The organism is Bradyrhizobium sp. KZN70725 (genome assembly GCF_055264925.1).
Genome location: NZ_JBUYWT010000058.1, coordinates 1 through 48,900 on the forward strand (window position 1 = coordinate 1; position 48,900 = coordinate 48,900).

At 65.3% G+C, this 48,900-nt stretch carries 43 protein-coding genes and 2 pseudogenes; 21 read left to right on the plus strand and 24 right to left on the minus strand.

Annotation, left to right across the window (positions count from 1 at the left end; translation table 11 throughout):
• Positions 1-106 precede the first annotated feature (106 nt).
• Positions 107-1,675, minus strand: a complete 1,569-nt coding sequence (locus tag ACZBJS_RS34705; protein WP_463439809.1) for a hypothetical protein — start codon at positions 1,673-1,675, stop codon at positions 107-109.
• A 284-nt stretch (positions 1,676-1,959) separates the two neighbouring features.
• The gene (locus tag ACZBJS_RS34710) at positions 1,960-3,147 is read right to left on the minus strand and encodes a DUF2125 domain-containing protein (RefSeq protein ID WP_316398647.1); all 1,188 of its coding nucleotides are present in this window, start codon (positions 3,145-3,147) and stop codon (positions 1,960-1,962) included.
• 153 nt (positions 3,148-3,300) lie between these two features.
• On the opposite strand from ACZBJS_RS34710, the gene ACZBJS_RS34715 reads away from it, so the two are divergent.
• The gene (locus tag ACZBJS_RS34715) at positions 3,301-3,897 is read left to right on the plus strand and encodes a gamma-glutamylcyclotransferase (protein ID WP_057017872.1); all 597 of its coding nucleotides are present in this window, start codon (positions 3,301-3,303) and stop codon (positions 3,895-3,897) included.
• Between the two features lie 20 nt (positions 3,898-3,917).
• Here ACZBJS_RS34715 and ACZBJS_RS34720 read toward each other — a convergent pair whose 3' ends face one another.
• Positions 3,918-4,148: a hypothetical protein gene (locus ACZBJS_RS34720; protein ID WP_316398646.1), complete on the minus strand. Its 231-nt coding sequence runs from the start codon at positions 4,146-4,148 to the stop codon at positions 3,918-3,920.
• A 64-nt stretch (positions 4,149-4,212) separates the two neighbouring features.
• On the opposite strand from ACZBJS_RS34720, the gene ACZBJS_RS34725 reads away from it, so the two are divergent.
• From ACZBJS_RS34725 to ACZBJS_RS34740, 4 genes are all read left to right on the plus strand, one after another.
• Positions 4,213-7,515 (plus strand): efflux RND transporter permease subunit, encoded by a 3,303-nt coding sequence (locus ACZBJS_RS34725; protein WP_229189169.1) that lies wholly within the window; start codon positions 4,213-4,215, stop codon positions 7,513-7,515.
• A 57-nt stretch (positions 7,516-7,572) separates the two neighbouring features.
• Positions 7,573-8,043: a peroxiredoxin family protein gene (locus ACZBJS_RS34730; RefSeq protein ID WP_316398644.1), complete on the plus strand. Its 471-nt coding sequence runs from the start codon at positions 7,573-7,575 to the stop codon at positions 8,041-8,043.
• Positions 8,044-8,150: 107 nt separating this feature from the next.
• The gene (locus ACZBJS_RS34735; protein WP_316398643.1) at positions 8,151-9,632 is read left to right on the plus strand and encodes an aldehyde dehydrogenase; all 1,482 of its coding nucleotides are present in this window, start codon (positions 8,151-8,153) and stop codon (positions 9,630-9,632) included.
• A gap of 161 nt (positions 9,633-9,793) precedes the next feature.
• The gene (locus ACZBJS_RS34740; RefSeq protein WP_316398642.1) at positions 9,794-11,017 is read left to right on the plus strand and encodes an ABC transporter substrate-binding protein; all 1,224 of its coding nucleotides are present in this window, start codon (positions 9,794-9,796) and stop codon (positions 11,015-11,017) included.
• Positions 11,018-11,250: 233 nt separating this feature from the next.
• On the opposite strand, the gene ACZBJS_RS34745 is transcribed toward ACZBJS_RS34740, so the two are convergent.
• The 4 genes from ACZBJS_RS34745 to ftsE all read right to left on the minus strand — a co-directional run bounded on the left by ACZBJS_RS34745 (position 11,251) and on the right by ftsE (position 14,655).
• Positions 11,251-12,018, minus strand: coding sequence for a lysophospholipid acyltransferase family protein (locus ACZBJS_RS34745; RefSeq protein ID WP_316398641.1), 768 nt, complete (start codon positions 12,016-12,018; stop codon positions 11,251-11,253).
• Between the two features lie 139 nt (positions 12,019-12,157).
• Positions 12,158-12,868, minus strand: coding sequence for a YdcF family protein (locus tag ACZBJS_RS34750; RefSeq protein WP_076827440.1), 711 nt, complete (start codon positions 12,866-12,868; stop codon positions 12,158-12,160).
• A 163-nt stretch (positions 12,869-13,031) separates the two neighbouring features.
• On the minus strand, positions 13,032-14,003 hold the full coding sequence (locus ACZBJS_RS34755) for a cell division protein FtsX (protein WP_229189168.1): 972 nt from the start codon (positions 14,001-14,003) through the stop codon (positions 13,032-13,034).
• The gene (gene ftsE / locus ACZBJS_RS34760) at positions 13,996-14,655 is read right to left on the minus strand and encodes a cell division ATP-binding protein FtsE (protein WP_016845305.1); all 660 of its coding nucleotides are present in this window, start codon (positions 14,653-14,655) and stop codon (positions 13,996-13,998) included. Before ftsE ends, ACZBJS_RS34755 begins: the two co-directional genes overlap by 8 nt.
• 181 nt (positions 14,656-14,836) lie before the next feature.
• Between ftsE and ACZBJS_RS34765 the strand changes: the two genes are divergently transcribed.
• A complete protein-coding gene (locus ACZBJS_RS34765) occupies positions 14,837-15,703 on the plus strand; it encodes an MJ0042-type zinc finger domain-containing protein (protein WP_229189167.1) in 867 nt (288 codons plus the stop codon).
• 37 nt (positions 15,704-15,740) lie between these two features.
• Positions 15,741-16,118, plus strand: a complete 378-nt coding sequence (locus tag ACZBJS_RS34770) for a response regulator (protein WP_016845302.1) — start codon at positions 15,741-15,743, stop codon at positions 16,116-16,118.
• A 171-nt stretch (positions 16,119-16,289) separates the two neighbouring features.
• Here the strand turns inward: ACZBJS_RS34770 and ACZBJS_RS34775 are convergent, their stop codons facing one another.
• The 4 genes from ACZBJS_RS34775 to ACZBJS_RS34790 all read right to left on the minus strand — a co-directional run bounded on the left by ACZBJS_RS34775 (position 16,290) and on the right by ACZBJS_RS34790 (position 21,430).
• Positions 16,290-16,667, minus strand: coding sequence for a TadE/TadG family type IV pilus assembly protein (locus tag ACZBJS_RS34775; RefSeq protein WP_225164603.1), 378 nt, complete (start codon positions 16,665-16,667; stop codon positions 16,290-16,292).
• Entirely contained in the window at positions 16,664-17,104 is a 441-nt protein-coding gene (locus tag ACZBJS_RS34780; RefSeq protein ID WP_168857846.1) for a TadE/TadG family type IV pilus assembly protein, read from the minus strand. Before ACZBJS_RS34780 ends, ACZBJS_RS34775 begins: the two co-directional genes overlap by 4 nt.
• A gap of 74 nt (positions 17,105-17,178) precedes the next feature.
• Entirely contained in the window at positions 17,179-18,414 is a 1,236-nt protein-coding gene (locus tag ACZBJS_RS34785) for a pilus assembly protein TadG-related protein (protein ID WP_229191842.1), read from the minus strand.
• A 397-nt stretch (positions 18,415-18,811) separates the two neighbouring features.
• A complete protein-coding gene (locus ACZBJS_RS34790) occupies positions 18,812-21,430 on the minus strand; it encodes a TIGR02302 family protein (RefSeq protein ID WP_316398640.1) in 2,619 nt (872 codons plus the stop codon).
• 172 nt (positions 21,431-21,602) lie between these two features.
• On the opposite strand from ACZBJS_RS34790, the gene ACZBJS_RS34795 reads away from it, so the two are divergent.
• Both ACZBJS_RS34795 and ACZBJS_RS34800 read left to right on the plus strand, forming a co-directional pair.
• On the plus strand, positions 21,603-21,986 hold the full coding sequence (locus tag ACZBJS_RS34795) for a carboxymuconolactone decarboxylase family protein (RefSeq protein ID WP_018268955.1): 384 nt from the start codon (positions 21,603-21,605) through the stop codon (positions 21,984-21,986).
• A 196-nt stretch (positions 21,987-22,182) separates the two neighbouring features.
• Positions 22,183-23,094, plus strand: coding sequence for an NAD(P)-dependent oxidoreductase (locus tag ACZBJS_RS34800; protein ID WP_253588807.1), 912 nt, complete (start codon positions 22,183-22,185; stop codon positions 23,092-23,094).
• Positions 23,095-23,330: 236 nt separating this feature from the next.
• Here ACZBJS_RS34800 and lysA read toward each other — a convergent pair whose 3' ends face one another.
• The 3 genes from lysA to argH all read right to left on the minus strand — a co-directional run bounded on the left by lysA (position 23,331) and on the right by argH (position 26,372).
• Positions 23,331-24,596 carry a diaminopimelate decarboxylase gene (gene lysA, locus ACZBJS_RS34805; protein WP_168857834.1) on the minus strand — a complete coding sequence of 422 codons (1,266 nt, stop codon included), beginning with the start codon at positions 24,594-24,596 and terminating at the stop codon, positions 23,331-23,333.
• 16 nt (positions 24,597-24,612) lie between these two features.
• Positions 24,613-24,882, minus strand: coding sequence for an LPS translocon maturation chaperone LptM (gene lptM / locus ACZBJS_RS34810; protein ID WP_057017758.1), 270 nt, complete (start codon positions 24,880-24,882; stop codon positions 24,613-24,615).
• 92 nt (positions 24,883-24,974) lie between these two features.
• Positions 24,975-26,372 carry an argininosuccinate lyase gene (gene argH, locus ACZBJS_RS34815; protein ID WP_057017757.1) on the minus strand — a complete coding sequence of 466 codons (1,398 nt, stop codon included), beginning with the start codon at positions 26,370-26,372 and terminating at the stop codon, positions 24,975-24,977.
• 126 nt (positions 26,373-26,498) lie between these two features.
• Here argH and tlpA point away from each other — a divergent pair, with 126 nt between their 5' ends.
• Positions 26,499-27,179: a thiol:disulfide interchange protein TlpA gene (gene tlpA, locus ACZBJS_RS34820; protein WP_316398639.1), complete on the plus strand. Its 681-nt coding sequence runs from the start codon at positions 26,499-26,501 to the stop codon at positions 27,177-27,179.
• Here tlpA and ACZBJS_RS34825 read toward each other — a convergent pair whose 3' ends face one another.
• Both ACZBJS_RS34825 and ACZBJS_RS34830 read right to left on the minus strand, forming a co-directional pair.
• Positions 27,180-27,368, minus strand: coding sequence for a putative motility protein (locus tag ACZBJS_RS34825; RefSeq protein ID WP_316398638.1), 189 nt, complete (start codon positions 27,366-27,368; stop codon positions 27,180-27,182). It abuts the gene before it with no gap.
• A gap of 121 nt (positions 27,369-27,489) precedes the next feature.
• Positions 27,490-28,341 carry a LysR substrate-binding domain-containing protein gene (locus ACZBJS_RS34830; protein WP_410469813.1) on the minus strand — a complete coding sequence of 284 codons (852 nt, stop codon included), beginning with the start codon at positions 28,339-28,341 and terminating at the stop codon, positions 27,490-27,492.
• Here ACZBJS_RS34830 and ACZBJS_RS34835 point away from each other — a divergent pair.
• Together ACZBJS_RS34835 and ACZBJS_RS34840 are read left to right on the plus strand one after the other, a co-directional pair.
• Complete coding sequence (locus ACZBJS_RS34835) at positions 28,340-28,834, plus strand: tautomerase family protein (protein ID WP_410469812.1); 495 nt, start codon at positions 28,340-28,342, stop codon at positions 28,832-28,834. The genes ACZBJS_RS34830 and ACZBJS_RS34835 overlap by 2 nt on opposite strands.
• Positions 28,831-30,042, plus strand: a complete 1,212-nt coding sequence (locus tag ACZBJS_RS34840; RefSeq protein ID WP_463439810.1) for a pyridoxal phosphate-dependent aminotransferase — start codon at positions 28,831-28,833, stop codon at positions 30,040-30,042. The genes ACZBJS_RS34835 and ACZBJS_RS34840 overlap by 4 nt, the downstream gene beginning before the upstream one ends.
• A 133-nt stretch (positions 30,043-30,175) precedes the next feature.
• Here the strand turns inward: ACZBJS_RS34840 and ACZBJS_RS34845 are convergent, their stop codons facing one another.
• From ACZBJS_RS34845 to ACZBJS_RS34865, 5 genes are all read right to left on the minus strand, one after another.
• Positions 30,176-31,057, minus strand: coding sequence for a 3-hydroxybutyryl-CoA dehydrogenase (locus ACZBJS_RS34845; RefSeq protein WP_076827506.1), 882 nt, complete (start codon positions 31,055-31,057; stop codon positions 30,176-30,178).
• Positions 31,058-31,305: 248 nt separating this feature from the next.
• Positions 31,306-32,256: an electron transfer flavoprotein subunit alpha/FixB family protein gene (locus ACZBJS_RS34850; RefSeq protein ID WP_057017750.1), complete on the minus strand. Its 951-nt coding sequence runs from the start codon at positions 32,254-32,256 to the stop codon at positions 31,306-31,308.
• Positions 32,256-33,005 carry an electron transfer flavoprotein subunit beta/FixA family protein gene (locus ACZBJS_RS34855; protein WP_016845285.1) on the minus strand — a complete coding sequence of 250 codons (750 nt, stop codon included), beginning with the start codon at positions 33,003-33,005 and terminating at the stop codon, positions 32,256-32,258. Before ACZBJS_RS34855 ends, ACZBJS_RS34850 begins: the two co-directional genes overlap by 1 nt.
• A 117-nt stretch (positions 33,006-33,122) precedes the next feature.
• Positions 33,123-33,695 (minus strand): cob(I)yrinic acid a,c-diamide adenosyltransferase, encoded by a 573-nt coding sequence (locus tag ACZBJS_RS34860; RefSeq protein ID WP_092080510.1) that lies wholly within the window; start codon positions 33,693-33,695, stop codon positions 33,123-33,125.
• 79 nt (positions 33,696-33,774) lie between these two features.
• Positions 33,775-33,969, minus strand: a complete 195-nt coding sequence (locus ACZBJS_RS34865) for a twin transmembrane helix small protein (RefSeq protein ID WP_028340366.1) — start codon at positions 33,967-33,969, stop codon at positions 33,775-33,777.
• A 166-nt stretch (positions 33,970-34,135) separates the two neighbouring features.
• Between ACZBJS_RS34865 and ACZBJS_RS34870 the strand changes: the two genes are divergently transcribed.
• A complete protein-coding gene (locus tag ACZBJS_RS34870; protein ID WP_370143883.1) occupies positions 34,136-34,996 on the plus strand; it encodes a YihY/virulence factor BrkB family protein in 861 nt (286 codons plus the stop codon).
• On the opposite strand, the gene ACZBJS_RS34875 is transcribed toward ACZBJS_RS34870, so the two are convergent.
• Both ACZBJS_RS34875 and gluQRS read right to left on the minus strand, forming a co-directional pair.
• A complete protein-coding gene (locus ACZBJS_RS34875; protein WP_316398635.1) occupies positions 34,923-36,269 on the minus strand; it encodes an ATP-binding protein in 1,347 nt (448 codons plus the stop codon). The two genes, ACZBJS_RS34870 and ACZBJS_RS34875, sit on opposite strands and share 74 nt — an antisense overlap.
• A gap of 115 nt (positions 36,270-36,384) precedes the next feature.
• The gene (gene gluQRS / locus ACZBJS_RS34880) at positions 36,385-37,254 is read right to left on the minus strand and encodes a tRNA glutamyl-Q(34) synthetase GluQRS (RefSeq protein WP_463439813.1); all 870 of its coding nucleotides are present in this window, start codon (positions 37,252-37,254) and stop codon (positions 36,385-36,387) included.
• Between the two features lie 132 nt (positions 37,255-37,386).
• Here gluQRS and ACZBJS_RS34885 point away from each other — a divergent pair, with 132 nt between their 5' ends.
• Positions 37,387-38,040 (plus strand): DNA-3-methyladenine glycosylase family protein, encoded by a 654-nt coding sequence (locus ACZBJS_RS34885; protein WP_316398634.1) that lies wholly within the window; start codon positions 37,387-37,389, stop codon positions 38,038-38,040.
• A gap of 166 nt (positions 38,041-38,206) precedes the next feature.
• The gene (locus tag ACZBJS_RS34890) at positions 38,207-39,769 is read left to right on the plus strand and encodes a glycoside hydrolase family 17 protein (RefSeq protein WP_316398649.1); all 1,563 of its coding nucleotides are present in this window, start codon (positions 38,207-38,209) and stop codon (positions 39,767-39,769) included.
• A gap of 9 nt (positions 39,770-39,778) precedes the next feature.
• On the opposite strand, the gene ACZBJS_RS34895 is transcribed toward ACZBJS_RS34890, so the two are convergent.
• The gene (locus ACZBJS_RS34895; protein ID WP_057017747.1) at positions 39,779-40,666 is read right to left on the minus strand and encodes a LysR family transcriptional regulator; all 888 of its coding nucleotides are present in this window, start codon (positions 40,664-40,666) and stop codon (positions 39,779-39,781) included.
• A 179-nt stretch (positions 40,667-40,845) separates the two neighbouring features.
• On the opposite strand from ACZBJS_RS34895, the gene ACZBJS_RS34900 reads away from it, so the two are divergent.
• The 6 genes and pseudogenes from ACZBJS_RS34900 to ACZBJS_RS34925 all read left to right on the plus strand — a co-directional run bounded on the left by ACZBJS_RS34900 (position 40,846) and on the right by ACZBJS_RS34925 (position 48,670).
• Positions 40,846-41,817 carry an NAD(P)H-dependent flavin oxidoreductase gene (locus ACZBJS_RS34900; protein WP_316398633.1) on the plus strand — a complete coding sequence of 324 codons (972 nt, stop codon included), beginning with the start codon at positions 40,846-40,848 and terminating at the stop codon, positions 41,815-41,817.
• Between the two features lie 29 nt (positions 41,818-41,846).
• Positions 41,847-43,037, plus strand: coding sequence for an ABC transporter substrate-binding protein (locus ACZBJS_RS34905; RefSeq protein ID WP_229190368.1), 1,191 nt, complete (start codon positions 41,847-41,849; stop codon positions 43,035-43,037).
• Positions 43,038-43,052: 15 nt separating this feature from the next.
• Entirely contained in the window at positions 43,053-44,570 is a 1,518-nt protein-coding gene (locus tag ACZBJS_RS34910) for an acyl-CoA synthetase (RefSeq protein ID WP_463439811.1), read from the plus strand.
• Positions 44,571-44,674: 104 nt separating this feature from the next.
• A pseudogene (locus tag ACZBJS_RS34915) lies at positions 44,675-45,698 on the plus strand (DUF2855 family protein).
• A 111-nt stretch (positions 45,699-45,809) separates the two neighbouring features.
• Entirely contained in the window at positions 45,810-47,597 is a 1,788-nt protein-coding gene (locus tag ACZBJS_RS34920; RefSeq protein ID WP_316398631.1) for a flavin-containing monooxygenase, read from the plus strand.
• A gap of 102 nt (positions 47,598-47,699) precedes the next feature.
• Positions 47,700-48,670 (plus strand): annotated as a pseudogene (locus ACZBJS_RS34925) (peptidyl-alpha-hydroxyglycine alpha-amidating lyase family protein).
• Positions 48,671-48,900: the final 230 nt, after the last annotated feature.

Genomic DNA, 48,900 nt, shown 5'->3' on the forward strand with positions numbered 1-48,900 from the left:
CCGCGTCGCTCAATACCAAACGGTCCATCACACCCAAAGCGGCCTCCCCAAAAGCAGCCTTGAATCTGATTTGCTCCTAAAAGGGAATCCTTAGAGTCCACACCACCTAGAACGGGTAGTAGCGGATCTGGGTCATGACGATGTGGTCGTCGGTCTTCGGCGCGCCGCCGACACCCTGGAAGGCGAAGCGCTGGGTGTAGGAATATTGCGCGCCGGCCTTGATGGTGCCGTAGGAGCCCTTGAAGATCGTGTCGTAGAAGCCCGCGGTGTACTGCCTCACCTCCGAAGTGTTGCCGTTGCAGGTCGCGGCCGGCGAGTTCTCGATGTTGCAGCCGAGGTTGTTGTAGAGCGGATTGCCGTAGCCGAACGGCACCGTGCCGACATTGGAGAAGGTCGCCTTGGTCTTTTCGAGCCCGGCATAGGCGTAGAGATCGAGCGACGGCGTCGTGTGCCAGACCGAGCCGACCAGGAAAGCCGTGATCGGCAGCGGCTGGATCGAGCCGTCCTGGCGCACGGTTGCATCCGGGAATGGCGTTGCGGTGAAGCGGCCCAGGGCACCGTAGGAGGCGGAGGCCTGCACCTCGAGCAGCTTCGGCACGATCTCGGCCGAGAGGTGGCCGCCGAAGCTGACCGTGTTGACGTCGTGATTGGCGAAGTTGAAGCGATCATAGAAGTCGCGGTAGAGCGCCCACGCCTCGACATGCAGCTTGTAGGTCCCGAGCCGCGGATCCCACGCGCCCTTCACGGTGAAATCCGGAACGTGGTTGAGGCTGACATTGTTCAGGCTGTTGAAGAAGCTGCCGCCCGGACCGGTGAGATTGACCAGCAGATTCGGATTGAGCACGCCCTGCGGGCCAACCGCCGGCGTGCCGACCAGCGGGTTGTTGCCGCCGAAAAAGGATGTCTGCGGATTCTCCGCCGAGACCGCGAGCTTGAACTCCGGCCCGATATCCTGCCAGACCCGGACGCCGGGTTGGCGCGCGCCGAGAAAGCCCGGCACCAGTTCGAAATCGATCACGCCCGGCGTATCGGCGCCTCGCGGATCGATGCCGGCCTTGCTCGGCGTGTTCAGCGACCATGATTGGCCGGCGAGGACATGCAGGCCGAGATCGCTGCGGTCGATCTCGATGCTGGCCTGCCGCAGCCGCGGATTGAACGAATTGGTCGCGACCGAATTGGCGGTCTGCGCCGCGCCCTCGAAATCGAGCTCGCCATAGCCGGCGACGTGGATGTTCTCCGTGGCGTTGGCTTCGGCGAGCACCGAGAAGCGGGTCTGGCGCGCGGTGAAGCGCGACTCGCCGGTGTTGTAGTTCTTGCTCTGCGGGAACGGGATGAAGTTGTAGACCGAGCCCGAATCGGAGGCGAGGTTGCGGCTGCGATAGATGCCGGTGAGATCGACCCAGCCGCCGAAGGTGAAGGTGACGCCCTTGTAGCAGAGCTTGCCCGATGCGCAGGGATCGAACGGCACCGGCGCCTTCGCCGTCATCTGCGCGTTCTGAATTGCGTTCTGTCTTGCGGCCAGCGCCTCCTCCTTGCGCGCCTGCGTCTCCATTTTCTGCTCGAGCTGCTTGAGCCGTGCCTTCAGCGCACGCAGCTCGGACGCATCGTCCTCCGCCAACGCCGAGCCTGCCGACAGCAGCATGCTGCCGAGCAGAATTCCCCCGAGAATTCGCATCGCTTCTCCTCCACACGAGGTTGTTTCCTCAGGCGAAAGAGAGCGGTACTCGGGGAGTGATATTCGCGCCGGGGCGCATTATTCCGGTCACGTTTTTCTCATCGCGGCGGCGGGAATAGATCGCGGTAATCGACGATAGCGCGCGAGGAGATAGTGAGTGGCCTTACCGGTATGCTCATTGCGAGCGAAGCGAAGCAATCCATCGCGCGGCATATGCGGAGCCATGGATTGCTTCGTCGCTATCGCTCCTCGCAATGACGGATGTTTCCGCAGCGTCCATCCGCTCAGAACAGCGGCGGAATCTGCGCGACTTTCAGCGGCCCCAAGAACACCGCGCCGTCGGCGAAGCGCAGCGGGAAGCTGCGCGCCTTCTTGCCTTCGAGGATAGCCTCGGTGCCGAGCGAATTGACGCCGGCGGAAATGCCGGCATTGGCGTTCTGCTTGATCACCTTGCCGAGGCCGGGGATGGCGCGATCCAGCGCGCCGAAGAGATTGCTGAGGTCCTGGCTCTTCACGCCGGGCGCGACGCGATCAAGCGTTGCCTGCGGCACGCCCTCCTCCAGCATCTTGTCGATGCCGAGCGCGGGGATGACGCGCTCGAGGCCGGCGACCGTCATCTGCAATTCGCCCTCGATGCGCCCTTGCGCGTTGAGGCGCAGCGTGCCGGCCGCGACCGACAGCACATCGCCCTGCTCGATCCGCGACTGCTGGATCTCGACGCTGCCGCCGGCGGCCTGGATCTCGCGGAAGCGATCGGGCCAGGGTTTCGGCGAGAAATCCTTCAGGCCATTGAGCCGCGCATGGATGTCGGCGTTGAACGGCTGGGCGAGCAGCGGATGCACCTCCTGCAAGGTGCCGCCGGCAATCTGCAGCACGGCCTCGATCGCCGGACAGTCCGGCGCCGAGCCGTCGACCTGCCTGCCGTGCAGCTCGATGTGATTGACCCGCGCCAGCGGCGCCGGCGCCGCGCCGCCGGTGCGGTCGATGGCGAGATCGTCGAACACCAGCGAGGCGCGCTGCGGCGGCGCCGGCAGGCCGACCACGCTGCTGCGTGCCTTGCTCCAGCTCACCGACAGCGTCGGCTGCGCGCCGCGCTCGGCGATCGTGGCCGGGCCCTTGAATTCGGCGATCACGAGCTTGGGATCGTAGACCTGCGCCACGACCAGGATCTCGGCGAGCCGCGCCACGAACGCCATCTGCGGCGAGGCGGTCTGCGAGACCAGCATCACGCTCGGATCGGTGCAGCGGACCTCGAACCGGAACGGGTAGCCCGCCACCGAACGGTCCCCGCAATCATAGACCCGGCCGGCCTTCGCCTCCTGCGCGCGCCAGGCATCGGCCTGCACGCCGACCTGCGAGGCGGCGAAGAACCAGAAGGCACTCCACAGCACCGCGGCGATCAGGACCGCGACCGGGACGGCATAAAGGCCGAAGCGCGAGCGGCGGCGGGGGGCGGAGGTCTGATCCGACATGCAGGTCCTTTGGCGGGCGAATTTGTCAAAATCTAAGCGGCCGCGGGCCTTGAACAAGCCCCGAGCAACCCTTGAGCGAGCCTTCAGCAAGCCTTGGAAACTTCACGGAATCCGCTTCGCTTCGACGGCCCGTTCTGCTAGCCCATCAGCGCCATGTCAGCAAATCCTCCCCATTCCGAAACCGACGGCGACCTCTGGGTGTTCGGCTATGGCTCACTGATGTGGAAGCCGGGCTTCGAGTTCCTGGAACAGGTGCCGGCGCGGCTGATCGGCGAGCATCGCGCGCTCTGCGTCTATTCGTTCGACCACCGCGGCACGCCGGAGAAGCCGGGCCTGGTGCTCGGGCTCGACCGCGGCGGCGCCTGCCGCGGCATCGCATTCCGCGTCGCCGCCCGCCTGCGCCACGACACCATCGCCTATTTGCGCGGACGCGAGCAGACCACCAACGTCTATCGCGAGGTGATGCGCTCGGTGTGGCTGGAGAATGCGGCGCGCGAGCGCGTCAGCGCGCTGGCCTATGTGGTCGATCGCGGTCATGTGCAATATGCCGGGCGGCTGTCGCTCGCCGAGCAGCAGCGCCTGGTGCTGCAGGGCCATGGCCGCTCCGGCAACAACCGCGACTATGTGCTCTCGACAGTGGCCTCGATCGAGAAGCAGGGCTTTCGCGACACGCAGCTGCACCAGCTAGCGACGATGCTGCATGATGCCCACGCGGCGCGTCACCCGCTGCAGGATGCCCGGGATGCGTAAGGCTGCGTCGCGAGGCTCTATTAAGTTCGCTTGGCCAGCCGTCGTTTAACGACCTCGCCGAGCGGACTATCCGGCGACTTGCGGAATGCCTTGAGCTTCTTGATTTGGCCTTTGCGCAGTGCTTGCGACTGCGCTTCGCCACCATCATCGATCAGCCTTTGTAAACGGGTTTTGCCAGATCCTCGTTTTTCGGCGCGCGGCGCGGTGCATCCGGCAAATCGCGGCGGCGGTATGGCGCCGCCCTGTGACATTTAGGCTTTTGCATCCCGGCGCGGACGGATAGAAGCTGATCCGCAAACAGCGCTCGCAAATTCGATGAACCTCTCCGCCCCCTTTGTCCGACGGCCGGTCGGCACCACGCTGCTGTCGCTTGGACTGGTGGTGGCGGGCATCATTGCGTTCTTCAAGCTGCCGGTGTCGCCGCTGCCCGACGTCGACATCCCGACCATCATGGTGCAGGCGACCCTGCCCGGCGCCAGCCCGGCCGACGTCGCCTCCACGGTGGCAAGCCCGCTCGAGCGCCACCTCGGCCAGATCGCCAGCGTCACCGAAATGACGTCGGTGTCCTCGCTCGGCTCTGCCCGCATCACGCTGCAGTTCGATATCGACCGCGACATCAACGGCGCTGCGCGCGACGTGCAGGCGGCGATCAACGCGGCGCGGGCGGACCTGCCGACCAACCTGCGCGCCAACCCGACCTACCGCAAGTTCAACCCGGCCTCGGCGCCGATCCTGATCTACACCTTGACCTCGGACACGCTGACGCCGGCCGAGCTCTATGACGCCGCCTCGACCGTGCTGGCGCAGAAGTTGTCGCAGGTCGAGGGCGTCGGCGAAGTCTCGGTCGGCGGCGGCTCGCTGCCGGCGGTGCGCGTCGAGCTGATCCCGCCGGCGCTGTACAAATACGGCATCGGGCTCGAGGACGTCCGCGCCGCGCTCTCGAGCGCCAATGCGCACAGCCCGAAGGGCGGCATCGACGTCGGCAACCAGCGCTACCAGATCTACGCCAACGACCAGGCCCGCAAGGCGGCCGACTACAGGCCGCTGGTCGTCGCCTACCGCAACGGCGCGGCGGTGCGCCTGACCGATGTCGGCGACGTGATCGATTCCGTCGAGAATGTGCGCACGCTCGGCCTTTCCAACGGCAAGCCGGCCGTCGTGATGATCGTGTACCGGCAGCCGGGCGCCAACATCATCAAGATGGTCGACACCGTGAAAGGGCTGATGCCGCAGCTGAAGGCCTCGGTCTCGCCTGCGGTTGACATCACCCTCGCGATGGACCGCTCGAAGACAATCCGGGCCTCGCTGCACGACGTCGAGATCACGCTGTTGATCGCGGTGGCGCTGGTGATCCTTGTGGTGTTCGCCTTCCTGCGCAATGCCCGGGCCACGCTGGTCCCGGTGGTGGCGGTCGGCGTGTCATTGATCGCGACGTTCGCCGTGATGTATCTACTCGGCTACACGCTCGACATCTTCTCGCTGATGGCGCTGACGGTGGCGACCGGCTTCGTGGTCGACGACGCCATCGTGGTGCTGGAGAACATCACCCGGCACATGGACGCCGGGCTGTCGCGGCTCGAGGCCACGCTGGTCGGCACCCGCGAGGTCGGCTTCACGGTGCTGTCGATGAGCGTGTCGCTGATCGCGGTGTTCGTGCCGATCCTGCTGATGGGCGGCCTGGTTGGCCGCCTGTTCCGCGAATTCGCCATGACCATCACGATCGCGATTGTGATCTCGCTGGTGGTCTCGCTGACCACGACGCCGATGATGTGCGCGGTACTGCTGCGCAAGGAGGAGGGCCGGCCGCACGGCCGGATCTACCGGATCAGCGAACGCATCTTCGAGCTGATGCTGAACGGCTACCGCGCGACGCTCGGCCTCGCGCTGCGCCATCCGCTCCTGGTGATGCTGATCCTCTGCTCGACGCTCTATTTGAACTTCCATCTCTACAAGGTGGTGCCCAAGGGCTTCGTGCCGCAGCAGGACACCGGATTGCTGGTCGGCTCGATTCAGGCCGACCAGAGCACCTCGTTCCAGCTGATGCAGCAGAAGCTGACCCAGTTCATCGACATCGTGAAATCAGATCCGGCGGTCGACACCGCGGTCGGCTTCACCGGCGGCGGCGGCGTGGGTCCCGGCGGCACCAACACCGGCACCGTGTTCGCCTCGCTGAAGCCGATGGACGAGCGCCGGCTGCGCGCCGACAAGGTGATCGAGCGGCTGCGCGAGCCATTGGCAAGCGTCGCGGGCGCCACGCTGTTCCTGCAATCGATCGGCGACCTCGGCGCCGGCGGACGCTCGGGCAATGCGGCGTATCAGTACACGCTGAAGGGCTCGACCTTCGAGGAGCTGAACGAGTGGACGCCGAAGCTCGTCGCGGCATTGCAGAAGGAGCCGACGCTCGCCGACGTCAACAGCGACCAGCAGAACAAGGCGCTGCAAGCCAATCTGATCATCGATCGCGACGCCGCCTCCCGGCTCGGGATCACCGTCAGCCAGCTCGACAACACGCTCTATGACGCGTTCGGGCAGCGCCAAGTCTCGACCATTTTCGTCGCGCGCAACCAGTATCATGTCATCATGGAGGTCGCGCCGCGTTTCTCGCAGGACCCGCAGACCCTCAAGGAGGTCTATATCTCGACCTCGGGCGGCTCGGCGAGCGGCACGCAGAGCACCAACGCGGTGGCCGGCACGGTGGCCTCGTCCTCGCAAAAAAGCTCGGTCAGCGCGGTCGCCGCCAATGTGGTGCGCAACCAGGCCACCAATTCGATCGGTGCCACCGGCAAGGGCGTCGCCTCGACCGGTACCGCGGTCTCCACCAGCGCGGAGACCATGATCCCGCTGTCGAGCGTTGCGCGCTTCGAGCACGGCGAGACGCCGCTCTCCGTCAATCATCAGGATCTCCTGGTCTCCAGCACCATCTCGTTCAACCTGCCGCCGGGCGTCTCGCTGAGCACGGCGACCACCACGATCGAGAACGCGATGCACGCGCTCGGCATGCCGGCGGGCATTTCCGGCGGGTTTGCGGGCTCCGCGAAAATCTTCCAGCAGGCGCTGGCGAACGAGCTGTTCCTGATCCTCGCCGCGCTGGCGACGATCTACATCTCGCTCGGCATGCTCTACGAGAGCTACATCCACCCGCTGACCATCCTCTCCACTTTGCCCTCGGCAGGCGTCGGCGCGGTGGCGGCCTTGATGCTGTCGCACACCGATTTCGACATCATCGGCATGATCGGGGTGATCCTCTTGGTCGGCATCGTGAAGAAGAACGCCATCATGATGATCGACTTCGCGCTCGATGCCGAGCGCCAGCGCGGGCTGTCGTCGCGCGATGCGATCTACGAGGCCTGCCTGATGCGGTTCCGCCCGATCATGATGACGACCCTCGCCGCCTTGTTCGGCGCGGTGCCGCTGATGATCGGTCTCGGCGAAGGCAGCGAGCTGCGTCAGCCGCTCGGCATCGCGATCTTCGGCGGGCTGATCCTGAGCCAGATCCTGACGCTCTACACCACGCCGGTGGTCTATCTCTATCTCGACCGCGCCAGGCTCTGGACCCAGCGCCGCCGCGCCGCGCGCCGCGCACGCCGGGCAGCAGCATCAAGCGCCGCCGGTCGTTGACAGACCGGTATCGATCTTGCCAACCTTGCGCCGTGAGCGGACGCAAGGAACCGATCTGTGACTCTCGCACCTGATATCGCCGCGTCGCGCTGGTTCAACACCAACGAGCCGCTGACCCTGGCTGGGCTGCGCGGCCGGCCGGTCCTGCTGCACGCGTTCCAGATGCTGTGCCCCGGCTGCGTCGCGCACGGCACGCCGCAGACCCAGCGCGCGTTCGAGCTGTTCAAGCATTCGGACCTGCAGGTGATCGGGCTGCACACCGTATTCGAGCACCACGCGGCGATGACGGAGGTGTCGCTGGAAGCCTTCATCCACGAGTACCGGCTGACCTTCCCGATCGGCGTCGACGAGGCCGGCGAAGGCACGCCGATCCCGGTCACCATGCAGCGCTACGGCATGCAGGGAACGCCGACCAGCATCCTCATCGGCCGCGACGGCAACGTCGTGCATCATGGCTTCGGACAACAGAGCGACATGGCGCTCGGCGCGATCATCGCGGCCGAGCTTGCCGCGCCGCATGGCCGATAGCGGCCCGCCTCGGCTGCAACCCGGCTCACGCGACTGCGTTATGACGGCGTCGCGCAATGCGTGATAGCGTTCCGCCAACCAGAACCATCGCCTTGCGGGAGGATGTCATGAAAACCTATCAGCTCTACATCAACGGCCAGTATGTCGACCCCGCCGATGGCGAATGGTTCGACAGCATCGATCCCTATCGCGGCGAGGCCTGGGCGAAGATTCCGCGCGGCACGGCCGCCGACGCCGACAAGGCGGTGAAATCAGCCAATGAGGCGATGTGGCGCGGCCCCTGGGCGAAGATGACGGCCTCCGCACGCGGCAAGGTGATGCGCAAGCTCGGCGACCTCGTCGCGGCCAATGCCGAGCGCCTTGCCGAGATCGAGGTGCGCGACAACGGCAAGCTGATGGCCGAGATGCTCGGCCAGTTGCGCTACCATCCGGAGTGGTGGTGGTATTTCGGCGGGCTCGTCGACAAGCTCGAGGGCGGCCTGGTGCCGATCGACAAGGCGGAGACCTTTGCCTACACGACCCATGAGCCGGTCGGGGTGGTCGCGGCGCTGACCGCCTGGAATTCGCCGCTGCTGTTCGTCGCCTGGAAATGCGCCGCCGCGCTCGCCGCCGGTTGTGCCGTGGTTGTCAAGCCGTCGGAATTCACCTCGGCCAGCACGCTGGAATTCGCCGCGCTGACCAAGGAGGCCGGAATTCCCGACGGCATCTTCAATGTGGTGACCGGCTTCGGTCCCGAGGCGGGCTCCGCGCTGATCGCCCATCCCGGCGTCGCCAAGATCACCTTCACGGGATCCGATACGACCGGCGCAAAGGTCTACGAGACCGCGGCCAAGAGCCTGAAGCGCGTCTCGCTCGAGCTCGGCGGCAAGTCGCCCAACATCGTGTTCGAGGACGCCGACCTCACCGCCGCCGCGGCCGGCGCGATCTCCGGCATCTTCGCCGCCACAGGGCAGACCTGCATCGCCGGATCGCGCCTTCTGGTGCAGAGCTCGATCAAGGAGAAATTCGTCGCGCGGGTGCTGGAGCTGGCAAAGTCCGCCAAGATCGGCGATCCCATGCAGTCCGACACCAATGTCGGCCCAATCACGACGCCGGCGCAGTACAAGAAGGTGCTCGACTATATCGACATCGCGAAAGCCGAGGGCGCGCGCTGCCTGCTCGGCGGCAAGCCGGCCACCGGCGACGGCATCAAGGGCGGCCAGTTCGTCGAACCGACCATCTTCACCGACGTCGACAACACCATGCGGATCGCGCGCGAGGAGGTGTTCGGACCGGTGCTGTCGATCATCTCTTTCGACACCGAGGAGGACGCCATCCGGATCGCCAACGACACGATCTACGGCCTCGCCGCCGGCATCTGGACCAAGGATCTCGCGCGCGCCATCCGCGTGCCGAAGCAACTGCGCGCGGGCACTGTGTGGGTGAACACCTACCGGGCCATCAGCTACATGATGCCGTTCGGCGGCATGAAGCACTCCGGCGTCGGCCGCGAAAGCGGCATCGACGCGGTCCGCGAATATCAGGAGACCAAGAGCGTCTGGATCTCGACCGCGACGGACGTGCCGGCCAATCCGTTCGTGATGCGGTGAGTTTTCCGCACTGACATCGCTTGCTTCACCGCTCCCGGACGGACAGCGGTACGACGGCACCCGCGCGCCGAGCTGTCGCACTTGACGTGCAGGGTGGAACAGCGATCATCAGCCCCACGGCACGCGCCGAAGAGCGTGGCCGATACTTGGGGAGATTCGCCATGACGTTTCGTTACTCACGCGCAGTGTTCTGCGCGCTGATGCTCGCCACCGCCCAACCTGCCCTCGCCGACAAGAAATACGGCCCCGGTGTCACCGATACCGAGGTGAAGATCGGCCAGACCATGCCCTATAGCGGCCCGGCGTCCGCCTACGGCACCCAGGGGCGTCTCGAAGAGGCCTACTACGCGATGATCAACGCGAAGGGCGGCGTGAACGGCCGAAAGATCAAGCTGATTTCACTGGACGACGCCTATTCGCCGCCGAAGACCGTGGAGCAGACGCGACGCCTCGTCGAACAGGACGAGGTGCTGGCAATCATCGGTACCATCGGCACACCGACCAATTCAGCGATCCAGAAGTATCTGAACCAGAAGAAGGTCCCGCAGATCTTCATTTCGACGGGCGCGGCAAAATGGGACGACCCGAAGAACTTCCCGTGGACCACCCAGCTTTATCCACCCTACCAGATGGAGGGCATGATCTTCGCCAAATATCTGTTGAAGAACAAGCCCGACGCGAAGCTCGGCGTGTTCTCCCAGAACGATGATGCCGGAAAGGATTACGTCAAGGGGCTGAAGGATGGCCTCGGCGACAAGGCGAAGACGATGATCGTGAAGGAAGTGACCTACGAGGTTTCCGATCCGACGGTCGATTCGCAGATCGTCTCCCTGAAAGCCTCCGGCGCCGACACGCTGTTCACGATGGCGACGCCCAAGTTCGGCGCGCAGGCGATACGCAAGGTCTACGAGCTCGGATGGAAACCGCTGAACTACGTGGTCAGCGTCTCCTCATCGATCAAGGGCGTCATGGAGCCGGCCGGCATCGAAGCTTCGAAGGGATTGTTGACCGCGCTCGCGTTCAAGACGCCGACCGATCCCACCTGGGAGAGCGCGGCCGACGTGAAGGAGTTCAAGGAGTTCCTGGCAAAGTGGTACCCGCAAGGCGACATCGCCGACGGCAGCAACGTCACCGGCTACATCTCGGCCTATATGACGGTGAAGGTCATCGAGATGTGCGGCGATGATCTGACGCGCGAGAATTTGCTGAAACAGGCAACCAACCTCAACAAGGTCGTCGCGCCGCTGCTGCTGCCCGGCATCGCCATCTCGACGCGGCCGGACCGCTATGCGCCGTTCACGCAGATGCAGATCGCAACGTTCGACGGCAAGAGTTGGGTGCCGCAAGGCGAGACCTTCAACACCGACGCGGCGGCCGGTCAGTAGTGGCGACGCCATTCGCGATACGGTAACTCTCCGCATCGTCATGAGCCGGGCAGCCGCCCGAAGGACGGCATCGCTTCGGCTTGCCTGTGCCCGGCCATCCACCGTCTTGCTTCGGGCCGAACCAAAAACGTGGATGCCCGGGACAAGCCCGGGCATGACGATTTCTGAAGGGACCGACGAAACCGCGGGCACGAAATTCCCGGCAGCAACCGCACCAGGGCTTGTGCTGCGCCCTACCCTTTCGCCGCGTTCGGCACACCGCCGAACAATTTCGCCTGCTCGGCGCGGCCGGCCTCGACGATGCGGGTGGTGGCGGTTTCGATCTGGTCGCGCAGGCGAGCCATGAACTCGTCGCGCGGCAATCCCGGAGGCAGCGGATCGAGGAATTCGACCACCAGCGTCCCCGGATAGCGCATGAAGGTGCGGCGCGGCCAGAACAGCCCGGAATTGAGCGCGATCGGCAGGCACGGCACGCCGCTCTCGGCATAGATCTGCGCGACGCCGGCCTTGTAGTTCGGCGCCGCACCGGGCGCGGTGCGGGTGCCCTCGGGGAAGATCACAAGCTGCCGGCCGAGCTTCACCTCGACCGCGGCGCGCTTCAGCGTCTTGATCAGCGAGCGCGGACCGCCGCCGCGCTCGACCGAGATCATGCCGACTTTCTTGAGGTACCAGCCGAACACCGGGATCATCATCAGCTCGCGCTTCAGGATGAACAACGGATGCTGGAAGAAGCGCACCAGCGCGAACGTCTCCCAGAACGACTGGTGCTTCGAGGCGACCACCAGCGGCCCGCTCGGAATCTTCTCGATGCCGCGAAACTCGATCCTGATGTTGCAGATCACGCGCATCAGAAACAGGCTGATGTTGGCCCACGCGGCTTCGAGCGCCATCAACGCCCCCCGCGGCAACAGCAGCGCCGGCAGCGCGATGATGCAGAGCACCACCAGCACGAGATAGAACAGCACGTTGAAGATCAGCGAGCGCAGGAAGATTGAAGTCATTCTCTCAACACTATCCTTTACACCGTCATTCCGGGATGGTGCGTCAGCACCAGACCCGGAATCTCGAGATTCCACAATTCGCAATTACGAATTGGGGTTCGATGCCGCGCATCGCCCCGGAATGACGGTGCCTGATACATCAATTCGCCTGCGCCGTCGCCGGGCGGCGTGGCGCGGCAGCCGGCTCGGCGAGATCGGAGGTCAGGTCGAGGCCGAGACCGGCCAGCCGCACCCGCATCTCCGCGGCGACATATTTGGCGTATTCCGATAGCAAGAGACGGAACGTCGCGCCACTCGTCCACCACGGCTCGTCGCGCCATTTGTCGCCGACCACGGCGAACGGGATCAGCGTCACGTCGGGCATTGCATGTGACAATTCCACAATCGCCCGCGGCATGTGGTAGTTCGAGGTCACCACGATCAGCGACTTGAAACCGCGCTCGCGCGCCCAGCGCCGCGTCTCCGCCGCGTTGCTGCGGGTGTTGAGCGCCGAGCGGTCGAGATCGACGCAGCAGCTCATCAGCCCCTTGCTGTCCGGCACCGAGCGGGAAATGTCGCTGGCGTCGTTGGTCGGATGTACGCCCGAGATCAGCAAACGCTTGCCGTAGCCGGCAGCCAACAGTTCCATGGCGTCGGACACCCGCGACGAGCCGCCGGTCAGCACCACGATGCCGTCGGCATTTTGCGGCGGATCGGTCTCGACGCCGCGCAATTGCGAGAGGAAGCCGACAAAGCCGACCGCCGCGGCGACGAAGGCAAGCGCCAGCGGCGCGACGATGACGGCGCGCAGCCAGCCGCGCGGGCGCGCGGCAAAGCCATTCGGCGACGTATCGTCGGACTGCAAACTCATGTGATGCGGTTATCCTTCCCCCCGGGCGATTTTAAAGCATGATCCGGAAAAGTGGAAACCGGTTTTCCCCGGGACCAGTGCCGCGTGCACGCGCGCGAAATCACACCTGGGCGACGAAATGCGATCACGAGGCGGCGCCATGATTTCGAGTTTCGCAGCGCTGTCAGTCGATGTCGTCGAGCGTGGCAAACAGGGTGCGCCGCGATGCCCACGCGGTGATCGCCGCGATCAGCACCGCCTGCATCGCCAGCACCAGATAGCCCGACGGACGCAGCGAGAACGTGCCGAGCAGGGCCGCGAACTGGTCGCCGACCGGCGTGCCGGAGAACCAGTTGGCGATCGACTCGGAGAAGCCGAACGCCAGCATCGCCGCACCGCCACCGATCAGCCCGCCTTCGAGGCCGAGCCGAAGGAAATGCCGCAGGAAGCGGTTGGCGATGAAGCTGTCGCCGGCGCCGACAAAATGCAGCACCTCGACGATCGGGCGGTTGGCGGCCATCGCGCCGCGGGTCGCGAACGACACCGAGATGATGGTTGCGATGATCACGAGGATGAGGATGCCGACGCCGGCGAACGTCGTGGCGCCGGTCATCGAGCGCATGCGCTCGATCCAGGCGCGGTGATCGTCGACGCTTGCGGTCGGCGCCGCCTGCGTCACCCGCGCGCGTAAGCCGGCGAGATCGAGCGTGGTGCCGGGCTGCACCCGCGCCACGATGACGCGCGGCACCGGCAGTTCGTCGATCGAGAGCCCGCTGCCGAGCCACGGCTCCAGCAGCTTGGCGGATTCCTCCCTGCTGAACGGACGGACCTCGAGAATGCCGGGCTGCGCCCGCATCGCCTCCACCGCGGCCTGCGCGTCGCGATCGAGGTCGCGGCCCGGCGAGGGGCGCACCTGGATGGTGATCTCGCTCGATACTTCCGACTGCCATTCGGCGGCTGACGCGCTGACCAGCAGCACGGTGCCTGTCGTCAGCGAGGCGAGGAAGGTCATGATCGCGACGACCGCGACCAGTGCACGGCCCGAAATCGACGCCCGCGGCACGATCGGCGACATGTTGCGCGCAGTGGCCGGGACCTGCGGGCGTTCGCGCCCGAGATCGACCAACGACACTTTCTCGTCGCCGCTCCTATTCATAGATGTGCAGCCGTCCCTGATGCAGCACCAGCCGCCTCGCTTCGTATTGATCCATCAGCGTGATGTCGTGGGTCGCGATGATGACCGCGGTGCCGGATTTGTTGAGCTCGATGAACAGCCGCAGCAGGCGGCGCCCGAGCGTCGGATCGACGCTGCCGGTCGGCTCGTCCGCCAACAGCAGTTGCGGCCGCGAGATCACCGCGCGCGCGATCGCGGCGCGCTGCTTCTCGCCGCCCGACAGGATAGGCGGCAGCGCGTCCATGCGCTCGCCGAGGCCAACCCATTTCAAGAGATCGATCACCTCGCGGCGATAGCTCGATTCCTCGCGGCCCATCACGCGGAACGGCAGCGCGACGTTCTCATAGGTGGTCATGTGATCGAGCAGGCGAAAATCCTGCAGCACGATGCCGATCCGCTTGCGCAGGTCGGCGACCTGATCCTTGCTCAGCAGCGAGACGTCCTTGCCGAACAGATTGACCAGCCCGCGGGTCGGCCGCAACGACAGGAACAACAGCCGCAGCAGCGAGGTCTTGCCCGCGCCCGACGGCCCGGTGAGGAACTGGAACGAGTGCGCCGGGATCATGAACGAGAGGTCGCGCAAAATCTCCGGGCCGAGCCCGTAGCGCAGACCGACATTTTCGAACCGAACCAATGCGCTAGCTCCGTTCGAGAGGGCCGATGGCCCAATACCCTACACCGACGGCGAAGACGGCCCGAACCCCGGCCGAGCGCCCGCGAACCGCACAGAAAGCTTGTGCTTCGGTTATGGTTTCCGATTCGTTAACGGTCGCTAAGTAGCATCCGGGCATCCACACGGTGGAGATTCGGCCTCCATGCATATTGTCTGCCCGCATTGTACAACATCCTACGCCATCAATCCGGCCACCCTTGGCGAGGCCGGACGTACCGTCCGTTGTTCCCGCTGCCGGGAGGTCTGGCTGGCCCGGCCGGAGGACGCCGTCGGGGCGACCGCGCCCACTCTGGCCTATCAGTCCGCCGGATCCGACCTCGCCGCCGAATGGGAGGCCATGGGCCGGGAGGAGGCTGACGCGACCCCGATGGTCGAGAGCCCCTCGATTTCGGCCGATTTGCCCACCGAGGGCAGCGACGCCGACACGGAATGGCCGGCGCTGGCCGAGGCGGATGCCGCGGCCCATGCCGACGCCGGGGACGCGGGAACCAGGGGCCGCTTCCGCCTGCCCCGGCTTCCCCGCCTGTTCCGGCTGCCCGCCCTGCCCCGAATTCCGTTCATGCCGGTGATTGGTGCCCTGCCGACCACCTGCGGCGCCATGGCCGCGCTGATCATCGCGCTGTTCGTCTGGCGCAACGACGTGGTGCGGCTGCTGCCGCAGACCGCGCTGTTCTACAAGATGGCCGGGCTCGACGTGAATCTGCGCGGGCTCGCCTTCAAGGATCTCAAGATCACCAACGAGACCGTGGACGGCAAGCCGGTGCTGGTGATCGAGGGCATGATCGTCGGCCAGACCAGGAAGCCGGTCGAATTGCCGCGGCTGCGCTTCTCGGTCCGCGACGCCCAGGGCGCCGAAATCTATGCCTGGAACGCCGTGCTGGAGCAGCCGGTGCTCAATCCCGGCGAGCGGGCCTTCTTCAAGTCGCGCCTCGCCTCGCCGCCGCCCGAAGGCCGTAATATCGACGTACGCTTCTTCAACAAGCGTGATCTCACCGGCGGCCGCGCGTGAGCCGCCGGCCAACTCTATCGGGAACCGACCAATCACCATGACGCGTGTTCTGATCGCCGACGACGAAGACTCGATGCGCTCGCTGGTGGCGCGCGCCATCGCCATGGACGGCCACGAAACCGTGACCGCGCAGGACGGCGCCGAGGCGCTGGAGGTGCTGACGCGCGACGAAGGCGCGTTCGACCTTCTGCTCACCGACATCCAGATGCCCGTGATGGACGGCATCGCGCTGGCGCTGACCGCGGCGCGCGACTTCCCTGCGCTGAAGATCCTGCTGATGACCGGCTTCGCCCATCAGCGCGAACGCGCCTCCGGCCTCGAGGCGATCGTGCATGACGTGGTGACGAAACCGTTCTCGGTGGCCGATATCCGCACCGCAGTCGCGGACGCGCTGGCGGCGCGGAAGGCCGGCTAGTGTGCTGAATGCGAAGTTCGTGCGATTTCGCGGCAGCCACTTTCACGAACTTCGCATTCATAAAGCACACTAGAATCATCAGTTTGCTAGTGTCCTTATCGAATCCGAAGTTCGCTCCGAAGATGGGGCAAATGATGCGAACTTCGGATTCGGGACACTAGGGTTATGAGCTCAACTCGGAAAGCATGCCCGGGCGGTCAGCGTCACCGGGGACAGATTGAGAAATTGCGCAAATTGAAATGCATAACTCGCGCTGACCACGTTGCCGCAGGCTGACGTGGAATAGGTGAATGTCTGCGCCGGGAGCGTGAGGCCGAACGCCTGCTGCGCGGCGTAATTCGTGATGGCGCTCCCGCTTGGACAGAGCGTGCTGTTGACGGTCGCGCAACGCGCCGCCATTTCGGTGCCGTGCTGCAGCCCGAGCTGAGTCCAGAACAGCAGTCCGAATTCGATGATGCCAAATATGAACAGGAAGAACACGGGAGCGGTCAGGGCGAATTCCAGCGCGGAGGCCCCTCGATTGTCCCGCCATAGCGGTGTGAGTTTCACTGCAGCCTCGCAGTGGACTGGGCGCTATAGGTGTAGGAGGCCGCCACAATCTGATAATTGATCAGCGTGTAGTAGGTCCCTTGCGCCGAAACCATGGCATATGTTCCGGCCTGCGCGCCGCTGGGGCAGACCGCACCGCAACTGACGGTGCTGACCCCCGAACTGGTCGGGCACCCGCAAAACTGGTACGGCTTGGGCGAAGCATTGATGGCTGTGGAATTCGTGGCGGCTGTTACGGCGCTGGTGACGCCAGTCTCGTCAAAGCCGCGCACGATGGCGTATTGCGCTCCCGCCTGCGCGGCATTCTCGACCTGCATCTTGCGATAGAGCGCGAGTCCGATGTCGGTTACCGAGACGACCATCAGGGACAGCAACGGGATCATGATGCCGAATTCGATGGCCGCGACGCCGCCCCTGTCGTGAACGGCGGTGCGCACAAGCCGCGTCAGAGAGAAAACCAATCGACCACGGCTGTTGGATGAGGATCTCTGGATTTGCATCGGGGCCAACCTCACTCGATGAGTTGCGCGGTTTGCGTGCCTATCGTCGCGGTGCCGAGCGCCGAACAATTGACCTGAAGGTTCGACGTGCCGCTGAACGTCAGCGTGTCCGCGATGATCTTGGTGCATGATGTGCTTGTGCCGTTGCCACCGCCGAAGCTGAGGTCGGCCTTCGGCAGGTAGATGGCGCCGCCGAAGTTCTGGGTCGCACCACCCGTGAGATTAAAGGTAGTCCCGGCCGGCATGTTGCGGTCGCCATACATGACGATGCCCTTCGTGGAGCCGGAGGTCGGCGCCGTCAGATCGACGATCGCGTTGCTGCCGATCGAAGCCGTGCCCCACTTGCTTCCCGAGCCCGTAAAGACCAGGGTCACGCCGCTGCCCGTGATGGTGGCGTTGCCCGCGACGCTCAAGTTCGAGCCGTCCAGGTAATAGATGCCTGGATCGAGGTTCAGCGTTGCGCCGGCGTTCACCGTAATGCTGCCCGAGTAGCAGCCGGGGCTGAGGGAGTTCGTCTTTCCGTTGGAATTGACCGTAATCTTGGCGTTCGTGCAGCTCGGCTTCGACGGCGGAGAGACGTTCGCATACGGGTCAGCCATTGGCTTCACATGCGTCTTGACGCCGTTGGTGGCCGTGATGTTGCTGGTGCCGGAGACGTCGCCGACGACGCCGACCTGATTGGCGGCGACCGTCGCGCTGCCGGCCACGTTGAGTGATGGGCTTGCACCCGAGTTGCTGTAAAGGTTGCACTTGATCAGGTTGAGCTGGTTGCCGCCGCTCACGTTGACCGCGGGACTGGCGCTGGCGTTGAGCGCAAGCACGCAGCCCGTCCCGGAATTCGGCAGCGCGACCGCGCGCGCGGTGACCGGCACCGGGGCCGAGCCGAACAAGGCTGACAGCAACCGCTGTTGCGGTTGGCTCACGATGACTTCGACCGCCTGCAGGTTCGACGTCTGACTGCCGGTCTTCGGCGGTTGATTCACCCTGACCGTGACGTTGTTCGCCCCGTTCGCGTAACCGTAGTTTGCCGTGACCGCATTGGCTTCGGACAAAAGGTCGGCGCCTGCACTTGCCGCCGTTGCGGCGCTCACCGCGCCGGAGTCGGCGGCACTCTGCATGTTCTTATGTTTGTAGTACCACCATCCCACTTCGGTACCCAGCCCTGCCGTGCCGACCAGGACCGGCATGAGCAGCGCTGAAATGATCACATAGCTGCCCGACTGGTCTCGAACGAATTGTCGAACCAAGCTGGTCTGATGTTGGTGCCGGCGAGTAATACCCAATGGCCGGTATGACGATGCAATGAATAAACGGCTGTGCCTCATGTGCTCTCCTGAGACGCTTGCCAATTTTCCGAAGTAAGGTGACGCAAGCGACTTAAATGCGCACCAACGGGAACCCGACAATTTTAGGAAAATTGTGCGCAACGGGCGGACGACACCCGGTCCCGATCGCACCGATTGGAATACGGGGCGCGTAGCCCGCAGAAGCTGACGTCCGCAGGCTTACGACCGTCGTGCAGATTCCGCGTCATTCCAGTGGAAGCGCGGCATACAGGTCGCCGTGGCCGTTCGATTCAAAGCGCCGATGTCTCGTGAGTAGGCACGAGCTTTCACGGATGACGACAGTCGAAGGACGAGGCGCTCAATAATCCTTCAGCAGCCGCTCGATGTAGTCGAGCTCGATCTGCGGCCGCGACGGATCGGCGAGGCGGCGGCGCAGCTCTTCGAGGATGCGGCGGACGCGCTGCACGTCGATCTCGCCGGGGATCTTCACCGTGTAGTCGTCGCCGAATTCCCGGCCATGCAACGGGCGGCCGAGCGGATCGGTCTGGTTGCCGCCGCTCTGCTGGCGGCCGGCGCGGTTGCCGGGGCTGTCGCCCGGCTGGTCGCCATCGCCCTGCTGCATCGCGTCGGCGAGGCTCTGGGCGCCCTTGCGCAGCGCATCCAGCGCACGGCCCTGCGAATCCACCGCGCCGTCGGCATTGCCCTCGCCGAGCCGCCCGGAGGCATCGCCCATCGCGGAATCGGCCTGGTCGAGCCCGTCATCGCCGTCATCGCCCTGGTCGCCGCCTTGATCGCCCGGCTGCGCCTGGTCGCCCTTCTGACCCTGGCCTTTCTGGCCCTTCTGGCCGCGCTGGTCCGGTCCCATGCCGCGCTTGGCGAGTTCTTCCTGCAGCTTCTTCAAGCGGTCGCGCAGCGCCTGCTGGTCCTGCTGCAGGTCGCCCATCGACTGCTCGCCCTGCTTGCCGCGCATGCGGTCGCGGCGGGAATCCTGGCCCTGCTTGAAGGTCTTGTCGCGCAATTGCTGCTGCTTGCGGATCATGTCGCCGAGCTCGTTGAGCGACTGCTGCATGTCGTCGTCGCCCTGATTGGGCTGCGCCATTTGCAGGTTTTCCAGTATCTGCTGCATCTGCTCGAGCAGCTGCCGCGCCGCATCCTTGTCGCCGGAGCGTGACAGCCGCTCCATGCGATCGAGCATGTTCTTGAGATCCTGCTGGCTCAGCACCTTGGCATTGGGATCGAGCGGCCGGGCGAGCTGCTGCGGATTGTTGCGGAACTGCTCGACCATCTGGCGGAGGAAATTGTCCAGCGCGGCGCGCAGATTGTCGGTGAGCTTCTTGATCTCCTCGTCGGTCGCGCCGCGCTCGAGCGCCTGCTTGAGCGCGTCCTGCGCCGCGCGCAGCGCCTTGTCGACGTCCGAGATATTGCCGTCCTCGATGGTGACGGCGAGCGACCACAGGCTGGCGACCACCTCGCGCAATTGGTCGTCGGTGCGCGCCGCCTCGAGCTGCCGGCTCACGGTGTGCAGGCCAAGGTAATAGCCGGTCTCCGGCATGAACATTTCGGGCGCGATCATCAGCGCCTCGAGCGCGGCGAACACCTGGCCGTTCTGGTTGGCGTCGAGCGCCAGGATACGGCGCTGCTCGATCAGCGCGCGCGCCAGCGGCTTGGTGAACAGGCGCTCCGGCAGCCGCATGTTGAACGGCTCGCTCTTGCCCTCATTGCCGGCCTCGTCCTTGGCCGTCAGCGTCAAGGTCACGTCGGCGCCGGCATAGGGATCCTCACTGAGGTCCTTCACGGTCTGGCCGACGCCGTTGCGGGTGCGCGCATTCGGCAGCACCAGCGCGAATTGCGGCGGCTCGAACAACGGCCGTGGTTGCGCCGCCTTGCCGTCGGCCTCCTTCTTGCCGTCAGCCTCCTTCGGCGCATCGGTCGGCCGCACCGCGAATTGCGCGCGCGCTTCGCTGACGCCGTAATCGTCCTCGAGCCGGTAGGACATCTGCAGCGCGCCGCGCGCCTGCCGCTCCGGATCCTTGGCGAGCGCAATCGACGGCGGGCGGTCCGGCGTCGCGGTGAATTTCCACTGCGGCTGGCCGGCCGGCGCACGGACATGCGCGGTGCCGTCGCCGGTGATCTTGAAATGCCGCTCGTTGGTGCCCTTGGGCGCCTGCCCGTCCGGCGCGACCTCGGTAACACCGCCACCGACGACGACGTCGATGCTGCCGCCGCTGGAGCGCACCAGGAGCGTGCTGCCGGCCGGAACCGCGAGCGGGGTGGTGTCCGCCGCGTTGGCGTCCTTGTTGGCGTTGGACAGAATGATCGGCGGCTTGCCGGTGTAGTTGGGCGGCGTCACCCAGGCATCGACCCGGACATTGGCCGGCGCCATGATGCCGTTCCAGTCGAATGCGGAGGCGACCCGCAGGCCGCGCTCGTCGCCGGCGGCGACATAGCTCGCGACCAGCATCACGATGACCAGCGCGCGCAGCGCCCAGGGGTCGTGCAGCGACACGCGCGGCCGCGGCAGCCCGGCGCGGATGCGCTTGATCGAGGCCAGCGTGCGCTCGCGCTGCGCCTGCCACAGCGCCAGCGCAAACGGGTCCTTGTTGGTGAGCGTGTCGGAGAGCGTGGTCGCCGGACGATGGCGAATGCCGGCGCCGCGGTCGAGCCGGCTCAGGCCCTCCTCGCGGCTCGGCCAGCGGAAGCGCACCAGCGGCGACAGCGCCGCGAGCGCGGCAATCGCGAACAGGCCGGCACCGGCCACGCGTGCGACAAACGGCAGCACCAGCCACAACCCGGCCCAGGACGCGACCAGGAACAATCCTGCGACCGTCAGGAACCGGGCCAGATGCGGCCAGGCCCGTTCCCACCCAATCGCGAACCTTGCCCGCTGCAGAGCCTCTGTCAGTTTCAGCCGCGCGATCGCATCGCTGTCGCGGACGGCGCGCGACGGGTCAGAGGGGTCGATGTTGGCTCCGCTCAATAAAATCTCCGGGGTAGCCGGCAGGTCAGCCTAGCACGGCGGCGGCTTTGAGGCACCCGTTCCAGGCAGTAACCCACACCGGGAAATACGCATAACACGAAGGCGTGACTGCGGCGGTTCGACCCCGTAACGTCCCGGCCGAACCATCGCATTAACGCATGAGGAACGCGATATGGACCAAAAAACGCACGACAAGGGGCTCGAAATCCGCAAGGCGGTGCTGGGCGAAGCCTATGTCAACAATGCGCTGAAGAATTCGGACAGCTTCAACAAGCCATTCCAGGAACTCGTCACCGAATATTGTTGGGGCGCGGTCTGGGGCCGCGAGGAACTGCCGCGCAAGACCCGCAGCATGCTCAACCTCGCCATGATCTCGATCCTGAACCGGCCGCACGAATTGAAGGCCCACATCAAGGGCGCGCTGACCAACGGCGTATCCCGCGACGAAATCCGCGAGATCTTCATGCAGGTCTCGATCTATGCCGGCATCCCCGCCGGCGTCGACAGCTTCCGCATCGCGCGCGAGGTGTTCGCCGAACTCGACAACAAGGCGTGAGCGAGCTCCACTCGTTGTCGTCCCGGCCAAGCGAAGCGCGAGCCGGGACCCATAACCACAGCTCGTCGTGGTTACGACGGCTGTGGCCCCGACTGCACCAAACAACTTAGTCCTGGGGTTATGGGTCCCTGCTTTCGCAGAGACGACATCGTGTGGGAGGCGCGCATCGCACATAACGACATAGAGGAAACCACTCATGGAAATCGGATTCATCGGCCTCGGGAAGATGGGCTTCCCGATGGCGCGCCGGCTGATCGAGGCCGGCCACAAGCTCACCGTGTTCGACACCAGCAAGGACGCGCTCGACAGGCTGGTCGCACTCGGCGCGGTGGCCGCAACCTCGCCCAAGGACATCGCCGACCGCGTCGAGACCGTGATGGCGAGCCTGCCCTCGCTGCAGGCCTCACTCGAGGTGGCGACCGGCGCGGGCGGCGTGATCGAGGGCACGCGCGTCAAACGCTTCATCGACCTCTCCACCGTCGGCTCGCGGATGGCGGTGAAGATCCACGAGCTGTTGGCCAAGAAGAACATCGTGCAGATCGACAGCCCGGTCTCCGGCGGCGTCGCCGGCGCCGAGAAGGGCACGCTGGCAGTGATGGTGTCGGGCCCGCGCGCCGATTTCGAACTGGTGAAGGGCGCGCTCGACGTCATCGGCAAGGTGTTCTTCATCGGCACCAAGCCGGGCTCCGGCCAGACCATGAAGCTCGCCAACAACTTCCTGTCGGCGACCGCGATGGTGGCGACCTCGGAGGCTGTTGTGATGGGTGTCAAGTCCGGGCTCGATCCGGCCGTGATGATCGACGTCATCAATGCCGGCTCCGGGCTGAACACCGCGAGCCGCGACAAGTTTCCGCGCTCGGTCTTGCCGCGCAGCTTCGACTTCGGCTTCGCCACCGGCTTGATGGTGAAGGACGTGCGGCTTGCGGTCGAGGAAATGCGCGCGCTCGGGCTGTCGATGGAAGTCGCCGAGGCGGTCGGCCGGCTCTGGGAAGTCATCATCCGCGACGAGGGACCGGAGTCGGACTTCACCGCGGCGATCAAGCCGATCGAGAAGGCCGCGGGCGTGATCGTCGGCGGCGGTAAAGGCGGCGCGCACGCCGCGAAGTAACGCTCTCGCCGAAATAAACGCTGTCGTCCCGGACAAGCCAACGGGTCGGCGCGAAGCGCCGCCCGATGACAGGCTCCGCGCGACCCGGGACCCATCACCACAGGACTTCGTGGTTTAGCTGAGCTGCGGCCCCGGCTCAGGACAACAATCAGGAGCGGTGGTTATGGGTCCCTGCTCCCGTGCGCAATTGCGCACTAGGCAGGGACGACACCGTTAGTGAAGCGCGACACCGGCCATCACAGCCACGGCGCCGGCTTGTCCATCGCGATCAGGGCGTCGACGTCGATGCGCGGGCGGACCACGGCGTACTGGTCGTCTTTGACCAGCACTTCGGGCACCAGAGGCCGCGTGTTGTAGGTGCCGGACTGCACCGCGCCGTAGGCGCCGGCGGTCATGATCGCCAGCAGATCGCCGGCCTTCGGCTGCGGCAGCGAGCGGTCGAGCGCGAGATAGTCGCCGGTCTCGCAGACCGGGCCGACTACATCCGCGACCATGGTCGGGGTGCCGGGCGCGGGCTGGCGCACCGGCAGAATGTCGTGATGCGCTTCGTACAGCGTCGGCCGGATCAGGTCGTTCATCGCCGCGTCGATGATGACGAAGTTCTTGGCATCGCCCGGCTTCACATGGATCACGCGGGTGACGAGGATGCCGGCATTGCCGACGATCATGCGTCCCGGCTCGAACATCAGCGTGCAGCCGAGATTGTGCGTGACGCGCTTGACCATCGCCGCATAGGCGTCCGGCGCCGGCGGCGCGGCGCGATCCATGTAGTAGGGGATGCCGAGGCCGCCGCCGAAATCGATATGCGAGATGTCGTGGCCGTCGGCGCGCAGCGTCTGCACGAATTCGGCGAGCAGCCGGAAAGCGACCTCCAGCGGGCCGAGATCGGTGATCTGGCTGCCGATATGCACATCGGTACCGGTGACCTTGATGCCCGGCAGCTTTGCCGCGCGGGCATAGACCTCGCGGGCGCGGGCGATCGGAATGCCGAACTTGTTCTCGGACTTGCCGGTCGAGATCTTGGCATGGGTGCCGGCATCGACATCGGGATTGACCCGCACCGAGATGCGGGCCGTCTTCTTCATCTCGACCGCGAGACGCGACAGCATCTCGAGCTCCGGCTCGGACTCGATATTGATGCAGAGGATGTCAGTTGCGAGCGCGGCGCGCAGCTCGCCTTCGGTCTTGCCGACCCCGGAGAACACGATCTTCGAGGGCGGAATGCCGGCCGCCAGAGCCCGCTTCAACTCGCCGCCGGATACCACGTCAGCGCCGGCGCCGAGCTTGGCCAGCGTGCGCAGCACCGACTGATTGGAGTTCGCCTTCATGGCGTAGCAGACCAGCGCCTTCTCGCCGGCGAAGGCTTCGGTGAAGACGCGGTAGTGACGCTCCAGCGTCGCGGTCGAATAGCAATAGAACGGCGTGCCGACGGCCTCCGCCAGCTCAATGAGATTGACCGCCTCGGCATGCAGCACGCCGTTGCGATAGTCGAAATGGTTCATGACACGCTTTTAAATACTAATTGCCGAGCAGCGGATCGAGGAGGAAGGGCCGTTTATTGCCTCGCGGCGCGGCCGGCGCGGCCTCCGAGCCATAGGTCGGATTGAACACGCTGGGCTGCGCCGCCCGCTCGCTCTCGGTGTCGCTCGGTGCCGCGCCCGGCGCGACGTTCGCGGTCGGCGGCAGGTCGAGCGGTCCCTTGCGGCCGCAACCGCCGAGCGCCAGCGCGGATACGCCCAGCACAATGATGGCCCATCCCGAGGGGGTCAGGCGGTTCTTGCTAATCACGACGAATTCCCCAATTCGGGCGGCACCATACAAACATTGGCGTGCTCTGGCGAGAGGCGGAGCGCCATGAAATCACGGCCAAATTTTCCGGTTCAGCCCAATTTTCGCTCTTTTTCCAGCCGCTTGGCCCAGGCCTTGGCCTGCGCCATCACATTCTTCGGCGCCGTGCCGCCAAACGAGGTCCGGCTCTGCACAGAGGATTCGACGCTGAGCACCCTCAGCGCGTCGGCCGTGATCTTCGGCTCAACCTCCTGCATGGCCTTGAGCGGCAGCTCGTGCAGCGCCACACCCTGCTTCGATGCCAGGCCGACGATGCGCCCGGTAACGTGGTGGGCGTCACGGAACGGCATTTTCAGGGTGCGGACCAGCCAGTCGGCGAGGTCGGTCGCGGTGGCATAGCCCTCGCCGGCGGCGGCCTTCATCCTGGCCTCGTCCGGCACCAGGTCCTCGACCATGCCTGTCATGGCGCGAATTGCCAGTGACAGCGCCTCGAAAGCCTCCATCGCGCCCTGCTTGTCCTCCTGCATGTCCTTTTGATAGGCGAGCGGCAGGCCCTTCATCACGATCAGCAGCGCGGTGAGCGCGCCGATCACGCGGCCGGTCTTGGCACGCACCAGCTCGGCCGCGTCCGGATTGCGCTTCTGCGGCATGATCGACGAGCCGGTGGTGAACTTGTCGCTGAGCTTGACGAGGCCGACCAAGGGCGAGGTCCAGATCACGATCTCCTCGGCGAAGCGCGACATATGCACTGCGCAGATCGCGGCCGCCGACAGCGTCTCCAGCACGAAATCGCGGTCGGATACCGCGTCGAGCGAATTGGCCATCGGACGGTCGAAGCCGAGCGCCTTTGCGGTCGTGGCGCGGTCGATCGGAAACGAGGTCCCGGCGAGCGCGGCCGCGCCCAGCGGCGATTCGTTCAACCGCTTGCGCGCGTCGGCGAAGCGGCCGCGGTCGCGGCTGGCCATCTCGACATAGGCTAGGAGATGATGACCGAAGGTCACGGGCTGCGCGGTCTGCAGATGGGTGAAGCCCGGCATCACCGTGCCGGCATGCTCCAGCGCGCGGGCGACCAGCGCCTGCTGGAACGCGGCCAGCGCCGCATTGGTCTCATCGATGGTGTCGCGGACATAAAGCCGGAAATCGGTCGCGACCTGGTCGTTGCGGGAGCGCGCGGTGTGCAGCCGGCCCGCCGCGGGCCCGATCAATTCGGACAACCGCGACTCGACATTCATATGAATGTCCTCGAGCGCGCGCTTGAAATCGAAATCGCCCTTGCCGATCTCTGACAAAATCGTGTCTAGACCTTTGCCGATATTTTTCGCATCAGCGGACGTGATGATGCCCTGCGCGGCGAGCATCGCGGCGTGGGCCTTGGACGCGGCAATGTCCTGGGCATAAAGGTGACGATCGACGTCGATGGAGACGTTGATTTCCTCCATGATCGCGTCGGGACGTTCCGAGAAGCGGCCGCCCCACATCTTGTTGCTCATGACATCTCGCTCACGAATTCGCATTTCAGCCTTGCGGTTTCATGGCCGGAGGCGGCGAAACAGCACCGCAGTTCCGGTCGTATTCCCGGCACTGCTTAGCCACATCGACCCAGGATGACAAACGATATGCCCGAGACGACCCAACCCAACCCGACCGCCAGGCCGACCGCCAAGTGGCGCATCCCGCTGGTGATCGGCGCAGTGCTGGCCGGGGCTGTGATCGGCTATGCGGGGGTCTCCAGCCTCAAGCATCCCGCGGGCGGCGATATCGCCTGCAACACCGCAGTGGCCCTGGCGAAGAAGATCTCCCCGCTCGCCCATGGCGAGGTCGCGGCGCTGACCATGGCAACCACTCCCTTGATGCTGCCCGACCTGACCTTCGAGGACGCCAACGGCCAGCCGAAGAAGCTCTCGGACTGGCGCGGCAAGACCGTGCTGGTCAATTTGTGGGCGACCTGGTGCGTGCCCTGCCGCAAGGAAATGCCGGCGCTCGACAGCCTGCAGACCAAGCTCGGCGGCAAGGATTTCGAGGTGGTCGCGATCAACATCGACACCCGCGACCCGGACAAGCCGAAAAACTTCCTGAAAGAGGCCAATCTGACGAGTCTCGGCTATTTTTCGGATCAGAAAGCCAAGGTTTTTCAGGATCTTAAGAACATAGGCAAGGCGCTGGGCATGCCGACCTCGGTGCTGGTCGACGGCAAGGGCTGCGAAATCGCCAATATCGCCGGTCCCGCCGAATGGGCGAGCGACGACGCGATCAAGCTGGTGAAGGCCGCGCTGCAGCCAGCCGCAGCCGGGTTCTGATCAGGCGACGGTGTCGAGGTTGTCGCCCATGCCGGGCGACAAGTTCGCGGTGGAAGGCGTGCCGAGCAGGGTCTGAACCGCGAACTTCTCGGCGTCGAGGTTCTGCTTGGTCACGCGGGTTGCGATCTCACCCTGCAGACTACCCTGCTGCATCGACAGGATGCTGGTGACCATGCTCATCATGTCCATACGCGGCACTCCCAAAACTGGGGTTTGAGGTAACGCGCGAAAGTTAATGCTTGGGTAATCGATGGCCGCGTCAGGCTGACGCATCGTCCTCGAAATTCCCGCTAGCGCGATGATCCGCGTCTCAGGCCGCGTTCGCCGCGAAGGCGGCGCCGAGGGTGCGCAGCGCCTGCCGTGTCCGCGCATCGGACAGTTTTGAGTGAAGCATGACGTCGCGGGACGGCAATGGCGGCAGGCCAAGCCGCGGCCCGAGATCGACGGTGTCCGCCGGCGCCACCCGGCGCGCCAGCGCCGCGACCGCAAGGCCTGCGGAGATCGCAGCTCCGATCGTCGACAACCCGCCGCCGACGAATGCCTCGGTCCAGGCGATGCCGGCGGCGTCGAGCGCTTCGACCGCCATGGCACGCACGCTGCACGGCTCGGCTTGCGTCGCGAGGCGCAACGGCTCGCCCGGTCGATGGTGAAAATCGGGTGCGGCCATCCAGCCGAACGGCTCTTCGAACAGCACGTCGCCATCGCGGCGCTTGGCGTCGTGGCGGAGCACGATCGCAGCATCGAGCCTGCCGTCGTCGAATGCGCTAAGCACCGAACGCGACGTGTCGACGTGCAGCTGGATCACCAGCCCGGGATCGGTGCTGTTCATCCGCTTCAGCAGCGAGGCGAGTTCCGAGCCGACGATGTGGTGGCTGATGCCGACGACCAGCCGCCGATGCTCGACGGCAAACGAGCTGATCGCCGATTGATGCGCGGCCACCAGATTGCGCGCGGCGCCGAGGAAGGCGGCACCTTCAGCTGACAGCCGAACCAGCCGCGGCGTTCGCTCCAGCAGCCGCCGGCCGAGGCCGTCTTCCAGACGCCTGATCTTCAGGCTGACCGCGGACTGCGTGGTCTCCATCGCCTGCGCCGCGCGCGTGAAGCTGCTGAGATCGGCCACCAAGACGAACGCCTGGACCGCCTCGAGGTCGAGCGCCTTCATGGTCATTCATTTAAATATGAAATCATTGAAATGCTTTATCATACCGTTTTTCAATGAACAAGAGCCTCTAAGATCGGCGGCACGTCACGCCACCAGGAGAGCCACCATCATGCCGCTGACCCGCGTTTCATTGCGACGGGGCAAGCCCGCTGTCTACCGCAAGGCCGTTCTCGAAAGCCTTTATCGCGCCATGCGCGAGACCTTCGACGTGCCGGAAGGCGATCGCTTCATGACAATCTCCGAGCACGATGACGATGATTTCCTCTATGGTGCCGACTATCTCGGCATCAGGCGCAGCGATGATCTGATCATCATCCAGATTACTGTCAGCAATACCCGCCCGGTGGCGCAGAAGCAGAAGCTCTATCGACGGATCGCGGAACGGCTGACCGAAAGCCCCGGCCTGCGCGCCGAGGACATCTTCATCAACCTTGTCGAGGTGCTCCCCGAGAACTGGTCGTTCGGCAACGGTGAGGCGCAATACGTCCGATGACCGCTGCACCGCTTCTCTCACCGCGCATGAGCGGCATCACGGCATCGCCCGCATCGGTGCTGCGCCGCCGCGCCCGCGAACTGCGCGCCGCCGGGCGCGACATCATCGAGCTGTCGTCGGGCAATCTGGACTTCCCGACACCGGAGCATGTGATCACGGCGGCGCATGCAGCCGCATTGCGCGGCGAAACCCGTTACACCGATGTCGACGGCACGCCGGAACTGAAGCGGGCGGTGCAGGCCGCGCTGATGCGCGACCATCATCTCGACTACGGCCCGGACGAGATCGTCATCACCAACGGCTCGACGCAGGCGCTGTTCAACGCGCTGCTGGCGACCCTGGCGACCGACGACGAGGTGATCATCCCCGCGCCGTATTGGGCGCCCTATCTCGATCAGGTGCGGCTGGCCGGCGCGGCGCCGGTGGTGGTGCCGTGTGCGCAGAACGACGGCTTCAAGCTGCGCGCGGAGGATCTGCAGGCGGCGATCTCGGCGCGAACCCGCTGGATCATCGTCAACAATCCGGTCAACCCATCCGGCGCGCTGTATTCGCGTGATGATCTGTCCGAGATCGCCACGGTCCTGCTACGGCATCCGGACATCTGGGTGCTGGCCGACGGGCTCTACGAGCACATCGTGTTCAACGGATCTCCGGCGCCGACGCTTGCGGAAATCGAGCCGCGCCTGAAGCCGCGGACGCTGACCGTCAGTGGCCTCGCCAAGAGCTACGCCATGATGGGATGGCGCATCGGCTATGCCGCCGGACCCGCGGCGCTGATCCGCGCGATGATCACGATCCAGTCGCAGACCACGTCCGGCGCGTCGTCGATCAGCCAGGCCGCGGCAATTGCCGCGCTCGACGGCGCGCAGGATGTGCTGCTTGCGCGTGCCGCCATCCTGCGCGCCAAGCGTGACCGCTTTGCCGAACTCGTGAACGAATGCGCCGGGCTGTCCTGCACACCGCCGGAAGGCCCGTTCTATCTGCTGGTCGCCTGCGCCGGCATAATCGGCAAGCGCGCGCCCGACGGCAGAGTGATCCGGACCGACCGCGATTTCTCGGCCTATCTGCTCGAGGCGGCCGACGTGGCAGTGTTTCCCGGCGAGGATCTCGGGCTGTCGCCCTATATCCGCCTCAGCTTCGCCAATCCGTCATCGACCATCGAGGAGGCCGCAAGGCGGCTGAAGCGCGCCTGCGCGGCACTGCAATGACGCCTCACGGACGGACCCCGCGCCTCGCGCTGACAGCACATCTGCTCGGACTTGGAACGGGTGTGACGATGATTGTCGGTCTGGTGCCCGCGACGCTTGCGCTGCTGCGGGCACTGATCTGAAGACGCGACGATTACCGCGTCGGGATCGGCTTGTCGCCGCGATAGTCGTAGAAGCCGCGCTGGCTCTTGCGTCCGAGCCAACCGGCCTCGACATACTTCACCAGCAGCGGACACGGCCGGTACTTGGAGTCGGCCAGCCCCTCGTGCAGCACCTGCATGATCGACAGACAGGTGTCGAGGCCGATGAAATCGGCGAGCTCGAGCGGGCCCATCGGATGGTGCGCGCCGAGCTTCATCGCGGCATCGATCGCCTCGACGTTACCGACGCCTTCATACAGCGTGTAGATCGCCTCGTTGATCATCGGCAACAGGATGCGGTTGACGATGAAGGCGGGGAAATCTTCCGACACCGCGACCTGTTTGCCGAGCTTGGCGACGAACGCCTTGGCGGTGTCGAAGGTCATGTCGTCGGTGGCGATGCCGCGGATCAACTCGACCAGTTCCATCGCCGGCACCGGATTCATGAAATGAATGCCGATGAACTTCTCCGGGCGGTCGGTCGAGGCGGCGAGCCTTGTGATCGAGATCGACGACGAGTTGGTCGCGACGATCGCCTCCGGCTTCAGTACCGCACAGACCTCGTGGAAGATCTTGCGCTTGGTCTCTTCCTTCTCGATCGCGGTCTCGATCACGAGATCGCAATCGGCGAGCGCGTCGAGCGACTCGGCGGAGGCGATGCGGTCGAGCGCCTGCTTGCGGTCGCTCTCGCTGATCGCCTTCTTCGCGACCTGCCGGGTCAGATTGCCGTTGATGGTCGCCAGCGCCGACTTCAGCCGGTCGCCGGACACGTCATTGAGCACCACGTCGAAGCCGGCCAGCGCCGCCACATGGGCAATGCCATTGCCCATCTGGCCCGAACCGATCACGCCGACCTTTTTGATTGCCACCGTCATCTTGTCATCCACCGGAACGGCGCGCACATCGCGCCTGCCCAATTCCAACGATACCCGAAGTAAAGCCTTCCGGGTTGCCCAATCCGCCGGAAAACGTTTTCCGGGACCATGATGTGATGACAGGTCATCATACCCGGGTCCCATTTTCCCCCGTCGAGCACGATCCTTTCGGAAAAACGTTTCCGGATCATTGCCTCGAAAATAATAACACCGGCCGGAGCTTACCCACCCGGCCGGTGTCTTGTCGCTTACTTTCCGAGCTTGCCGAGCGCTTCGGTGAGCTCCGGAACCGCCTGGTAGAGGTCGGCGACCAGGCCGTAATCGGCGACCTGGAAGATCGGCGCGTCCTCATCCTTGTTGATGGCGACGATCACCTTGGAGTCCTTCATGCCGGCCAGATGCTGGATCGCGCCGGAGATGCCGACCGCGACATAAAGTTCCGGAGCCACCACCTTGCCGGTCTGGCCGACCTGCCAGTCGTTCGGCGCATAGCCGGCATCGACCGCGGCGCGCGAGGCGCCGACGCCGGCGCCGAGCTTGTCGGCGAGCGGCTCGATGTACTTGGCGAAGTTCTCGCGGCTCTGCATGGCGCGGCCGCCCGAGACGATGATCTTGGCCGAGGTCAGCTCGGGACGGTCGCTCTTGGCGACTTCCTCGCCGACGAACGTCGACAGGCCGGGATCGGCGGCCGCAGCGGCGTTATCGATCGCAGCGCTGCCGCCTTCGCCGGCGGCGGCGAAGGTCGAGGTGCGCACCGTAATCACCTTCTTGGCGTCCTTCGACTTCACGGTCTGGATCGCGTTGCCGGCATAGATCGGCCGCTCGAAGGTGTCGGGGGCGACGACCTTGATGATCTCGGAGACCTGCATGACGTCGAGCAAGGCCGCGACGCGCGGCATCACATTCTTGAAGCGCGAGGTCGCGGGCGCGACGAACGCGTCATAGCCAGGAGCCAGCGCGACGATCAGCGCGGCCAGCGGCTCGGCAAGGTCGTGTTCATAGGCCGGGCCTTCGGCCACCAGCACCTTGGTGACGCCGGCAAGCTTGGCGGCTGCTTCCGCCGCCGCCTTGGTGCCCTGGCCGCCACCGGCAACCAGCACATGGACATCGCCGCCGAGCTGGCTCGCCGCGGTCAGCGCCTTGTTGGTCGCGTCCTTCAGCGTCTCGTGGTCGTGTTCAGCAATCAACAGCGTCGTCATCAGAGAACCCCGGCTTCGGTCTTGAGCTTGTTCACGAGTTCGGCGACGTCCTTGACCTTGACGCCCGCCTTGCGGCCTGCCGGTTCCGCGGTCTTCAGCACTTCCAGACGCGGCGTCACATCGACGCCGTAGTCAGCGACGCTCTTGTCGTCGATCGGCTTCTTCTTCGCCTTCATGATGTTGGGCAGCGACGCATAGCGCGGCTCGTTCAGGCGCAGGTCGGTGGTGACGATCGCCGGGCCCTTGAGCTTGATGGTCTGCAGGCCGCCGTCGACTTCGCGGGTGACCTTGAAGTCGGATCCTTCGACCTCGAGCTTGGAGGCGAAGGTCGCCTGCGACCAGCCGAGCAGCGCGGCCAGCATCTGGCCGGTCTGGTTCGAGTCGTCGTCGATCGCCTGCTTGCCGAGAATGACGAGGCCGGGCTGCTCCGCCTCGACCACCGCCTTCAGGATCTTGGCAACCGCGAGCGGTTCGACATTGCCTTCGGCCTTGACCAGGATGCCGCGGTCGGCACCCATCGCAAGTCCGGTGCGAATGGTCTCGGAGGCCTGCGCGGGTCCGATCGACACCACCACCACTTCGGTCGCCTTGCCGGCTTCTTTCAGCCGCAGCGCTTCCTCGACGGCGATTTCGTCGAACGGGTTCATCGACATCTTGACGTTGGCGAGCTCCACGCCCGTCCCGTCACTCTTGACGCGGACCTTGACGTTGTAGTCGACGACCCGCTTTACCGGCACAAGAACCTTCATCGATCCTCTTTCGCTTTGATTTTATGGGTTTCGGTTGGCTGGCGCGGAACCTAAAGGTCCCGTTTCTCCCGGTCAACGCGCCAAAGCCAAAAAACCGTCCCCCGGTTTTGAACCAGTTTAGCGGTTCTGGCCCGGCACCCACAACACGTCTCCCGCTCCCTTATTGTTCTGGAAGCGGCTGGCAACGAACAGGAAATCCGACAGCCGGTTCATATACTGGATGCCAGCCTGATTGACCGGCTCGTCGGGTTGGGCGGCGAGTTCCACCATCATCCGTTCCGCGCGGCGACATATCGTCCGGGCGAGATGCAGATAGGCAGAGGCAGGCGTGCCGCCGGGCAGCACGAACGAGGTCAGCGGCGCGAGCTGGTCGTTCAGGCTGTCGATATCGCGCTCGAGCCGCTCGACCTGGCTTGCCAGCATCCGCAGACGTTCGGCCTTGCCCTCGCGTTCGGGCACCGCGAGGTCGGCGCCGAGATCGAACAGATCGTTCTGGATCCGGCCGAGCATCGCATCGACCGCGGGGCTGCCGGCAAGATGCAGCCGCACCACGCCGATCGCGGCATTGGTCTCGTCGACCGTGCCATAGGCGGCAATGCGCAGATCGTATTTCGGCCGCCGCTCGCCGGAGCCGAGCGCGGTGGTGCCGTCATCGCCGGTGCGCGTGTAGATCCGATTGAGAACAACCATGGCAGGCTCCGGTGTTCGATGTTCGAGTCCACCACTCCGATCGGGAGAGGTGGAGAATAGCCCGACAAATCTACCTCACCTAACGCCCCATCGCCCAGACCGCGAGCATTGCGATGACGATGGCGACGAACTGCAGCAGCACGCGCAGCCGCATCAGCTTCTGCGACGTGTTCGGCGAGCCGCCCTTCATCATATTGATGAGGCCGAGCAGGAGCACCAGCGCGACGGCGCCGACGGCGATGGGAAGAATGATCGTGCTGAGGAGAGATGTCATTTGCGGTACATAACACTGCAGGACGCGGACTTCCACACAGCCCGGCCATGCAACCAACTGGCTTTTCAGCGCGTAATATCAGATGCTGGGTCGGTTCTCGGGCCGAGCGGTTTTCGACAATGCCGGGTGGAATGTGAAGCAGCTTCGTTACGTCACCCACGTCGTGATGGATGCCTTTTACACGTTCCTCGCCGACGACGGCTGGGCGATCGCGAGCCACATCGCGCTGTCGACGCTGATGGCGCTGTTTCCGTTCCTGATCGTGCTGACCTCGGTGGCCGGCTTCTTCGGCTCCAAGCAACTCGCCGACCAGGCGGTCGGGCTGATGCTGCAGGTCTGGCCGCAGCAGGTCGCCGAGGCGCTGTCCGGCCAGATCCACGACGTGCTGACCAACACCCGCGGCGATATCCTGACCATCGGCGCGGTGCTCGCGGTCTACTTCGCCTCCAACGGCGTCGAGGCGCTGCGGGTGGCGCTGAACCGCGCCTATGCCGTGATCGAGCCGCGGCGCTGGTACTGGCTGCGGCTGGAGTCGATCGGCTACACGCTGGTCGCGGCGTTCACCTCGCTCGCGATGGCTTTCCTGATCGTGCTCGGACCGCTGATCATCGAGGCGGCGCGGCGCTATATCCCGTTCTTCGTCGAATCAAACGAGAGCCTGCTCAACACCGCCCGCTACGGCGTCACGATCCTGGCGCTGGTCGTCGCGCTCTTCATCCTGCACGCCTGGCTGCCGGCGGGCCGTCGCAGCTTCACGCAGATCCTGCCCGGCATCATCTTCACCATGGTGGCCTCGCTGCTCTCGGGCATCGGCTTCGGCATGTACCTGGCACGCTTCGCCAACAACTACGTCACGATGTATGCGGGGCTGGCCTCGGTGGTGATCGCACTGGTGTTCCTGTATTTCATCGCCGCGATTTTCGTGTTCGGCGGCGAGTTGAATGCGGCGATCATCAAGTCGCGGTTGCCGCACGGCGTGTCGCTTCATGCAGCGCAGTCGCGAGCGCCCGCGGGGACACAGGCTTGACCAGGAAGCCGTCTGCACCTGCAGCGCGCGCCGCGGCTTCGTCCTCGGCCCGGCCGGAAATCCCGACAATCATGATGCGACCGTGCGGTGGCGGCAGCGCGCGGATGCGCTTGATCGCCTCGATGCCGCCGATGCCGGGCAGCACCATGTCCATCAGCACGGCGTCGAAGGCGCCCTGCACGAGCCGGTCGGGCGCGGCCTCGCCCTGACCGACGAATTCGGCGTGGTGGCCGAGCTCGGTCAGGATCGTGTTGAGCACGACGCGGCCGAACGGATTGTCCTCGACACTGAGCAGCCGCAGCCCTTGCGATAGCAGCGCCGCCGCGCTCTCGCCGGAGGCGGTGCCGGCTGGCCCTTCGGCGGGCGCCAGTTCCACCTTGAGCGTGAAGGTGGTGCCCCCGCCGGCGCGCCGGTCCGCGACGATGTCGCCGCCCATGGCGCGCGCGAGCTGCCTGACGGACGACAGGCCGAGCCCGGCACCGCCGAACCGCGCGGCGATCGAGACGTTGGCCTGCGAGAACGGCCGGAACAGGCGCTTGACCTCCGATAGCGTCAGGCCAATCCCGCTGTCGGAGATCGCGAACGCGACGCCGATCTTGTCGCCGGACCTTCCCTTCACCGCGCCCACCGGCACGATACGCAGCTCAATGCTGCCCTGCTCGGTGAACTTCACCGCGTTGTCGATCAGATTTTCCAGCGCCGCGCGCAGGCGGACGGGATCGCCGACCGCGAAGGCAGGCAACTGGTCGGAGACCTCGACGGAAGCCTGCAGCCCCTTGGCCGCCGCGCGGCCGGCCAACGAATCCGCTGCGTGACGCGCCAGCGTGCGCAAGTCGAAGAAATCCTGCCGGATCTCGAGCCCCGGCCCCTCGCTCCGGGCGGCGTCGACGAACAGGGTCGCAAGGCTCGCCAGATGTTCGGCGCCGGCCTTGATGGTGTCGACCCAGCGCCGCTCGCGCTCGCCGAGATCGGATGTCGCGAGCAGATTGCTGATCGCAAGGATTCCGGTGAGCGGCGTCCGCACCTCATGGGCAAAGGCGGCAAGCGCGGCATCGACCATGCCGGGACCGGCCTTCGGGGCCGGCTTGGGCACGGCCCGCTTGCGGCGCGGCCTGGCGGCCACCTTGGCGGCGCGGGCCTTGGCCGTTCGTGTCTTGGCAGTTCGTGTTTTGGCAGTTCGTGTCTTGGCAGCACGCGGTTTGGCGGCGCGCGCCTTCGGCGGCGTCCTTTTGGATGGCCGCTTGCTGCGCCGTGCGCGCGATTTTGACGCCATGGTCTCCGTGATCCCCGCCCCGGTCAACAACATGGCATGCCAGGCGGGCCGGAGTCACGGCGACGTTTACGGCGCGCCTGCGCAAAACGCCATGATGCGATCAAATGGCCAAAATCTACTGCAAACCGACCAGGCGGCGGATATCGGCCGGGCTCGCCCCAGCCGCCCGCAATTCGCGCAGTCCGGTCGCCTGGGTCGATTTCGACAGCTTTTGGCCGGCCGCGTCTCGGATCAGCCGGTGGTGCCGGTAGTTTGGCGCGGGCAGGCCGAGCAGTTCCTGCAACAGCCGATGCACGCTGGTCGACCAGAACAGGTCAACGCCCCTGACGACATCGGTAACGCCCTGCAGGGCGTCATCGATCACGACCGAGAGATGGTAGCTGGTTGGGGTCTCCTTGCGCGCCAGGATCACGTCGCCCCAGGCCTCAGGCCGGGCCACGACGTCTCCGCTCTCGCCAGCCGGCCCCTCGCCCGCTTCCAGCCAACGCAGGTCGCCGGCGCGCGCGCGGGCTGAGGCCATGTCGAGCCGCAACGCGAACGGCACACCCTGCCCGATCAGCCGGTCGCGCGCCGCGGCCGACAGCGATTTGGCCAGCCCCGGATAAAGCGGCACGCCGTCCGGATCGCGCGGCCACGCGCCGCCGGCCTCGCGCTCCGCGACCAGCCGCGCGATCTCGGCCCGGCTTTCGAAGCTCGGGTAGACCAGCCGCTGGGCCGACAGGCGGTCGAGCGCCGCGCCATAGGCGCCGAAATGCTCGGACTGCCGCCGCACCGGGGTCTCCCAGGCGATGCCGAGCCAGGCCAGATCCTCATAAATCGCCTGCTCGAATTCCGGCCGGCAGCGCGTCGCGTCGATGTCCTCGATCCGCAGCAGCAAGCGTCCGCCCGACTGCCGCGCGAGGTCGTGGTTGAGCAGCGCCGAATAGGCGTGGCCGAGATGCAGGTAGCCGTTCGGACTCGGCGCGAAGCGGAAAACGGGTGGCATGGTCATCGGTCACGCATCATTGCCGGGCTTGCCCGGCGTCTCTGGTTCATGCGCCCGGACAAGACTCTGTTACGATAGGAGATCGATGCGCGGGTCAAGCCTGCGCCTGACAAGCCGGTGCAGACCCCGCAAATGCTGATTCACCTCGAAACCCAGGCCGACCTCGACGACGCGATCCTCAAACTGGTCGACCAGGACCGCCGCCTGCGCCCGATCCTGGAGCTGACCGGCATGCCGGCGATCCGGCAGCGCGAGCCCGGATTTGCCGGGCTTGCCGCGATCATCTGCGGCCAGCAGCTCTCGACCGCGAGTGCGGCGGCGATCTGGGGGCGCGTCAGCACGGCGTTCGACCCGTTCCACCATGACGCGATCCGCAAGGCGCGGGCCGACCGGCTCGGCCGGCTCGGGCTGTCGGCGGCCAAGATCAAGACGCTGAAGCACATCGCGCGCGAGCTCGCCGAGGAGCGGCTGAATCTCGACGTCCTTGCCAATGAGGAGGCCGATGCGGCGCACAACACGCTGACGGCGCTGCCCGGGATCGGCCCGTGGACCGCCGATGTCTATCTGCTGTTCTGCCTCGGCCATGGCGATGCCTGGCCCGCGGGCGACCTCGCCGTGCAGGAAGCGGTCAAGGTCGGGCTCGGCTTGAAGGATCGGCCGACGCCGAAGCAGATGGCGCCGCTTGCGGAGCCGTGGCGTCCGCTGCGCGGCGCCGCAGCGCATCTGTGGTGGGCATATTATCGCGTGCTCAGAAATCGCGAGGGCGTGATCGCCGGTGCAAAGTAGTCGTGGAGAAAAACACACCAACTGCGTGATCGCGTGATATAGAATCAGCAGACATATAGTTTTTCAATTTGCCGGCCTCGCCCATTTTGCACGCGCAGCACGTCCTTATTGCAAGGAGACGGACCTGATTTCTTTCCGTATCCCGCTGACGCTTCTCTCGTTATCCCTGGGCGCGATCGCCGCGGCGTGGTGGTGGCTCGGCATCCCGGTCGACCTGCCGCGCGCGCCGATCGATCCGAACGACAAGGTGCAATGCATCTCGTACGCGCCGTTCCGTAACAATCAGACATCGCTTTCGCCGGCGACGCAGGTCTCGCCGGAACAGATCGCGGAAGACCTCGCGCAACTCGCGAAGATATCCGACTGCATCCGCACCTATGCGACCGATCTTGGTCTCGATCAGATTCCCGCACTCGCGGCCAAGGCGGGGCTGAAGGTCATCCAGGGCATCTTCCTCGATCGAGACCGCAAGAAGAATGCAACGCAGGTCGCCACCGCGATCCGCCTCGCCCAGGAATATCCGGAAACCATCATCGCGCTCGTGGTCGGCAACGAAGTCTTGCTACGCAAGGAAATGTCGGCTTCCGACCTTGCCGCCACGATCCGCTCGATCAAGGCGCAGGTCTCCGTGCCCGTCACCTATGCCGACGTCTGGGAATTCTGGCTGAGCAATCGCGAGCTTTCCGACGCCGTCGACTTCGTCACGGTTCACATCCTGCCCTATTGGGAAAATGTTCCAATCCGGGCGGAAGATGCCGCCGCTCACGCCGACGAGATGCGCCGGCAGATCGCCGCGGCTTTTCCAGGCAAGGAAATCTTTATCGGAGAAATCGGCTGGCCCAGCGAGGGGCGCATGCGCGAGTCCGCGCTGCCGTCCCGCATCAATCAGGCGCGAGTGGTTTCGGAGGTCCTCGACCTTGCCCGGCGCCAGCATTTCCGCGTCAACCTGTTCGAGGCCTATGATGAAGGCTGGAAGCGGGAGATCGAGGGCACGGTCGGCGGCTCCTGGGGCCTGTTCGATTCCGAGCAGCGCATGCCGAAATATCCGCCGGGCCAACCGGTCAGCAATTTTCCGCTCTGGAAGCTGCAAATGGTCAGCGGAATGGGCCTGGCGATCCTCGTCTTCGGCGCGGCATGGCTGACCTTACGCCGCAAGCCGAGAAAGCCCGCATTCGCGTCGTGGCTTGCAGTCGCGCTATCGGCGACCACGGCTGGCATCCTGTTTGGCGTCGCCGAGCAGAGATTGGTCTATGAAAGCTACGGAACGGGAGGCTGGCTTGTCTGGGGCTCGCTGCTGGTGGCGGCCACGGCTTCGCCCGTGTTGAGCGCCAACGCCCTGATGTCGGGCCGCGCACCGCCCAGCTTTTTCGAAGTGTTGGGTCCGAAGGGCCATCACACTGAATCGGTGCTGGCGACCCTGCACGGACTGGCCTTGATGATCACCGTCGTGATCGGCACGGCGACCGCAATCGGTCTCGTGTTCGACCCGCGCTTCATTGACTTTCCCTTCGCGCCTCTCACCATGGCGGCGGTGCCCTTTGCTGCCGTGACGCTGCTCAATCCTCCCACGAAGGGAATCCGACCACTGGCGGAGTCGATCTTTGCCGGCATTTTCATTGCAACGGCGATCTACACAGGATTCAACGAAGGGGCGGAGAACTGGCAGTCGCTGTGGACCTGCGCGGCCTTCCTTCTGCTCGCAGTGACGCTGTTGCGGGCGCGTGCCTGACAACGCGCTCTAGCCGCGCAGCCTGACGCGGTCCTCGCGCGCGCAGTCGGTGACGAAGCCGATGACGGCGCGCACCGCGGGAAGCTCGACCAGATCGGGATGGGCGAGCAGCCAGAGATCGGAGAGGCTCGAGAGCTTTTGCGGCGCGACCCGCACCAGATCGGGGTAGTCGGCCCCGACCAGGCAGGACAGCGCGCAAATCCCGAGCCCAGCCCGCGCCGCTGCCAGCATGTCGCCCTGCGAGGAACAGCGCATCACCAGCGTGCCCTGTCGGGTGATGACGTCGCTCCAGCGCGCCAGATGCGCGTTCGAGGCCTGGTCGGCAAAGCCGATCACATGGTGGCCCCGCCACTCGTCCCGCCGCTCCGGCAGCTTGCGGCCTGCCGCATAGTCGCGGGAAGCGTAGAAGCCGGTGCCGAGCCGCCCGATCTTGCGCCCGATCAGGTTCTCCTCGCCCGCATCGACCGGCCGTAGCACAACGTCGGCCTCGCGGCGGCGCACGCTGGCCGGGAACGGATGGGTGATGATCTCGAGCTGGATGTTGGCGTGATCGCGCAGGAACGGGCCGAGGCGCGGCATCAGCCAATGCGCGGCCAGCGTCGCGCCGATCGACAGCTTCACGACACCGCGCGCCTGCCCACCGGTGGCGGACGCGGCCGCCTCCGCGCGCAAGGCCGCCGCGGCCATCGCTTCGGCGTGCTCGCGGAATTTGCGGCCATGCGACGTCAGCGACAGGCCGTCATTGGAACGCGCGAACAGGCGGGTGCCGAGTTGCTGCTCGAGCGCCGCGACGTTGCGGCCGACGGTGGGATGGCTGATGCGCAGCCGCCGTGCCGCCCCGGCAAGGCTGCGTGTCTCCGCCACCGCGACGAATGTCTTGCAAAGCTCCCAGTCCATGCCGCTCCCCTTCTTGCGACATCGTTCATTTCTGGTCGATCCGATGTTCAATATTGAACGTCATGACCGAGCCGTCCAGCCTTATATTGCCGCGCCAAGAGCGCCACCGCTCCAGCCATCACAATAAATCGCGATCCGCCCCGGCTGCCGGCCGGGCGACGCGCATGGAGGATCCGAAAATGACGCTGCCCGTTTCGCTCGCCAACAGGCTTGAACTGCCAGTCGTCGGCTCCCCGCTGTTCATCGTCTCGGGGCCCGAGCTCGTGATCGCGCAGTGCAAGGCCGGCATCGTCGGCTCGTTCCCGGCGCTGAACGCCCGCCCGGCCGAAAAGCTCGACGAATGGCTGACCCAGATCGAGAACGAGCTCGGCGAGTACCAGGCGCTGCATCCGGAAAAGAAGGTCGCACCCTACGCCGTCAACCAGATCTGCCACGCCTCCAACGACCGGCTGATGCGCGACATGGAAACCTGCGTGAAGCACAAGGTACCCGTGATCATCACCTCGCTGCGCCCGCCGTCCGAGATCGTCGAGGCCGCGCACTCCTATGGCGGCGTGGTGTTCCACGACGTCATCAACGTGAAGCACGCGCGCAAGGCCGCCGAGCAGGGCGTCGACGGCCTGATCCTGGTCTGCGCCGGCGCCGGCGGCCATGCCGGCACGCTGTCGCCGTTCGCGCTGGTGCGCGAGGTCAAGCAATGGTTCAACGGCACGATCCTGCTGTCGGGCGCGATCTCCGACGGCTGGAGCAGCGCATCCGCGCTCGCGCTCGGCGCCGACCTCGCCTATATCGGCACCCGCTTCATCGCGACCGAGGAAGCCAACGCCGATATCAGGTACAAGCGGGCGCTGACTGAATACGCCGCGCACGACATCGTCTATTCGAACCTGTTCACCGGCGTGCACGGCAACTATCTCGGACCGTCGATCGCGGCGGCAGGCCTCGATCCGGGCAACCTGCCGGTCGCCGACAAATCCAGCATGAACTTCGGCTCCGGCGGCAACATGAAGGCCAAGGCTTGGCGCGACATCTGGGGCTCGGGCCAGGGCATCGGCCAGATCACCGACGCCCCGCCGGTCGCCGAACTGGTGGCGCGGCTCAAGTCCGAGTTCGCCGCGGCGCGCAGCGACTTTCTGCGCACCAGCGCCTGACGCTGTTTCACAAAGTCCGGGAGTGAACCATGAAACGAGCGCAACACGCGCTGGCAGCCGCGCTTGCGGTCTGCGCGATCGCCGGCACGGCCGCCGCCGACAACGGCAACGAAGCGATCCGAATCGGCCAGACGCTGCCCTATAGCGGACCGGTCTCCGGCTTCGGCACCATCGGCCGCGCCCAGGAAGCGTTTTTCGCGAAGGTCAACGCGGAGGGCGGCATCAACGGCCGGCAGGTGAAATTCATCACGTTGGACGACGCCTATTCGCCGCCGAAGACCGTCGAGCAGACCCGCAAGCTGGTGGAGCAGGAGGAGGTGCTGATGATGTTCGGCTCGCTCGGAACCGCCACCAACAACGCCGTGCACCGCTATCTCAACAGCAAGAAGATCCCGCAATTGTTCGTGCTGAGCGGCGCGACCAAATGGGCCGACCCGAAGACCTATCCGTGGACCATGCCAGGCATGGCGTCCTACGAATCTGAGGGCGTGGTCTATGCCAAATATGTGCTGCAGGCCAAGCCCGACGCAAAGATCGCGATCCTTGCGCAGAACGACGATTTCGGCCGCGACTATGTCGCCGGCTTCAAGCGTGCGCTCGGCGGCAAGGCCGCGAGCATGATCGTCGCGGAAGCGAGCTACGAGACCTCAGCGCCCACCATCAGCTCGCAGCTCGCGACCCTGAAGGCGTCCGGTGCCGATGTGCTGTTCGGTGTCGTGCTCGGCAAGTTCACGCCGCAGATGATCAAGGGCGTGGCCGAGATCGGCTGGAAGCCGGACCTTTTCTTCGTGCCGACCTCCGCGTCGTCGATCTCGTTCCTGGAGCCCGCCGGGCTCGAGAACGCGGTCGGCCTGATCTCGTCCAGCAACCAGAAGGACACGATGGATGCGCAATGGGCCGATGATCCCGCCGTGAAGGACTATCTTGCCTTCATGAAGCAGTACCTGCCCAATGCGGACCTCAGCAACTCGAACTACTCGGCGGGCTATCATTATGCGACATTGCTGATGGCCGTGCTGAAGGCCTGCAAGAACGATTTCAGCCGCGAAAACATCATGCGCCAGGCGGCGTCATTGCGCGACGTTCCGCTGCCGCTATTGTTGCCGGGCATGACGGTGTCGACCGGGCCGGACGACTATCTGCCGTTCCAGCAGTTGCGGCTGCGCCGGTTCAACGGCAAGAGCTGGATCAGCTTCGGCGAGATCCTGGACGATCGCTAGGAGACGAGGCGCGACATGATCATCAGCGGCGACAGACAGATCAGCTACGGCGACATTCACGCCCGCATCGCGCGGGCGGCCAGTGGCTTCCGGACGCTTGGTGTGGAGGGCGGCAAGCCGGTCGGCATGATGCTGCGCAACGATTTCGCGCTGTTCGAGGTGGTCGCGGCCTCGGCCGCGCTCGGCAGCCCGGTGGTGCCGATCAACTGGCATCTGAAGGCCGACGAGGTCGCCTACATCCTGTCCGACAGCGGCGCCGACACGCTGGTCTGCCACGCCGATCTGCTGCCGCAGATCCGCGACGGGCTACCGCCGGCAATCAAGCTGCTCGTGGTGACGACGCCGCCGGAGATTGCCGCGGCCTACGGCGTGGCGCCGGCGATCACCCGTGTGCCCGACGGCATGACCGACTGGGACGTCTGGCGGGAGACGCATCAACCACTGACCGACGCACCGATCGGCGCGGCGCCGATGTTCTACACCTCGGGCACCACTGGACTGCCGAAGGGCGTTAAGCGCAAGCCGATGCGGCCCGAGCAGCAGGCGGCAGCCGCGCGGGTCGGCGCCATCACCTACGGCGTCAAGCCGAACGAGGATCAGGTGATCCTGATGAACGGCCCGATGTATCATTCGGCGCCGCACTCCTACGGGATGCTCGCGTTCCGCAACGGCTGCGTGATCGTGCTCGAGCCGCGCTTCGATCCGGAGGATCTGCTGCAACTGATCGAGCGCCACCATGTCACCCACATGCATATGGTGCCGACCATGTTCGTGCGGCTGCTGCGCCTGCCCGAGGAGACGCGGCGCCGCTACGACCTGTCGTCGCTGCGCTTCATCGTCCATGGCGCGGCGCCCTGCCCTGTCGACGTCAAGCGCGCGATGATCGAGTGGTGGGGACCGGTCATCAACGAATATCTCGGCTCGACCGAGACCGGCATCCCGGTCTGGCATTCGTCAACCGAAGCGCTGGCCAAGCCCGGCACCGTCGGCCGCGCGATCGAGGGCGGCATCGTCAAGATCTTCCGGCCCGACGGGACGCAATGCGACCTCGGCGAGCCCGGCGAGATCTTCATGCGTCAGACGTTGATCTCGGACTTCGACTATCACGGCAATGCCAAGGCGCGCGCCGAGGCCGATCACGACGGCCTGATCAGCGTCGGCGATGTCGGCTATCTCGACGCGGACGGCTATCTGTTCCTGTGCGACCGCAAGCGCGACATGGTGATCTCGGGCGGCGTCAACATCTATCCCGCCGAGATCGAGAATGCCCTTATCGGCATGGCAGGCGTCCGCGACTGCGCGGTGTTCGGCGTTCCCGACGACGAATACGGCGAGCGGCTGTTCGCCTGCGTCGAGCCGGAAGCCGGCGCGACCCTGTCGATCAGCGCGATCCAGGATTTTCTCCGCGGCAAGCTCGCCAACTTTAAGGTGCCCAAGGATATCCGCTTCATGGACGCGCTGCCGCGGGAAGCCACCGGCAAGATCTTCAAGCGCAAGCTGCGCGACCTCTACCGCGAAGGACAGCTTCGCTGAACGATGTGACGGCGAAGCGAACGGCGTTTGAAACTTAGTTGCTGTTGCAAAAGGCCGGCAATCGACGCAACGATGCCGGCGCATCGGAAGCTGGGATCATCGCCATGAACTCGACCGACTTCATCGTCATCCGCAACGACCTGCAACAGTGCAAGGTGATCGAGACGCAGTTGCCCGATGCCGCGGCGCTGCCGGCCGATGCGCTGCTGGTGAAGGTGACCCGCTTCGCCTTCACCGCCAACAACATCACCTACGCCGTGATCGGCGAGCAGCTGAAATACTGGCATCTGTTCCCGGCGCCCGAGGGCTATCGGCGAAACGCTGTTCGGCTATCTCCCGATGGCGGCCCATCTGGTGATCGAGGCGGCCGACGTCAACAAGCGCGGCCTGCGCGATGGCGCGGCACACCGGCAGGAGGTCTCGCCAGTCTACAACGCCTATGCCCGCGTCTCCGGCGATCCGACCTATGCCGGTCAGCAGGGCGATTTCCGCGCACTGCTGCTGCCCTTGTTCATGCTGTCGTTCCTGGTCGACGACGCCCTCGCCGAGAATGCGTTCTACGGCGCACGCCGCGTCATCCTGTCGTCGGCCTCGAGCAAGACCGCGTTCGGCCTCGCCCATCTCGTGCACAAGCGGGGTATCCCCGTGATCGGGCTGACCTCCAAGGACAATGTCGATTTCGTCAGCTCGCTCGGTTGCTATGACGAGGTCGTCACCTATGACCAGGTCGCCGCGATCCCGGCGGCCGAGCCGACAGCCTATGTCGACATGGCCGGCAACAGTGCGCTGCGCGAAAGTCTGCACCGGCACTTCGGCGCGCAGATGGTCTATTCCGGCCGGGTCGGGCTGACGCACCGTGCGAGCGAGCCGGAGGAGCCGACGCTGCCAGGCGCCAAGCCGGTCTGGTTCTTCGCCCCGGACCAGATCCGCAAGCGCGCCAAGGAATGGGGTCCCGGCGGCATCGACCAGCGTTTTGGCGCCGCATGGGCGGAGCTCGTGCCGCATCTGCCGAATTGGCTTGACGTGGTCGAGCGGCGCGGCCCGGCCGCGGTGCGCGAGGCCTATCTCGATACCCTGCAAGGCCGAGTTCCACCGGATCAAGGCCTGATCCTGTCGCTGGCCGAATAGGCTCTATCTCGTCGCGCCCTTTCTGCACGCCTTCGAATGGGTATAGGCTTCGCGGAAAGGGAACGCCGCCAAGAAAATATCAGCAAGGCGGCCGATGGCGAGAAACGCTCAATGCTCGACAAGACGGACGATATTTCGGTCGCCGCCGACAATTGGCTTGTGCAGTTCGAAGATGCGCTGGCGAGCCCGGACGATGTGCTGCTGAAGCCACTGTTCCATCCCGACAGCTACTGGCGCGACGTGCTGGCGCTGAGCTGGAACATCCAGACCGTCAACCGGGCCTTCGCAATCATCGAGGAGCTGCCGGCGCATGCGCGTCACAGCGCGCCGCATGACTTCCGCATCGATGCCGATCGCGCCCCGCCCCGACGGGTGACGCGCGCTGGTACCCATGCGATCGAGGCGATCTTCAAATTCGAGACGGCGGTTGGCCGCGGCCACGGCATCGTGCGGCTGATCCCCGATGCCGCCGACGACGATCGCCTGAAGGCCTGGACCTTGCTGACGGCGCTCGAGGAGCTGAAGGGTTTTGAGGAGCAGCAGGGCCACACCAGGCCGCGCGGGCAGTCCTATTCGCGCGACTTCCGCGGCCCCAACTGGCTCGACCTGCGCAAGGCATCCGCCGAATATGCCGACCGCAACCCTGATGTGCTGGTGGTCGGCGGCGGACAGGCCGGGCTTGCGATCGCCGCGCGGCTGCAGCAGCTCAAGATCGACGCGCTGATCGTCGACCGCGAGGCGCGCGTCGGCGACAATTGGCGCAAGCGCTATCACGCGCTGACCCTGCACAACCAGGTACAGGTCAATCATTTGCCCTACATGCCATTCCCGCCGAACTGGCCGACCTACATCCCGAAGGACAAGCTCGCCAACTGGTTCGAATCCTATGTCGACGCCATGGAGCTGAACTTCTGGACCGGCACCGAATTTGTCGGCGGCAGCTATGACGATGCGGATGGGCGTTGGACCGTCGAGCTGCGCCGCGCCGACGGCACGACACGGACAATGCAGCCGCGCCATGTCGTGATGGCGACCGGCGTCAGCGGCATTCCCAATCTGCCCGACATCCCCGGCTTGAAAGATTTTGGCGGCAAGGTGATGCATTCCAGCCGCTACGAGGACGGCGAGAACTGGACCGGCAAGCGCGCGCTCGTGATCGGCACCGGCAACAGCGGCCACGACATCGCGCAGGACCTGCATTCCTCGGGCGCCGAGGTCACGCTGGTACAGCGCTCCTCGACGCTGATCACCAATATCGAGCCGTCGGCGCAGCTGGCCTATGCCGCCTACAATGAAGGTACGCTCGAGGACAACGATTTGATCGCGACCTCGATGCCGCTTGTGCTCGCCAAACGCAGCCATGTGCTGATGACCGAGCAGTCGAAAGAGCTCGACAAGCCGCTGCTCGACGGCCTCGCGCGCAAGGGCTTCAAGCTCGATTTCGGCGATGGCGGCACCGGCTGGCAGTTCAAATACCTGACCCGCGGCGGCGGCTACTACTTCAACGTCGGCTGCTCCGATCTGGTCGCGAGCGGTGCGGTCGCGCTGCGGCAATTCGCCGACATCGACACCTTCGTGAGCGAGGGCGCGCGGCTGAAGAACGGCGAGATCGTTGCCGCCGACCTGATCGTGCTCGCGACCGGCTACCGGCCGCAGGAAGAGCTGGTCAAGAAACTGTTCGGCGAGGCGATGGCCGCGCGCGTCGGCCCGATCTGGGGCTTTGGCGACGGCCAGGAACTGCGCAACATGTACACCCGCACGCCGCAGCCCGGCCTGTGGTTCATCGCCGGCAGCCTCGCGCAATGCCGCATCAACTCGCGCTATCTCGCATTGCAGATCAAGGCGATCGAGGAAGGCCTGTTGCCGCGCGACGTCGGGCCGGTGGCGAAGCTTTCGTAGAAACCTGCCGTCGTTCCGGGGCGCGAAGCGAACCCGGAACCTCGAGGTTCCGGGTTCGATGCTGCGCATCGCCCCGGAATGACGATCTTGGGGAGACATCTTATGCCAATCACCCTCGGCACCGGCGAACACCGCTATCGCGTGGTGGAGAACTTCGCAAAACTGCCCGACGGCCGGAGCCTGACCGATGTCGCGTCCGTCGCAGTCGACAGCAAGGACCGCGTCTATGTCTTCAACCGCGGCGACCATCCGATGGTGGTGCTCGACCGCGCAGGGAATTTCATCAAGAGCTGGGGCGAAGGCGTGTTCTCGCGTGCCCACGGCCTGCATATCGACGCCGACGACAATCTCTATTGCACCGATGACGGCGACCACACCGTGCGCAAATGCTCGACCGACGGCAAGGTGCTGCTGACGATCGGCATCCCGAACAAGCCGGCGCCGTTCATGAGCGGCGAGCCGTTCCACCGCTGCACCCATACCGCGCTGTCGCCGAAGGGCGAGATCTATGTCTCCGATGGCTACGGCAATGCCTGCGTCCACAAATACACGCCGGATGGCAAGCTGATCAAAACCTGGGGCGAGCCCGGCACCGACCCCGGCCAGTTCAACATCGTGCACAACATCGCGACCGACGCCGATGGCTGGGTCTATGTCGCCGACCGCGAGACCACCGCGTCCAGGTGTTCGACGGCAACGGTAAATACGAGACGCAGTGGAACAACCTGCACCGGCCCTGCGCGCTGTGCTGCTGCGGCGGTGGCAAGCAGCCGAACTTCGTGATCGGCGAACTCGGCCCTGGCATGGCGGTGAATCGCAAGGTGCCCAATCTCGGCCCGAGACTGTCGATCGTGGATCACACCGGCAAGCGCATCGCGCGCCTCGGCGGCGAGCAAGGCCCCGGCGTCGAGACCGGCAAATTCCTGGCGCCGCACGGCATCGCGCTGGATTCCCGCGGCGACATCTATGTCGGCGAAGTCGGCGTCACCGACTGGAAGACCAGCTTTCCGGACACCGAGATGCCGGCCGCGGTGCGCGTGACGCGGTGCCTGCAGAAGCTGGAGAAGGTTTAGATTCAGTCTCCCACCGTCACTCCATCACCGTCACCCTGAGGAGCGCGCATCGCGCGCGTCTCGAAGGGTCGACGGCCCCCGGCTGGTGGCCGTGCATCCTTCGAGACGCCGCTTCGCGGCTCCTCAGAGCCTGACTGAAAAATGGGTGAGTGATCTCAGTGGGGTGTGATTCCATCGGATTTGCAAAGATTCGAGGGAGAGCACGATGCCCTGGACCAAGATCACTCGGG

What these genes read in the sequence shown, in the direction of transcription:
- ACZBJS_RS34705 (WP_463439809.1), bottom strand. Translation starts at nt 1,675, where the DNA reads ATGCGAATTCTCGGGGGAATTCTGCTCGGCAGCATGCTGCTGTCGGCA.
- ACZBJS_RS34710 (WP_316398647.1), bottom strand. Translation starts at nt 3,147, where the DNA reads ATGTCGGATCAGACCTCCGCCCCCCGCCGCCGCTCGCGCTTCGGCCTT.
- ACZBJS_RS34715 (WP_057017872.1), top strand. Translation starts at nt 3,301, where the DNA reads ATGTCAGCAAATCCTCCCCATTCCGAAACCGACGGCGACCTCTGGGTG.
- ACZBJS_RS34720 (WP_316398646.1), bottom strand. Translation starts at nt 4,148, where the DNA reads ATGTCACAGGGCGGCGCCATACCGCCGCCGCGATTTGCCGGATGCACC.
- ACZBJS_RS34725 (WP_229189169.1), top strand. Translation starts at nt 4,213, where the DNA reads ATGAACCTCTCCGCCCCCTTTGTCCGACGGCCGGTCGGCACCACGCTG.
- ACZBJS_RS34735 (WP_316398643.1), top strand. Translation starts at nt 8,151, where the DNA reads ATGAAAACCTATCAGCTCTACATCAACGGCCAGTATGTCGACCCCGCC.
- ACZBJS_RS34740 (WP_316398642.1), top strand. Translation starts at nt 9,794, where the DNA reads ATGACGTTTCGTTACTCACGCGCAGTGTTCTGCGCGCTGATGCTCGCC.
- ACZBJS_RS34745 (WP_316398641.1), bottom strand. Translation starts at nt 12,018, where the DNA reads ATGACTTCAATCTTCCTGCGCTCGCTGATCTTCAACGTGCTGTTCTAT.
- ACZBJS_RS34750 (WP_076827440.1), bottom strand. Translation starts at nt 12,868, where the DNA reads ATGAGTTTGCAGTCCGACGATACGTCGCCGAATGGCTTTGCCGCGCGC.
- ACZBJS_RS34755 (WP_229189168.1), bottom strand. Translation starts at nt 14,003, where the DNA reads ATGAATAGGAGCGGCGACGAGAAAGTGTCGTTGGTCGATCTCGGGCGC.
- ACZBJS_RS34765 (WP_229189167.1), top strand. Translation starts at nt 14,837, where the DNA reads ATGCATATTGTCTGCCCGCATTGTACAACATCCTACGCCATCAATCCG.
- ACZBJS_RS34770 (WP_016845302.1), top strand. Translation starts at nt 15,741, where the DNA reads ATGACGCGTGTTCTGATCGCCGACGACGAAGACTCGATGCGCTCGCTG.
- ACZBJS_RS34795 (WP_018268955.1), top strand. Translation starts at nt 21,603, where the DNA reads ATGGACCAAAAAACGCACGACAAGGGGCTCGAAATCCGCAAGGCGGTG.
- ACZBJS_RS34800 (WP_253588807.1), top strand. Translation starts at nt 22,183, where the DNA reads ATGGAAATCGGATTCATCGGCCTCGGGAAGATGGGCTTCCCGATGGCG.
- lysA (WP_168857834.1), bottom strand. Translation starts at nt 24,596, where the DNA reads ATGAACCATTTCGACTATCGCAACGGCGTGCTGCATGCCGAGGCGGTC.
- argH (WP_057017757.1), bottom strand. Translation starts at nt 26,372, where the DNA reads ATGAGCAACAAGATGTGGGGCGGCCGCTTCTCGGAACGTCCCGACGCG.
- tlpA (WP_316398639.1), top strand. Translation starts at nt 26,499, where the DNA reads ATGCCCGAGACGACCCAACCCAACCCGACCGCCAGGCCGACCGCCAAG.
- ACZBJS_RS34825 (WP_316398638.1), bottom strand. Translation starts at nt 27,368, where the DNA reads ATGGACATGATGAGCATGGTCACCAGCATCCTGTCGATGCAGCAGGGT.
- ACZBJS_RS34835 (WP_410469812.1), top strand. Translation starts at nt 28,340, where the DNA reads ATGGTCATTCATTTAAATATGAAATCATTGAAATGCTTTATCATACCG.
- ACZBJS_RS34830 (WP_410469813.1), bottom strand. Translation starts at nt 28,341, where the DNA reads ATGAAGGCGCTCGACCTCGAGGCGGTCCAGGCGTTCGTCTTGGTGGCC.
- ACZBJS_RS34840 (WP_463439810.1), top strand. Translation starts at nt 28,831, where the DNA reads ATGACCGCTGCACCGCTTCTCTCACCGCGCATGAGCGGCATCACGGCA.
- ACZBJS_RS34845 (WP_076827506.1), bottom strand. Translation starts at nt 31,057, where the DNA reads ATGACGGTGGCAATCAAAAAGGTCGGCGTGATCGGTTCGGGCCAGATG.
- ACZBJS_RS34850 (WP_057017750.1), bottom strand. Translation starts at nt 32,256, where the DNA reads ATGACGACGCTGTTGATTGCTGAACACGACCACGAGACGCTGAAGGAC.
- ACZBJS_RS34855 (WP_016845285.1), bottom strand. Translation starts at nt 33,005, where the DNA reads ATGAAGGTTCTTGTGCCGGTAAAGCGGGTCGTCGACTACAACGTCAAG.
- ACZBJS_RS34860 (WP_092080510.1), bottom strand. Translation starts at nt 33,695, where the DNA reads ATGGTTGTTCTCAATCGGATCTACACGCGCACCGGCGATGACGGCACC.
- ACZBJS_RS34865 (WP_028340366.1), bottom strand. Translation starts at nt 33,969, where the DNA reads ATGACATCTCTCCTCAGCACGATCATTCTTCCCATCGCCGTCGGCGCC.
- ACZBJS_RS34870 (WP_370143883.1), top strand. Translation starts at nt 34,136, where the DNA reads ATGGATGCCTTTTACACGTTCCTCGCCGACGACGGCTGGGCGATCGCG.
- ACZBJS_RS34875 (WP_316398635.1), bottom strand. Translation starts at nt 36,269, where the DNA reads ATGGCGTCAAAATCGCGCGCACGGCGCAGCAAGCGGCCATCCAAAAGG.
- gluQRS (WP_463439813.1), bottom strand. Translation starts at nt 37,254, where the DNA reads ATGCCACCCGTTTTCCGCTTCGCGCCGAGTCCGAACGGCTACCTGCAT.
- ACZBJS_RS34885 (WP_316398634.1), top strand. Translation starts at nt 37,387, where the DNA reads ATGCTGATTCACCTCGAAACCCAGGCCGACCTCGACGACGCGATCCTC.
- ACZBJS_RS34895 (WP_057017747.1), bottom strand. Translation starts at nt 40,666, where the DNA reads ATGGACTGGGAGCTTTGCAAGACATTCGTCGCGGTGGCGGAGACACGC.
- ACZBJS_RS34900 (WP_316398633.1), top strand. Translation starts at nt 40,846, where the DNA reads ATGACGCTGCCCGTTTCGCTCGCCAACAGGCTTGAACTGCCAGTCGTC.
- ACZBJS_RS34905 (WP_229190368.1), top strand. Translation starts at nt 41,847, where the DNA reads ATGAAACGAGCGCAACACGCGCTGGCAGCCGCGCTTGCGGTCTGCGCG.
- ACZBJS_RS34910 (WP_463439811.1), top strand. Translation starts at nt 43,053, where the DNA reads ATGATCATCAGCGGCGACAGACAGATCAGCTACGGCGACATTCACGCC.
- ACZBJS_RS34920 (WP_316398631.1), top strand. Translation starts at nt 45,810, where the DNA reads ATGCTCGACAAGACGGACGATATTTCGGTCGCCGCCGACAATTGGCTT.